Origin of the sequence: Rugamonas sp., assembly GCF_025354735.1 — a bacterium.
Classification (GTDB): domain Bacteria; phylum Pseudomonadota; class Gammaproteobacteria; order Burkholderiales; family Burkholderiaceae_D; genus Rugamonas.
Window position 1 is genome coordinate 1 of sequence record NZ_JANXMI010000291.1, and the last position, 41,989, is coordinate 41,989.

Consider the following 41,989-nt stretch of genomic DNA (forward strand, 5'->3'; position numbering starts at 1 on the left):
GCCTCGGTGTCGTTGGTCACGCGCGACACCAGCTGGCCGGTGATGGCGCGGTCGAAGAAGGCCATCGGCAGGCGCAGCACGTGGCCGTAGACGTCCTCGCGCAGGCGCTGCACGGAGCGCATCGCCAGCCCGGCCAGGCGCACCAGTTGCAGGTAGCGCAAGCCGCTGGCGACCCAGCCGGTCAGCAGCATCCCCGTCAACAGGGCGATCATGCGCGGCCAGTCGAGCACGCGCGGCAGCAGGTGTTCGTCGATCAGCGCCTTGCCCATGATGGGACCGAGCACTTCGAGCGCGGCCGCGAGCACCAGCCACAGCACGGCCCAGACCAGGTGGTGCCGGTCCGGCAGCGCGGCCCGCCGCAGCAGGGAAACGGCTTGCCGGGTCTGGCGCCGGGCCGAGGTTTCGTCGGGCTTAGAGAGCATCGAGGGTCGCTTCCAGTTGTTGATAGCGCCATTGGCTGGCGTACCAGCCGTCTTGTTCGAGCAGCTGGGCGTGGCTGCCGGTTTCGCTGATGCGGCCGGCGCGCAGCACCACGATCAGGTCGGCGTTGACGACGGCGCTCAGGCGGTGGCTGGCGATGATGGCGCTGCGCCCGCCGCGCTGCGCGCGCAGTTCTTCGAGGTGTTGCAGGATGCGCGTTTCGGTGCCGGTGTCGACGGCAGAGAGGGCGTCGTCGAGCAGCAGCAAATCGTTATCGGCCAGCAGCGCGCGGGCGATGGCGACGCGCTGGCGCTGGCCGCCCGAGAGCGTGATGCCGCGCTCGCCGACCAGGGTGTCGTAGCCGTTCTGGAATTGCAGTATGTCGTCGTGGATGGCGGCCAGGTGGGCGGCCCGGTCCACTTCGGCGCGGGTGGCGTCGGGCCGCGCCAGGGCGATGTTGTCGGCGATGGTGGCCGAGAACAAAAAGGACTCTTGCGGCACCCAGCTGATGGCGGCGCGCAGCGTGCGCAGGGCGTAGGCGTCGAGCGCGTGGCCGGACCAGCGCACGGCGCCCGTTTGCGCGGTCAGCTGGCGCAGCAGCACGCGCAGCAGCGTCGACTTGCCGCTGCCGGTGGGGCCGACCAGGCCCAGGGTCTGGCCCGGCTGCACCGTCAATGTCACGTCGGCCAGCGCCGGCACGCCCTGGCCGGGATAGGCGTAGCCGAGCTGGCTCACCGTCAGCGCGCCCGGCGCCAGCGCGGCCAGCGTGCCGTGGTCGTCGATCGCCAGCGGCGCCTCCAGCAGCGGTTGCAAACGGGCCCAGGCGGCGCGGCCGCGCTCGATCAGCGACAGCACCCAGCCGGCCGCGAACATCGGCCAGATCAGCTGTCCCAGATACATGGTGAAGCTGGTCAGCGCGCCTATGGTCAGCTGGTGTTGCCAGACCAGATAGCCGCCCAGGCCGAAGGTCAGCGCGCTGGCGGCCGTCAGCGTCAGGCCGACGGCCGGCTCGTAAGCCGCCTCCCAGCGCTGCGCGCTCAGGCTGGCGTCGGCCGCGTGGCCGGCCAGCGCGGCGAACTGCACGCCGCTGCGCCGCTCCAGTCCCAGCGCGCGCAGCGTGCGCACGCCCGACAGCGTTTCCTGGACATGGTCGTTGAGGGCGCTGAAGCGTTGCAGCGAATCGGTCGACGCCGTGTGGATGTGGCGGGAAATGCGCCAGAACGCCAGCGCCATCAAGGGGAAGGGCAGCAGCGCCACGGCGGCCAGGCGCCAGTCGACGCCGAGCAGCATCACGCCCAGCACCATCACCAGCGTCAGCGAGCCATCGAAGCCGGCCAGCATGGCCTCGCCGGCCGCCATTTCAATGGCGTCGATATCGTTGGTGCCCAGCGCCATCAGGTCGCCGGTGCGCTGCTGCTGGTAGAAGGCCGGGCCTTGCAGCGACAGGCGCGCGTAAAAGCGGGTGCGCAGCGACACGCCCAGTTGATAGGCGGCGGCGAACAGGGTCTGGCGCCAGCCGACGCGCAGGAAATAGATGGCCGCGCCGATCAGCAGCAGGCCGCCGATGTGCAGCAGCAGCTGGTGGCCGGACAGGCGGTGGGCGGCCAGGCCGTCGATCATGGCGCCGACCTGGCGCGGGACCCAGACGCCGAGCACGGCGACGCCGGCCAGCATCGCGCCCGCCGCCGCGTAAGCGCCGCGATGCTGGCGCACGAAGCCGCCGATTAGCCGCGATAAACTCATGACACTCCTTGCGGTGGTGGCGCGCACAGGCGCAATGCCGCGCACGGTTGTGGCCCGCTAGGATACAGCAAGCGCCGCTTTTGCGCGAACGGGAGGGGAGTCGGGGTGGGAGAGCGGGGAAGGCGGGCAGGCGGAATGTGGGAGCGCGGTGATGCGAGTTTCAGCGAGGACGGGGTCAGACCACGGTTTCGAATGAATCTCTCGAAACCGTGGTCTGACCCCGCTGGCCGCCGCCGTCCGCATGACGGCGCAGATTTATTTCTTGGATTTGCCGCCGCCCAGCATATCGAGCTGCTTGCCCTGCTGGGGTTTGGCGGCGTTCCTGATCGGCGCGGCGACCGATTTGAGCGCGACCGATTTGGCGGTCGGGAAGCTGACGGCCCCAGGCTTGGCGGCCGGCGATTTTGGCGCCGGCGCCGCTGCCGGTTTCGCCGTGGCGGCCGGCTTGTTCACCGCAACCGAGGGCACCGGCGCGGCCGATTTGCTCACCACCGGGGCTGGCTTTGCCGCCGCTGCTGGCTTGGCCGCTACGGCCGGCGGGACGGCGACGGCGACCTGCGGCGTCGCGACCGGCGCGGCGGCCGGATGTTCCGCCGCCGGCTTCTCGATCAGCTGCGTGACCGCGACGGCCACCGGCGTCGGCGCGGTGGCCGGCTTGGCTTTGGCGATGGCCTTGGCCGCCGCTTTCGGCGCTGCCGCCGGCGCCGCAATCGCTTCGTTGGCCGAGGCCGCACCGGCAGCGACCACCGGCGGCGTAACCGGCGGTGTCGCCTGCGACTTCGCCGCTGGTTGCGCCACTTCTTGCTTGACTTCATGCACCACTGCTTGCGTCACGCCCTGCTGCGCATCCCGCACCTGCGCGACGCCGCCGGCGAGCGCCTTGACCACCGGCACACCGTCCCCGATGCGATCCCTGGCGCTGGCCAGCAGCTCGGCCTGCGCGCTGCTGGCGATGCTGAGCAACTGGCGGCTGTAGGCGAACACGTGCTCGAAATTGGGCGTCTGGCTGCTGACGCTGAAGAATTCCTGCGGGTCTTTCGCTTCGAGCAGCTGGCGCGCCGCCGCCGACGATTTTTCCACCGAAGCCTTGGTGGTGCTGATGTTCAGCGCGAGCACTTTTTGCGCGCTTTCGACGGCCTTGCTGGCCAGATTGTTGAAGATGCCGAACTGCGCTTCCAACTGCGATTTCGTGACTGCGGAAAACTGTTCTGTGATTGAAAACATGGTTTCTCCTGGTACGATTAAAATGCTGGCACAGGCGGCGACCGCGCACGGGGCTGTGTCATTATATTGCGCTGCAATAAGTCATTCTAGCGGCGATTGTCAAGCTTGGAAAGTTATTTTTCCAGCCATTATCGCGCCGTCTTAACATTCTGCAATTCGGCGTCGTGCCGATTTGCGCGCGGCTTGATGTGGCGCAAGCTTGTGGCGGGCCGGGCGACGCCGTGGCCCACCGCCGCGCCGTCTTTTTTTTCATTATTAATGCACTGCAACATACGAATCCTGTCATCATGGCCATCAAATTGAGTAAAGAAGTCGAGCAACGCCTGCTGGCGTCGATCCAGCGTTATTGCGGCGAAAACATGGACGAGGAGGTCGGCGAGTTGAAGGCCAGGTTGCTGCTCGATTTTTGTTTGCGCGAAATCGGTCCCTCTGTCTACAATCAAGCCATCGTCGACGCGCAGGGCGCGATGCAGGACAAGATCGCCGAAGTCGAAACGGTCTGCTACGAAACCGAATTCGCCTACTGGAAAAAATAACCGGGAGTTGGCCATGGATGCAGTAATGGATGTGGTGCTGCGCAACGCCACGCTGCCCGACGGCCGCGGCGGCATCGACCTGGCCATCGCGGCCGGCCGCATCGCCGCCGTCGGCCCGGCGCTGCCGCTGCGCGGCGCGCGCGAGATCGACGCCGGCGGCGACCTGGTGTCGCCGCCCTTCGTCGACGCCCATTTCCACATGGACGCCACGCTGAGCTACGGCTTGCCGCGCGTCAACGCCTCCGGCACGCTGCTCGAAGGCATCGCGCTGTGGGGCGAGCTGAAGCCGCAGCTGAGCCAGCAGGCGCTGGTCGAGCGCGCCTTGCAGTATTGCGACTGGGCCGTCGCCCGCGGCCTGCTGGCGATCCGCAGCCACGTCGACATTTGCGACGACCGCCTGCTGGCCGTCGAGGCGCTGCTCGACGTCAAGCGCCAGGTCGCGCCCTACCTCGACCTGCAACTGGTGGCGTTTCCGCAGGACGGGCTGTTGCGCAGCCCGACCGCGTTCAACAACCTCAAGCGCGCCATCGCGCTGGGCGTCGACGTCGTCGGCGGCATCCCGCATTTCGAGCGCACCATGGCCGACGGCGCCGAGTCGGTGCGGCTGCTGTGCGAATTCGCCGCCGGCAAGGACTTGCGCGTCGACATGCACTGCGACGAGTCGGACGATCCGCTGTCGCGCCACATCGAAACGCTGGCCTACGAAAGCAACCGGCTCGGCCTGCACGGCCGGGTGGCCGGCTCGCACCTGACGTCCATGCATTCGATGGACAATTATTATGTCAGCAAGCTGCTGCCGCTGATCCGCGAGGCCGGCGTGGCGGCCATCGCCAATCCGCTGATCAACATCACGCTGCAAGGCCGCCACGACAGCTATCCCAAGCGGCGCGGCATGACGCGGGTGCCGGAGCTGATGGCGGCCGGCGTCACCGTCGCCTTCGGCCACGACTGCGTGATGGACCCGTGGTACAGCCTCGGTTCGGGCGACATGCTGGAAGTGGCGCACATGGGCTTGCACGTGGCGCAGATGACGGGCCAGGACGCGATGCGCGCCTGCTACGCCGCCGTCACCGAACACCCGGCCCGCATCCTCGGCCTGCAGGGCTACGGCCTGGAGGTGGGCTGCCACGCCGACCTGGTGCTGCTCGACGCCGCCAGCCCGGTCGAGGCGATCCGCTTGCGCGCGGCGCGCCGCCTGGTGATGCGGCGCGGCGCCGTCGTCAGCGAGGCGCCGCGCGCGGCGGCGCGGCTGGCCTTGCCGGGCCGGCCCGAGCGGGTGGACTTCCGGCTCGGGCGCTAAGCCGCGTCGCGGCCGGACCGCCAGCGCGGCGCTGGACTTGCACCGCGAAATCCCCGACAATCAAACCTCGCGAAAACGAGCTGGAGCCGCCTTGAAAGACATACAAATCCGTCCCGCCGTGGAAGCCGATTTCGAGCCGATGTGGCTGATCTTCCAGGAACTGATAGCCAGCGGCGACACTTATTATTTCGCCGCCGACACCAGCCGCGACGATTGCCGCGCCTATTGGTTCGGCCCCGGCATCGTCACCCAGGTCGCCGTGCTCAACAATAACGAGCGCCTGCTCGGCATGTATAAGCTGATCGCCAACCAGCGCGACCGCGGCGCCCACGTCGCCAACGCCTCCTTCATGGTCAGTCCGGCCGCGCAGGGCATAGGCATAGGCAAGATGCTGGGACGCCACTGCCTGGCGGCGGCGCGCGAGCTCGGCTACCTGGCCATGCAATTCAATTATGTGGTGAGCAGCAACGTGGCCGCCGTGCTGCTGTGGAGCAAGCTCGGCTTTTCCATCATCGGCACGCTGCCGCGCGCCTACCGCCACCAGCAACTGGGCTTCGTCGACGTCTACGTCATGTACCAGCTGCTCGACGACCCCAACAACTGGCCCGAATGAGCTTGCCCATCCTCGCCACGCCGCGCCTGCGGCTGCGCACCCTGGACCAGGACGACGCCGCCTTTTATCTGGCGCTGATCAACGATCCGAGCTGGCTGCGCTTCATCCCCGACAAGGGCATCCACACGGAGCAGGCCGCGCGCGACGCCATCGCCCAGGGACCGATGCTGATGCAGCGGCAGCTCGGCCATTCCATCTATCTGGTGGAATTGAAGGAAGACGGCCGCGCCATCGGCTTGTGCGGGCTCATCAAGCGCGACCACCTGCCCGCGCCCGACATCGGCTACGGCTTCCTGCCGGCGCACTGGGGCCGCGGTTACGCCGCCGAGGCCGCCGCCGCCGTGCTGGCCTACGCGCGCGACACGCTGGGCTTCGCCTGCCTGCTCGCGATCACCGATCCCGACAACGTCGTCTCCGGCCGCATGCTGACCACGCTGGGACTGCGGCTGACCGATACCGGCGCCGGCGCCGGCGGCCGGCCCACCGACTTTTACCGCATCGATTTCCCGGCCCGCGCCGGCTGAATGTTGCAATGGTGGGAATTGGTGAGTTTTCGCGCGATTGCTTCTGGCGTTTCCGCATGCCGTGGCGCATCATGGCTGGATCGATGCCCCACATTGCGCATCGTCACTACCCTGTAGTGTTCATATAAAAAAGATAATTTGTCTCGGCGCCCACGTCGCCGCCGAGCTTTGTCCATAGATTGAATACTGAATGAAGGGGGAATGCCATGAGACTTGCCGACCTGAAAATCGGGATGCGATTGAGCTTGCTGGGCGGCTTCTTTTTTGTCGCCCTGCTGGTGGTTGCCGGCGGCGCCTGGCAGGCGCTGGGCGCGGCCAACGTCCACAGCAACGAGGCCATGCAGCGTTCGGTCACGCTGTCCGAAGCCATCGACACGGCGCGCGGCGCCCAGGTCGAATTCAAGATACAGGTGCAGGAGTGGAAGGATATCCTGTTGCGCGGCAATGACCCGGCCGCCTTTGACAAATACAGCAAGGCCTTCGTCCAGAGCGGCGAGAGCACCCGCGCCCAGCTGCAAAAGCTGGGCGCCATCCTGGCCCGGCTCAAGATCAGCACGCCGCTGGTCGACGAGGCCATCGCGACCCAGAAGGAACTGGTGGCCAGCTTCCTGGCGGCGCTCAAGCAATACGACGCCGCCAATCCCGAGAGCGACCACATCGTCGACCGCCTGGTCAAGGGCATAGACCGGGCGCCGACCAAGAAGATCGACGACATTGTCGCCTTCATCGCCGAGCAGTCGCACCGCACCATGGCCGAGATGGACGAGGAGAGCGCGGCCGCGCACCGGCGCGCCACCGTCACCATGCTGGCCACGGTGCTGGGCACGCTGGTGATCGGCAGCGTCATCATGGTGTGGCTCACGCGCAGCATCACCGGTCCGCTCGACGCGGCCGTCGGCGTGGCGCAGGCCGTCGCGTCGGGCGATTTGCGCAGCGCCATCGTCGCCGGCAGCCGCGATGAGATCGGCGACCTGCTGCGGGCGCTCAAGCTGATGCAGGACAATCTGTGCCACATCGTCGACGAGGTGCGCCACGGCACGGACACCATCGCCACCGCCTCGGTCGAAATCGCTTCCGGCAATATGGACTTGTCGCGCCGCACCGAAGACCAGGCCAGCTCGCTGCAACAGACCGCCGCCTCGATGATAGAGCTGACCACCACCGTCAAGCAGAACAGCGAGAACGCCAGCGAGGCGTGCCGGCTGGCCGGGACCGCCTCCAGCGTTGCGCTCAAGGGCGGCGCGGCGGTCGGCCAGATGGTGCAGACCATGGGCTCGATCAACGAATCGTCGAAGAAGATCGTCGACATCATCGGCGTCATCGACGGCATCGCCTTCCAGACCAATATCCTGGCGCTGAACGCCGCCGTGGAAGCGGCGCGGGCCGGCGAGCAGGGCCGCGGCTTCGCCGTGGTGGCGTCGGAAGTGCGCAACCTGGCCCAGCGCTCGGCCTCGGCGGCCAGGGAAATCAAGGCGCTGATCGGCGATTCGGTGGACCGGGTCGCGGCCGGCAGCCGGCTGGCCGGCTTGGCCGGCGTGACGATGGAGGAAGTGGTGGCCAGCGTGCAGCGGGTCACCGACATCATCGGCGAAATCTCGCTGGCCAGCAACGAGCAGCGCGACGGCATCGAGCAGATCAGCGTCGCCGTCAGCCACATGGACAGCGTGACGCAGCAGAACGCGGCGCTGGTCGAGCAGGCCGCCGCCGCCGCCGACTCCTTGCAGCAGCAGGCCGCCGTGCTGGCCGAAGCGGTCAGCATCTTCAAGCTGCACGAAACCCGCGCCCACGCCGCGCCACGGCAGCCGGGCCTGGGCCGCGCGCTGCAAGTGCTGGCGCCGATGTAAGCAATGGCGCAGCAAGCGTGCGCCGCGTTCTGACGCAAGCTTGATCTCGCTCAAGCTTCGGCACGAACGCGGCGCCGCCGGTGGGCGCACCCACTATGATTCCTGCTTCTCTCCGCAACGGGACGCGGTTGGCGCCGCCAACGGCTCCCTTCAGGACGAAAAGGGACAGCATGTCGCCCATCCACACCACACTCCGGACTGCCCGACTATCCGCTGCGCGCCGCGTGCGCCGCCGGTCAAGGCGCTGGCCGGCGGCGCCATCGTGCTGCCCGCCAGCGCCATGACCATGACCATGGCGCTGGCGGTGGCCCTGGCGCTGATCGCGGCGTTTTGCGTGCGCGTCCAGCGCGAGGCGCGCCGCCTGCGCGCCGAAGCCGCGCGGCAGGGCCGGGCGCTGGATGCCGCGCGGGCGCTGCTGCAAGTGCTGCCGGACGCCGTGATCGCGCTCGACCCGGCCGGCCGCGTGAGCTATCTGAATCCGCGCGCCGAAACGCTGACCGGCGTGTGCCGCCAGCACGCGCTCGGCCAGCCGCTGGCGGCGCTGCTGAACCTGCAACACGACGGCGTCGGCATCGACCTGGCGCGGCACATCGAAGCTTGCCTGGCGCCGGGCGCGGCCGCCGGCCCGATGCGCGACGCCGCGCTGGGACAGGTGGGCGCGCACACGGAAGTGCAATACGGCTGTTTTGCGCTGCCGAGGGCGGCCGGCGCGGCCGGAACCGGGATCGGAACCGGAACCGGCGGCGAGCACGGCGCCGACAGCGCGCTGCTGCTGGTGCGCGACGTTTCCGAGCGCCGCAGCGCCGAAGCCCGGCTCGAATTCATCGCCCACCACGACGGCCTGACGGGGCTGCCGAACCGGCTGCAATTGCGCATCCAGCTCGACCACGGCATCGCCTATGCGCGCCGCCATGGCTCGCTGCTGGCGGTGCTGTTCGTCGACATCGACGGCTTCAAGGCCATCAACGACAGCCTCGGCCACGACGCCGGCGACCAGGTGCTGACCCAGTTTTCGCAACGCCTGCTGCGCTGCGTGCGCGAAGTCGACACCGTGGCGCGGCAGGGCGGCGACGAATTCATCGTGCTGCTGACCGAGCTGTCGGCGCCGCAGGACGCCGAACGCGTGGCCGAGAAAATCGCCGCCGCCATCGTCGCCCCCTTCGTCGTCGGCGACAGCACGCTGGCGGTGGCGGCCAGCGTCGGCATCGCCCTCTACCCGCACGACGACGAGGACAGCGACGCCCTCATCGAGAAGGCCGACCTGGCCATGTACGCCGCCAAGCAGCGCGGTCCCGGCCTTTGCCAGCGCTTCGCGCCCGGCATGCAGGCCAAGGCCTACACCCGTATGATCCTGGAGACGGCGCTGCGCCACGCGCTCAAACACGAGGAATTCATCCTGACCTATCTGCCCAAGCTCGACCTGAAGCGCCAGGTCATCACCGGCGTCAAGGCGCTGATACGGTGGCAGCACCCGGAACTGGGGCTGGTGATGCCGCTCGACTTCATCCCCATCCTGGAAGACAGCGCGCTGATCGTGCCGGTCGGCGCCTGGGTGCTGGCGACGGCGGTGGCGCAGGCGCGGCGCTGGATCGACCTGGGGCGGTCGCTGACGGTGTCGGTCAACCTGTCGGCGCGCCAGTTCTATCAAAAGGACATCGTCCAGAGTTTCGCCGCCATCTTGCAGCAGGCCGGCGTGCCGGGCCACTACGTCGAACTGGAAATCACCGAGAGCATCCTGATCGACAAGAACCAGAACTGCGAAGCCGTGCTGCGCCAGTTCAAGCAGCTCGGCATGGGGATTTCGATCAGCGATTTCGGCACCGGCTACGCCTCGCTCAACTACCTGCGGCGTTTCCCGGTGGACGTGGTCAAGATCGACAAATGCTTCATCGATGATTTGCGGCGCGGCGGCCAGCGCCGCGCCAACGACCGCGCGACCGACGACGGCGCCATGGTGCGGGCCATCATCGCCATGGCGCACACGCTGAACATGAAGGTCATCGCCGGCGGCATCGAGACCGACGAGCAGCTGGCCCAGCTGACGGCCATGGATTGCGACGAGGCCTTCGGCTTTTGCCTCAGCCGCGCCGTCGCCGCGCACGAAATCGACGCCCTGCTGGCCGGCCGCCTGCGCCAGATCGAGCTGGTCACGCCGGACTGAGGCCGGCCGCTTAGCGCGGCTCCGGCTGCGGCCCCCGCGCGCCGAAGAACCACAGCAGCGGCAGATGCACGCGCGCCGCCCATGACTTTTCGTTGTGGGCGCCGCCTTCCATCGTATGGAAATACAGGTCGGCGCCGGGCCGGTAGCCCGCGGACAGCAGGGCGTCGCGCATCGCGATGGTGTCGTCGAGACCGTCGTTGTCGGTGCCGGCGTCGAGGTAGATGCGCACCGGCACGCGCGGCGCCGCCGGCGGAATTGGCGGAATTGGCGTGACGGGCGTGACGGGCGTCACCCGGCTTACCATGCTGCGCCCGTTCCACCAGAACGAACCCGACAGGCTGGCCGCCATCGAGAACACGTCGGGATGGCGCTGGGCGATATCGACCGAGGCGATGCCGCCCAGCGACGATCCCATGATCGCCGTGTGTTCGCGTCCGGCTTCGGTGCGCAGCGTGCGGTCGACATAGGGCTTGACGGTGTCGAGTATGAAGCGCTCGTAGGCGTCGAGCTTGCCGCCGCCGTGTTTCGGGTCGCAGCACGGCGTGTATTCGGCGATGCGGTCGGCGGTGTTGTCGATGCCGACCACGATGGCCGGCTCGATCGCGCCGTCGGCGATCAGGCGGTCCATGGTCTGCGCCATGCCCCACTCGACGCCGTAGGTGGCGGTGGCGGCATCGAACAGGTTTTGCCCGTCGTGCATAACAGCACCGGATAGCGTTGCCGCGCATGGGTGGCGTAGCCGGGCGGCAGATAGATGCGCAGCGCCCGGCTGTTGTGCAACTGCGGCGATGCGAACTTGTCGACGATGACGACGCGGCCGGCCGTAGCCGTAGCCGCAGCCGCAGTCGTAGTCGTAGTCGTAGCCGCAGTCGTAGTCGTAGTCGTAGCCGCAGCCGGTTTCAGTTCCAGTATCAGCGCCGAGCGCGCCGGCAATCTCAGCTGACCGTCCAGCGCATAGCTCGCGCCGCTGAGCACATCGACGCCGCTGGCGACGCCGTCGAGCATCTCGTGGAAGCGGGCCGTCGGCAACACCGTCTCGGTGGCGTTCTTGTTCAGCGCCACCATCACCTTGTGCGTGCCGTCGTAGCGGAAATAAACATAGGTGTTTTGCTCCGGCCCGTAATGCATGGTCTTGCCGTGATGGATCACCGGCTGCGCCTTGCGCCAGTTGAGCAGCTTCTTCAGCATCGCCTGCGCTTCCCGCTGCTGCGCGCTGAGTCCCGCGCCGGTGAAGGCGTTGACGGCGTCGCCCTGCCAGCCGCCCGGAAAATCGCGCCGGTATGACGCGTCGTCGCGCTCCTTGACCGAGCTCGTCATCAGGATTTCGGTGCCGTAATACAGCTGCGGTATGCGCGGCGCCGTCAGCACATAAGCCATCGCCATCTTGAACAAGCCGATATCCTCGTTGAGCACGCTGAAGATGCGCGCCATGTCGTGATTGCCCTCGAACAGCACCATATTGTCCGCGTGCGGATACAGATAATCCTGCGACAGCGTTTCGTATAAATTGTTCAGACTGTTTTCATCGCCGTCCCTGGCGGCCAGCGCCCGGCGCAGCGTGTCGTTGAGCGGGAAGTCCATCATGGCCGGCATGTGCGACACGAAACCGTCGAAGTTGCGCTTGCCCTCCAGCCAGCGCGACACCACCGGAATGCTGGTGCTCCACTCTTCGCCGACCAGGTTGAGCCGCGGATATTCGGCCATGATGCGGCGCGTCCACTCGGCCAGGAAAGGTCCGTCCGAATAGCTGTAGGTATCGACGCGCAAGCCGGCCAGGCCGGCATATTCGATCCACCAGATATTATTTTGTATCAGGTAATTGGCCAGGTAGGGATTGCGCTGGTTCAGGTCGGGCATGTTTTCGACGAACCAGCCGGCGGTGAAATTCTCCTTATCCTCGGCCGAGCCGTACGGATCTTGCACGGCCGCGCGGTGATGCGTGGTCGGCACGAACTTGCCGTGATAGTTGATCCAGTCCCTGCTCGGCAGGTCGCGCATCCACCAGTGGCCGCTGCCGATGTGATTGAGCACCACGTCCTGGATCACGCCCAGCCCGCGCACCCGCGCCTGCGCCACGAAGCGGCGGTAGTCCTCGTTGCTGCCGTAGCGCGGATCGATGCGGTAGTGGTCGGTGGTCGCGTAGCCGTGATAGGACACCTTCGGCATGTCCGACGTCAGCATCGGCGTCGGCCAGATCACGGTGTAACCCATGTCGGCCACGTAATCGAGATGGTCTATCATGCCCTGGAGATCGCCGCCGTGGCGGCCGGAGCCGTCGGCGCGGTCTAGCTTGTCGCTCAGGCCGGCCACGCTGTCGTTGCCCGCATCGCCGTTGGCAAAGCGGTCCGGCATCACCTCATAAATCGCATCGCTGCTGTTGAAGCCGACGCGCTGCGCCGAGCCGGACACCCGCGCTTGCAGCACATAGGGATGGTGCAGCACCTCGGCGCCGTGCCGGAATTGCAGGTCGAGCCGGCCCGGCGCCGCCGTCGCGCCTATCTCCAGGTCGACGAACAGGTAATTCGGGTTGCTCACCCGCGCCACCGACGTGATGCGCACGCCCGGATAATTAAGCGCCGGCTCCAGTTCACCCATGTGTTGCCCGTGCACCATCAGCTGCAAGGTCTGCGACCGCATGCCGGTCCACCAGCTCGCCGGTTCCAGATGATCGATGCGGTGCTCCTGCGCCCGCGCCGGCGTTGCCGTCAGCAACAAGGCGGGCAGCGCCAGCAGGCTGGCCCAGATTTTTTTCATTGTTATCTCCTTTGTAGCTATGCCGTAGTCAGGCTACATATTGTTTTTGGTATCGATAATCGCGAAACCATATCGGTGCTGGGTAAATCTATGGTAAGGAATGCTACAGGTGCAAGAAAACTGTCGTTTTCTCCTGCTTTTACCGCTAAAGTTCTGTCACGTAACACTAGTTTTAGTACAAATTTGGTTCCAGCCGAACTTTATCCGCGCTGTTTATTGTCGCCGGCGGTGGTAATCGGGGAGCAAACGGGCCGTGCGAACAGGTTTTTTCCAAAAAATCCTCCAATGTGTCAAAGTTTTGTTGCGAACTGTAACTCTCGGATTGGTGCTTATTGTAGTTGTACTACAGCTTCCAGCGACAGGGAATGTATCTGAAATACAACGTGGTGGCGCTTTTCGTGGCTTTAAGGGGTATGAGCAGGCATTTAAAGCTCAGGTCTGCCTGATCTGTAATTGACACTGAATCTAGTTTTAGTACAAAATTTGCTTAGAACGTCTTTAGAACGTTGCATTTCTTGGGTCCCGTGGTGCCGATACAGCCGACGACAGGTTGGGTTTGCGGGAATTGAATTTTGATAAGTGAGGGGACATTAATGAAACATATCGCACACCAGCGAGGCATCAGCACGCCGCGTACTTACATCGCTTTCAAGCTCAATCCAGTGGCGGCCAGCTGCGCCATGCTGCTGGCGGCGCTCGCCGCGTCCGCTCCTCTGTCCGCCGACGCCCAGGAAGCCGCCGTCGCCGCTTCGGCCGCCGAGCCCGTCGTGCAGTCCGTCACCGTGTCCGGTATCCGCCGCGGCATCGAAGCGGCCATCGCGGTCAAGAAGGATGCCACCTCCATCGTCGAAGCCATTTCCGCCGAGGACATCGGTAAATTGCCGGACACCAGCATCGCCGAATCGATCGCCGCCTTGCCGGGCCTGACCGCGCAATACGTCGGCGGGCACGCCAACCTCATCAGCATTCGCGGCTTTTCGCCCGACCTCGGCGGCACGCTGCTGAACGGCCGCGAACTGGCCAGCACCGGCGACAGCCGCACCATCAGCTACGACGATTTCCCGTCCGAACTGATGGCCGGCGTGGTCGTCTACAAAACGCCGGACGCCGGCCTCGTCGCGCAGGGCCTGTCGGGCACCGTCGACATGCAGACCATCGACCCGCTGGCCTTCGCCAGCCGCGTCATCACCGTCAACGGCCGCAAGGAGCACGACGGCACCGGCCCGCAGCGCGGCTCCGGCAGCCGCACCAGCCTGTCCTACGTCGACCAGTTCTTCGACCGCAAGGTCGGCGTCGCCATCGGCTTCGCCCGCACCTCCGACAAGAGCGGCGCCATCCAGAGCTTCAATTCCTGGGGTTCGGGCACGACCAGCTACAACGGCCGCAACGTGACGATTCCGTACAGCGGCTTCAACGCCGAGACCGACATCACCACCGAGCGCCGCGACGGCGCCATGGCCGTGCTGGAATTCCGTCCGAACAAGGACTTCACCAGCACCGTCGACATCTTCTACTCGAAGTACGACCAGACCAAGGCCGAGCGCCTGATCCAGGCCTCGCTCAACAACACCAACAGCAACACCTACGACCTGCCCACGTATCTGAGCAACGCCGTCGTCGACGGCAACGGCAATGTGCTCAGCGGCACGATCAACAATGTGCGCGCCGTCGTGCGCACCGAGCCCATCATTTACAACGACAAGGTCAATTCCATCGGCTGGAAAAACATCTGGACGCTGTCGCCGGACTGGAAACTGCTGGGCGACATTTCGCACTCGAAAGCGACCCGCATCGAAAACGACCAGGAAATCTACGCCGGCACCGTCGGCCTGGCCGGCCAGCCGGGCGTGCTGGGCAGCATCGGCTTCGCCGCCGGCAGCCACAACCTGACCTCCAGCATCAACTACGCCGATCCGAGCATCATCAAGATTGTCGATTCGCAAGGCTGGGGCGGCGGTCCCGACGTGCCGCAAGCCGGTTACGACAAGGGCCCGCACGTGACCGACAAGGTCGACGCGCTGCGCCTGGGCGCCACCTACACGCTGCCGGAAAACCGCTGGTTCAGCAGCCTCGACTTCGGCGCCAACTACACCAAGCGTTCCAAGACCCGCGTCGACAACGAATACCTGCTGCAAGTGCCGGGCGGTCCCTACGCGGCCCTGGCCGAACCGGGCGGCTACAGCGCCTCGGCCGGCGACAGCGGCTTGAACATGCTGACCTTCAACGCCGTCGGCGTGATTCCCGGCCTGTACTACAACCAGAAATTCCACTCCGACATCTACAACAAGAACTGGATCGTCGACGAGCGCGTCAGCACCGGCATGGCCAAGCTGAACATCGACTCCGAACTGGCCGCCGTGCCGGTCAAGGGCAACCTCGGCCTGCAAGTGGTGCACGCCTCGCAAAGTTCAGGCGCCTACGCGGCCGACATCGACGGCAGCTTGTTCAATTCGCCGGTGATCCCCATCAGCACCGGCGCCAGCTATTACAAAGTGCTGCCCAGCCTGAACCTGGTGGGCGACTTCGGCAACCAGAACTTCCTGCGCTTCGCGCTGGCCCGTGAAATGCAGCGTCCCAATATGATCGACATGCGCGCCAGCACGGCGTTCTCGGTCAACAACGCGCAGGGCGGCATCTACAGCGGCAGCGGCGGCAATCCCACGCTCAAGCCCTGGGTCGCCGACGGCGTCGACTTGTCGTTCGAAAAATATTTCGGCACCAAGGGTTACTTCTCGGCCGCCGCCTTCTTCAAGCGCCTCGACACCTACGTCGTCAACTACACCAACTTCAGCTACGACTTCACGTCGGCCATCCAGCCGGGCACGCCGAAGGCGCCGTCGAACATCGGCTACTTCACCGAGCCGACCAACGGCGCCGGCGGCCGCCTGTACGGCATCGAACTGTCGGCCTCGATGCCCTTCGAGTTGCTGTGGAAACCGCTCGACGGCTTCGGCGCCCAGGCCAGTTTCTCGCTGACCAACAGCTCGATCGCCGTGCCGGACAACATCCCCGGCCAGAGCGCCGCCTCGATGACCTTGCCCGGCCTGTCCAAGCAAGTCGCCTCGGCCGCCTTCTACTACGAGAAGTACGGCTTCCAGGCCCGCATCGCCGACACCTACCGTTCCGATTCCGTCGGCACCATCGAAGGCTTCGGCGGCGACCTCGGCTACGCGCAGATCAAGGCCAACCTGCACCTGAGCGCGCAAGTGCAGTACGAGTTCCAGGGCGGTCCGGCAAAAGGCTTGACCTTGCTGGTCCAGGGGAATAACCTTGCCGATGCGCCGGAGATCCACTACGTCGGCACCCGCAGCAATGAAACGCAGCACACCACCTACGGCCGCACCTTGTACTTCGGTATCAACTACAAGATGTAAGCGCGCAGTACGGGTTGAAAACCGCCCCTTGTCCGGTTCGCCGGCAGGGGGTTTTTTTATCAGAGTTTTTTCGAGACCGCCGCATGCACCAGCACCCCCTCAACACCATCGTCATCGTCGGCGGCGGCACCGCCGGCTGGATGGCCGCCGCCTCGCTGTCCAAGCTGCTGCGCAAGCGCTACACGATACGCCTGATCGAGTCGGATGACATCTCCACCGTCGGCGTCGGCGAATCGACGATTCCCATGATGAGCATGTTCAACCGCATCCTCGGCATCGACGAGAACGAGTTCATGCGCGAGACCCGGGCCACCTTCAAACTCGGCATCGAATTCGTCGACTGGGGCAAGCTCGGCGACAGTTATATGCACGGTTTCGGAAAATTCGGCCAGGACTTGTGGACCGTCGATTTCGCGCAGTACTGGCTCAAGATGCACCAGGCCGGCAAGGCGCCCGACATCGAACATTATTCGATCAACCGCATGGCCGCCAAGGCCGGCAAATTCAGCCGCGCCACCAATGAGCACGGCAACTCGCCGCTGGCCGACATCGTCCACGCCTACCACCTCGACGCCGGCCTCTACGCCCAATACCTGCGCGGCTTTTCGGAAGCGCACGGCGTCGCCCGCACCGAGGGTAAAGTCGTCGACGTCGTCGTGCGCGAGGGCGACGGCCACGTCGCCGCCGTCGTCATGGAAAACGGAGAGCGCATCGCCGGCGACCTGTTCCTCGACTGCACCGGTTTTCGGGCGCTGCTGATGGAGCAGACTTTAAAGACCGGCTTCGAGGACTGGAGCCACTGGCTGCCCTGCGACCGCGCCTACGCCGTGCCGTGCGAACTGGCATCGCAACTGCTGCCCTACACGCGCGCCACCGCGCGGCCGGCCGGATGGCAATGGCGCATCGGCCTGCAACACCGCACCGGCAACGGCCACGTCTTCAGCAGCCGCTTCATGAGCGACGATGAAGCGGCGGCCATCTTGATGAACAGCCTCGATGGCGAGGCCCTGGCCGAGCCCCGGCTGCTGCGCTTCACCGCCGGCAAGCGCAAGAAAGTGTGGAACAAGAACGTGGTGGCGGTTGGGTTGTCGAGCGGCTTTCTGGAGCCGCTGGAATCGACCAGCATCCACCTGATCCAGTCGACGCTGGCGCGCCTGATGACCTTCTTCCCGGACGCCGGATTCCGGGCCGGCGACATCGACGAATTCAATCGCCAGTGCGATTTCGAGGTCGAGCGCATCCGCGATTTCCTGATCCTGCACTACCACGCCACCGAGCGGGACGACACGCCGTTCTGGAACCACTGCCGCACGATGGAAGTGCCCGACACGCTGCGCCGCAAGCTGGAACTGTACCGCGGCCATGGCCGCATCGTGCGCGAGAACATGGAGCTGTTCGCCGAAGTGGGCTGGTTGCAGGTGCTGCACGGGCAGGGCGTCAAGGCCGACGGCTACCATCCGCTGGTCGACCTGCTGGGCGAAAAAGAAATCGGCGACTATTTGAGGGAAGTGTCGGACGTGATAGCGGCGTGCGTCCGCATCATGCCGACGCACGCCAGCTACGTGGCAGCGATCCGCAACGGCCGGTGACGGGCGCGCTGAAAGTAAGCCAGTATCTCTCCAACTTGATCTGTATTGATGAACGATCCTAAGTCGCCACTAGAGTGGATAGGATGCGCATCCTGTCCAAACCTGCTCTGATCGACTTCTACAAACGGCGATTGCACGCTGACGCCAAAGCACCATTGTTGTCGTGGTACGGACATGTCCTTCATGCGGAGTGGACCGGGCCGGCTGACGTAAAAGCAGACTTTAGAACGGCCAGTATTTTGAAAAACGGCCGCACTGTGTTCAATATTCACGGCAATAAATATCGCCTCGTTACAGAGATCAACTACGCGGCGGGAATGGTATATATTAAGTTCGTCGGGACGCATAACGAATACGATGCCATCGACGCGCAAACGGTTTCTTGGAGGAAGCGATGAACATCAAGCCCATACGCACTGAGGACTACTATCAAGCGGCGCTCGACGAAGTGGAGTCCTTGATGAGCGCCGCATCCGGTACGCTGGAGGGAGATCGTCTCGACGTGCTCGCTACATTGCTGGCCGCATATGAAGCGAGGAATTTCCCCACCGAGATGCCCGACCCGATCGATGTCATCAAGTTCAGCATGGATCAAAAAGGATTGGCGCCCAAGGATCTGGTGCCCATGATAGGCCGCTTGAGCCGCGTCCATGAAATACTCAACGGTACGCGGGCGCTGTCGCTGCCGATGATACGGAGACTGCATGAGGGCTTGGGCATCCCGGCCGAGATGCTAATCAAGCGGCCACCCGCGCACTCCAATGTTATAAAAGCCGGCCTGACGGTTTAAAGGCCGATGAAAAAGCCGCGATGTCGAAACTGATCGGCATCGCGGCTGGTCATGCCACGGTTGATTATCTATCGCCGCTTACTTCTTGGCCTGCTCCGCCGCCGCGAACTGGCGGTTCTGCTCATCGAGCCATACTTTCAGCGGCGCGAAGTATTCGATCAGCGCGCCGCCGTCGATCTTATCCTCGCCCGAAATCGCCTTCAGCTCTTCCGGCCACGGCTTGCTCGCGCCCATCGCCAGCATCGTTTGCAACTTGGCGCCGGCCTTGGCGTTGCCGTACACCGAGCAGCTGTGCAGCGGTCCCGTATAACCGGCCTCGCGGCACAGCGCGCGGTGGAACTGGAACTGCAGCAGGTCGGCCAGGAAGTAGCGCGCATACGGCGTGTCGGAAGCGACGTGGAACTTGGCGCCGGCGTCGAAGCCGCTGGTGCCGGCGATGTCGGCCGGCCGCTTCACGCCCATGTACTGCTCGCGCAACTGCCACCAGCTTTTGTCGTAGTCGGCCGGCTTGGTCTTGCCGCCGTAGACATCCCAGCGCCACTTGTCGACCGAGTACGCGAACGGCAGGATGGCGACCTTGCTCAGCGCGCGTTCGAGCAGCTGGCCGATGTCGGCGTCGGCCTGCGGCGGCTGGTCCATCAAGCCGACCTTCTTCAGATAGTCGGGCGTGATCGACAGCGCGATGGTGTCGCCTATCGCTTCGTGGAAGCCGTCGTTGGCGCCGTTGCGGAACAGGAAGGGCTGCTTGTTATAGGCGAGGAAGTAGTAGACGTGACCGAGTTCGTGGTGGATGGTGGTGAAGTCTTCCGCCGTCGGCGTGATGCACATCTTGATGCGCACATCGTCCTTCTCGTTGATCGGCCAGGCCGACGCGTGGCACACCACGTCGCGGTCGCGCGGCTTGGTCAGCAGCGAGCGCTCCCAGAACGTGGCCGGCAGCTGCTGCATGCCGAGCGAGGTGTAGAAGCGTTCCGCGTAGCCGGCCATGTCCTTGGCGCTGGTGTTGCGCGCGGCGAGCACCTTGCTCAAGTCATAGTCGCTGGCGCCGGTGGCCGGCTTTAGGATCGGATACAGATTGGTCCACGTCTGGCTCCACATATTGCCGAACAACTGGGCCGGGATCGGGCCGGTCAGCGGCACCACGTCCGGGCCGTAAGTCTGGCGCAGCTTGTAGCGCGTGTACTCGTGCAGCGCATCGTAGAGCGGCTTGACCTGCTGCCACAGGCGCTCCATCTCGGCCGCGAAAGCGTCCGGCGGCATGTCGTAACCGGAGCGCCACAGCGCGCCCGTGTCGGCGAAGCCCATCTCTTTCGCGCCCTTGTTCGACAGCGCGACATAGTCGACATACATTTGTTTGTACGACGGCGATTGCGCGTGCCAGCCCAGCCACATCTCTTTGAGCTTGGCCGGATCGCGGCTAGCCGCCAGCACTTTTTCCATGTCGCCCAGCGCCATGCACGGCGCGGCGCTGCCGTCGGCGTTCTTCGGACAGTATTTGCCCTTGCCGTAAGCGCCCGTCATCGCGGCCTGCTTGGCGGCGTAGGCTTCGCGCTCGGCCGGATTGGAGAACACCAGCGACAGTTGCAGCAGCTTGAGTTTGCGCGCCGAATCCGGATTCAGTTTCAGGCCGTTGTAGCGGCGCGCCTTGAGCGCGATGTCGCCGGACGCTTCAAGATAGCGGTCGGCGAAATAAGTGGTGATGGCTTCCGTGTCGTCGGTGATGAAGTTCTCGCCGACCCAGGCGCCGCGCGACTGGTCGTTATTGAGTTTATTGAGACGGGTTTCGGCGTCGGCCAGGAAGCGTTCCGCTTCGGCGACCGTGGGCTTGGCGGCGGTCGCCGCATGGGCGCCGTTGCATGCGGCTGCGATGGACGATAGCGCCAGCAGCGCGCCGATGATTTTCTTCGACACTGTCTTCTCCCTGAGTGTGGATATTTTGGCGACCGCATCGATCGAGGCGGTCGCCGATAATATACACGTTGGCAAAACGGTCATCGGATTTTTTTAGGGCGCCGATTGACGCGCGTCGGCGTCGGCCAGTTTGATACGCACCGTGACGCTGGCCTGCGCGCTGGCCGGCAGCCGCACCGTCACCAGCCCGCGCAGCCTGTCCCACTTGAAGGCGACGGCCGCCCGGTCCAGCGTCACCGCCGCCGGCCTGGCGTGCACGTTATGCACGGTCAGCGCCACGCTGCGCGGCGGCCGCGCATACCGGCTGCCGGTTTCGGACGTCAGCGTCAACGCCAGTTCACGGCCATCGAGCGCGCCGGTGAAGTGCAGCAGTTCGTACTTGCCCTGTTCATAGGCCTGCATCGTCTCGCCGTCGTCGTCATACAGCTTGCCGCTGGCCGCGCGCACCGAGGCGTCGTGATAGTAGTGCAGCTCCAGATTCCTGGTCGAGTAATCGCGCGTGCTCTGGACCACCTGGGTCAGCGGGATGAAGGCGCCGGCGCGCACGAACACGGGAATGTGATCGGCCGCCACGTCCACCGCTTCGGTGATGCCGCCACCGTGTTTGCGGTCGTCGTAGAAATCGAACCACGGCCCCTTCTTTGGAAAGTAGACGCGCTGCTTGAGGGCGCCCGCCGTCATCACCGGCGTGACCAGAAAAGCGTCGCCCCACAGATAGGTCAACGACATCGCCATCGCATTCTGCTCGCCCGGCTCCTCGTACAGCATCGGCCGCATCAACGGCAGGCCGCGCTGGTTGTTGTCGAAAGCGAGCGCGTAGTTATAAGGCAGCATGCGATAGCGCAGGCGGATCGCCTGGCGCGCCAATGCTTCCGTTTTCGCGTCGCGATACACCGGCTCGGACGGAACTTCCTCCTGCGCGTGCGGACGGAAGACCGGCTGGAACACGCCGTATTGCAGCCAGCGCGTGTAGAGTTCATCGTCCAGGTAGGCGTTGGCGAAGCCGCCCAGGTCCGAGTGCATATACGCCATGCCCTGCATCCCCATTTGCAGCGCGATCTCCGGCTGCGATTGCAAACCGCCCCAGCTGCGGTCGACGTCACCCGACCACGGTATCATGCCGAAGCGCTGCGAACCCGAATACCCGGCGCGCATTAAAATGAAAGGCCGCTGCTGCGGATAGTCCCTGCGGTAGCCGTCGAAAATCAGCCTGGCCCAATCGTGGCCGTAGATGTTGTGGACCGCGTCGGCGCCGCCGCTCGCGTGCCGCATCGCCGCCGGATGCACTTCAGGTTCGCCCAGATCGCCCCACCAGCCGGCCACGCCCTGGTCGTGCAGGCCCTTGTAAATATTCCAGAACCAGTCCTTGCCCTGCTGGCTGAAGATGTCGATCAGCCCCGTGTTCCCGAAATAAAATGGATAGGTCAGCGGCGCGCCGGCGGCATCGGTGCCGAGGATTTGATGGTCGACCGCGTCCTGCCATTTGCTCGACGTCGTCAACACGAACGGCTCGGTTATCAGCACCGTCTTGACGCCCTTGTCCTTGAAGTCGGCGATCATTTTTTGCGGCGTCGGAAAGGCTTCCCGGTTGAACGCCAGGTTGCCCATGGTGCCCTTCATCTCCTTGCCGAACCAGTACAGGTCGAAGATGATGGCGTCGAGCGGAATATCGTCGGCGATGAATTTGGCGACCGTCTTGCGCGCCTCGTCTTCGGTGTGATAGCCGAAGCGGCTGGCGAAATTACCGAAGGCCCAGCGCGGCGGCATCGGCTGCCTGCCGGTCAGAGTCGTGTAATTCCCGACCACGTCTTGCCACGTGTCGCCGGCGATCACCTGATACGTCGTGCGCCCGCCTATGGTTTCGTAGGCCAGGCGGTTGGTCTTTTTGCTGTCGAAATCGAGGTAGCCGATTTGCGGGTTATCGAAATGGATGGCGTACATTTTCGACGACAGCGCCAGCGGCATCGTGAAGTTCATCAGCTCCGAGTGCGTGCTGTAACCGTAGTGCGCCTTGTTGTACAACTGGAAGCGATAGCCGCGCCGGTTCATGCCGACCGCGCGCGCGCCGGCGCCGTACAGCGCCTCGTCCGGGTCGAGAGTGAAGTCGACGCTGAAGCCATCGCTCCCTTTGGTGTAGCCGCGCTGCTCGGCGATCAAGGGCCTGCCCTTGTAGCTATAGGCGATCTGGAAAGGTGCGCGCGTGATCGTGACGGCGATGCCGCCGGTCGTGTATTCGATGGAGGCGCTTTTTTCCGTCAGCGTGACCGGCACCGCGGCTGGCGCCATCACCACCGCGTGCGAGGCCGGATCGGCCGTTTCGCCATTCGGCACAAACGTCGTTTCGACGATGCTGCTGGAGTAGGGCTTGATAAGATAAATGCCGTCGCTGGTCTGGACTTCGAGCCGGCCGTCGCGCTGGGCGACGCTGTTGATGATGCGTTCGGCGTTTTGCGCATGGGCCGCGCAACTGGCGCCGGCGAGCAGGGAAAAGCTTAAACTGGCGAGCTGGGTTTTGTTCATGTAGGTGTCTCTGATTTTATGTTATTTGACTACATTTGGCTGCATTTTACGGAAATGCTACGGCGCTGAGACGCGCATTTTCTCTTTATTCTACTATGAAGTTGTTGCGATTGACACTCATGTACGGAAGTGTTATTTTCCTACAAATTCACTCAATCCGGCGCTAGTCCGGGAGATAAAACGGAGACACGCAGCATGCAAACATCCATCAAACCCAGGCTGACCTTCTGGCAGCTCTGGAATATGAGCTTTGGCTTTTTCGGCATCCAGTTCGGCTTCGCGCTGCAAAACGCCAACACCAGCCGCATCTTTTCCACGCTCGGCGCCAACACCGACGACCTGGCCTTTTTATGGCTGGCCGCACCCGTCACCGGCCTGCTGGTGCAGCCGGTGATCGGCTACCTGAGCGACAACACCTGGCATCCGTTCTGGGGCCGCCGCCGTCCCTTCTTCTTCATCGGTGCCATCCTGGCGTCGATCGCGCTGTTCCTGATGCCGAATTCCTCGGTGCTGTGGATGGCCGCCGCCGTTCTGTGGCTGATGGACGGCGCCATCAACGTGTCGATGGAGCCGTTCCGCGCCTTCGTCGGCGACAAGCTCAATGCGTCGCAGCAGACCGCCGGCTTCGCGATGCAGACCTTCTTCATCGGCTGCGGCGCGGTGATCGCCTCGATGCTGCCGACCTTCTTCGCCGACGTCCTCCACGTCAGCAACGCCGCCGTCAACGGCGCCATTCCCGACTCCGTGCGCTATTCCTTCTACGTCGGCGGCGCGATATTCCTGCTGTCGGTGATGTGGACCGTGTTCACCGCCAAGGAGACGCCGCCGCAAGACCTGGCCCAGTTCCGCGCCGAGAGTTCGCCCGGCCTGGCGCGCGCGATGGCCGAGATACTCGGCGGCTTCGGCCAGATGCCGAAGACGATGGTGCAACTGGCCTTCGTCCAGTTCTTCACGTGGATCGCGCTGTTCGCGATGTGGATCTACACCACGCCGGCCATCGCCGAAAATGTGTTCGGCACCGGCGACGCGCAATCGGCCATGTTCCAGGAGGCGGGCAACCAGGTCGGCGTGATGTTCGCCGTGTACAGCGGCGTGTCGGCGCTGGCCGCGTTCATCCTGCCGGTGTTCGCGCGCCACACCAGCCGCAAGATCGTGCATATGAGCTGCCTCGTCATCGGCGGCCTCAGTTTGATGAGCCTCTACCTGGTCCGCGACACGCACATGCTCTACCTGCCGATGATAGGCGTCGGCATCGCGTGGGCCAGTGTGCTGACGATGCCGTATGCGATCCTGGCCGGCGCGCTGCCGGCCAAGCGCATGGGCTACTACATGGGCGTGTTCAATTTCTTCATCGTGATACCGCAGATTTGCAGCGGCCTGCTGCTCGGTTACTTCACCAGGCATTTCTTCGACGGCCACACGGTGCAGACGGTGATGCTGGGCGGTGCCTGCATGGTGCTGGCCGGCGTGCTGACGTTGTTCGTGCGGGACTCGGCCGCGCAAACGGCCGCGCTGCCGGCGGCCGACCAGGCTGCGGCCTGACCAGGCGACACCCTCGATGGAGCGGCATCGGGGGGTGACCCCACCCCGGCCTCGGCCCTGAATTCCGCGCCGGCCCGCGCTCATCTGCGCGCCATATTTTCGCCATTCAGTGTAAAACCACGTTTGCGCACCAGCCGTCTTGAACGGCGTGCATCGATCATCCATGCGGAGCAAACATGAGTATACAAACAGTCACCAGCACGCCCTTCGACGACCAGCGCCCTGGCACCTCCGGCCTGCGTAAAAAAGTCACGGTCTTCAGCCAGCCCCACTATCTTGAAAACTTCGTCCAAAGCGTGTTTGACGCGCTCGACGACTGCGCCGGAAAAACCCTGGTGCTGGGCGGCGATGGCCGCTTCCACAACCGCGTCGCGGTGCAGATTATTTTGAAGATGGCGGCCGCCCACGGCTTCAGCAAAGTGATGGTCGGGCAGGGCGGCATTTTGTCGACGCCCGCCGTCAGCTGCGTGATCCGCAAGCATGGCGCGTTCGGCGGCATCATCCTGTCGGCCAGCCATAATCCGGGCGGCCCCGATGGCGACGTCGGCATCAAGTACAACATCACCAACGGCGGCCCCGCGCCGGAACAGGTCACCGAAAAAATCTACGAACACACCAAATCGATTTCACAATACGCCATCAGCGACGCCGCCGATATCGACATCGATCAAATCGGCGAGCGGCGCGTCGAGCAGATGGTGGTCGAGGTGATCGATCCGGTGGCCGACTACGCGGAGCTGATGCAGCGCCTGTTCGATTTCGGCGCCATCAAAAAACTGTTCGCCGGCGGCTTCACGATGCGCTTCGACGGCATGCACGCCGTCTCCGGCCCGTATGCGACGGCCATCCTCGAAGGCTTGCTCGGCGCGCCGGCCGGCACCGTCATCAACGGCGTGCCGCTGGAGGATTTCGGCGGCCACCATCCAGATCCGAATCCGGTCAACGCCGCCGAGTTGATGGCGCTGATGGACGGCGACGACGCGCCCGACCTCGGCGCCGCCTCCGACGGCGACGGCGACCGCAACATGATCGTCGGCCGCAAGCTGCCGGTCACGCCATCGGACAGCCTGGCCATTTTGTCGGCCCACGCCGCCGTGGCGCCGGGCTATCGCGCCGGCCTGAAAGGCATCGCGCGCTCGATGCCGACGTCGCGCGCGGCCGACCACGTGGCCAGGGAGCTGGGCATCGAATGCTATGAAACGCCGACCGGCTGGAAGTTCTTCGGCAACCTGCTCGACGCCGGCAAGGCCACGCTGTGTGGCGAGGAGAGCTACGGCACCGGCTCGGACCACATCCGCGAAAAAGATGGCGTGTGGGCCGTGCTGTTCTGGCTTAACCTGCTGGCCGACAGCGGCAAGTCGGTGTCCGAACTGGTGAGCGACCACTGGGCGCGCTACGGCCGCAATTATTATTCGCGCCACGATTACGAGGGCGTCGCCAGCCACGCGGCCACGGAGCTGATGGATTCATTGCGCGTCAAACTGGGCGCGCTGGCCGGCCAGGACCTGGGCTTGTACACGGTCGATGCCGCCGACGATTTCAGCTACACCGACACCGTCGACGGCTCCGTGGCCAGCGGCCAGGGCATACGCCTGCTGATGACCAACGGCGCGCGCATCGTGTTCCGCCTGTCCGGCACCGGCACCGAGGGCGCGACCCTGCGCGTCTACTTCGAGCGCTACGAAGCCGATCCGGCCCAGCATCACATCCCGACGCAGCAGGCGCTGGCCGGCCTGATCGCCATCGCCGAGCAGGTCGCCGGCATCATCGACTGGACCGGGCGTCCGAATCCCACCGTCATCACCTGAATCAACATGGAGCGCGGCGGGGGCGGGGGCGCGGGCGCGGCTCCTCCGATCAGGGGCCGGTCGGGTAGACCAGCTTTACCTGATGGCTCGCGCCCAATCCAAGATCGGCTTGGCCGAGGTTCGCCATCATGGTGCGCATCAGCGTTTCGTCGCTGTTGTTGGTGCAGTAATTGAGCGGCACGACCATGCCGTCGTTGACACACAGCGGTGCGGCCGGCGTACTTTCAAACAGCTTTTCGTGGCCCGTGCCGTTGCCTATGCAGTCGGTTCCGCTTTTGGAAATGAACACCAGATGACCGTCGATGGTGTAGATGCGCTGTCCCGTGAGGCAGCTATTGCCCTCCGGTAGAGCGGCGAAGGCCGCCACCGGCACTTGCGCGGTAATGGTCACGCTCGATGATGCGCTGTCCAATTTGCCGTCGTTGACCTTCAGCGTCGCGACATAGCCGCCCGCGATATCGGGCGTGAAGGTCGGCGTGGCGACGTGATAATTTTCCAGCGTGGCGATGCTGCCGGCCGGGCCGGACAGCGTCCACAGATAAGTGATGACATCCTGATTGGCATCCGTGCCGCTGCCGGCCAACTGCAGCCGCGTACCGGCATCCACCGTCTGCGCCGGTCCCGCCGTGGCGACCGGCGCCACATTGGGCGGCGGCTGTTCATCGCCGCCGCCGCCGCACGCGGTCAGCGCCAACATCGACAGGGACGTGGCAAGGTAGGCAGCGCACAGTTTCATGATTATCTTTTGGTCGTCATTGAAGTAATCAAAAAGATAACATGAATCGGCGCTAACCGCATCGGCCCGCGTTCAGTGGCTCGGGTCCGTCGACATCGAGTACGGCGCGTCGGCCGGCGCCGTCGCGCGCTGCGTGTTCGGCCGGTCCGACATGCCGAAGTCCAGCACCGCGCCCCGCATCAGCGCCGAGTGGCTCAACCAGTTTTTCGAGTACGGCTTGCCGTTGTACTGGAGCGACTGGACATAGCGCTTGCTGTCGCTGTTGGCCGGCGCGTTGATGGTGACGGTCTTGCCGTTCTCCAGATGCAGGCTGACCTTCTTGAACAGCGGCGCGCCGATCACGTACTGTTCCACCGCCGGCGTGACCGGATAGAAGCCGAGCGCCGAGAACACATACCAGGCCGAGGTCTGGCCATTGTCCTCGTCGCCGCAGTAGCCGTCCGGCGTGGCCTTGTACAGGCGGTTCATCGTTTCGCGCACCCAGTACTGCGTCTTCCACGGCGCGCCGGCGTAATCGTACAGATAGATCATGTGCTGGATGGGCTGGTTGCCGTGCGCGTACTGGCCCATGTTCGCGATCTGCATTTCGCGGATCTCGTGTATCACTTCGCCGTAGTAGCTCTCGTCGAAGGTGGGCGGCAGCGTGAAGACGCGGTCGAGTTTTTCGACGAATTTTTCGCGGCCGCCCATCAGGTCGACCAGGCCGTTCACGTCCTGGAACACGGCCCAGGTGTAGTGCCAGCTGTTGCCCTCCGTGAAAGCGTCGCCCCACTTGAAGGGATTGAACGGCGACTGGAAGCTGCCATCCTTGTTCTTGCCGCGCATGAGGCCCGTCTCGGGATCGAACAAATTTTTATAGTTCATGGCGCGCTGCGCGTAGATGCCGATTTCCGACTGCGACTTGTGCAGCGCCTTGCCCAGCTGGTAGATGGCGAAATCGTCGTACGCGTATTCGAGCGTGCGGGCGGCGTTCTCGTTGATCTTCACGTCGTAGGGCACGTAACCGAGTTCGTTGTAGTAGCCGACGCCGAGGCGGCCGACGGCGCTCATCGGCCCTTCGTTGTCGGCGCCGTGCTTGAGCGCCCGCCACAAGGTTTCGATGTCGTAGCCGCGCAGTCCCTTGATGTAAGCCTCGGCCACCACCGACGCCGAATTATTCCCTATCATGACGTTGGCGTAGCCTGGGCTCGACCACTCGGGCAGCCAGCCGCCTTCCTTGAAGTCGTTGACGAGGCCCTGCTGCATCTCCTTGTTGATCGACGGGTACATCAGGTTCAGGAAGGGATAGAGCGCGCGGAAGGTGTCCCAAAAGCCGGTGCCGGCGAACATATAGCCGGGCAGGATCTGGCCGTTGTAGGGACTCCAGTGCACGACCTGGTTGTTGGCGTTGATCTCGTAGAGTTTATTCGGGAAGAACAGCATGCGATACAGGCTGGAATAGAAGGTGCGGGTCTGGTCGACGCTGCCGCCTTCGACGCTGATGCGGCTCAGCGTCTGGTTCCACACGGCCTTGCCTTTTTGCGCCGTGGCGTCGAAGCTGTCGGCGGCCAGTTCACGCTTCAAATTCAGCTCCGCCTGTTCTTCGCTGATGAAGGACGACGCCACCTTCATGCCGACCCGTTCACCCTGCGCGGTCTTGAAGCCGACCACCGCGCCGGCGTGGTCGCTGGCGATTTCCATGACGTCGCCGGCCAGCTTGTCGCCGCTCCAGAGGTGGGTGGACGCGAACGGCTTGTCGAAATAGATCACGAAGTAGTTCTTGAAATTTTTCGGCAGCGGGCCGCGCGCGTAGCGCGTGCTGTAGCCGATGATCTTGTGCTCGGCCGGGATCACCTTGACGTAGGAGCCTTTGTCGTAGGCGTCGACGACGACGTAGGCTTCGTCGGTCTTGGGGAAGGTGAAGCGGAACTGCGCGGCGCGTTCGGTCGGCGCGATTTCCGCCGTCACGTCGGAGTCGGCCAGGTAGACGCTGTAGTAATAGGGCTTGGCCGTTTCGGCCTTGTGCGAAAACCAGCTGGCGCGGTCGTCCTGCGTGAAGCGCAACTTGCCGGTGATGGGCATGATGGCGAACTGGCCGTAGTCGTTCATCCACGGCGACGGCTGGTGCGTCTGTTTGAAGCCGCGGATTTTATCGGCGTCGTAGGTGTAGGCCCAGCCGTCGCCCATCTTGCCGGTCTGCGGCGTCCAGAAGTTCATCCCCCACGGCAGCGCGATGGTGGGGTAGGTGTTCCCGTTCGACAGATCGGGCTTGCTGGCGGTGCCCATCAGGGGATTGATCCACTCGACCGGGTCGCTGACCTTGCCCACGGTTTGCGCCGCAGCGGAGAAGGAGGCCAGCGTCAGCGCCATCAAGGCGGCGAGCAGTGGTGGCGTGCGTCGTTGCGCGAACATTCTAATCATGGTGTCCAGACCGGGGCCGAAAATGGAAACCGAAAAGATAGCACGGAAAGCGACTGTTTATTTTCCCTTCTTTCCCCTTCTTTACCTTTCGACGAAGACCACGGTGCTGCGCGGCGGTACGGTGTAGCCGCCGCTGGCGGCGTCGTAGCGCGCCTGCTGCGCCGGACGCTGGTCGGCCGCGCCGGCCGACGCCTGCACCGGATGCAGATGGTAGTCGCGGTTTTTTTCTTCGGCCACCGTCACGCTGTGCGCCACCTTGTCGACATTGATTAAATAAGTGAGCGACTTGAAGTTCGCGCCCGCGTAGCCGACGCCGTCGAGGTGCGCGACGATCACCGTCGGCACCTGCTCCGGTCCCGTGTTGTAGAAGCGCAGGCGCTGTCGAATGTCGGCGGCGCTGCGCAGCCGGAACAGCGTGCTGCTGCGGCGGATCGCCAGCAGGTCGCGGAAGGCGTCGCGCGCAAACGCGATGTCGGCCGGCGCCGGCTTGATGGCGGCGTCGCGCAGCAGCGGTTTGATGAGCGCGTAGTCCTTGCCGTTGTCGGCGGCCGGCGGCGCGCCGCTGCCATAGTAGTTGTCCTGATAGCTCCAGTCGATGCGGTTGAACCAGTCGCCCGATTCGAAGCTGTTGCGGTCCAGCGATTTGGATCGCAGGATGTCGAAGCCGGCGTGGAAGTAGGCCACGCCTTGGCTGAAGGCGTTGATGGCGGCGCCCAGCATCTGCACGCGCGCGCGTTCGGCGCCGCTGGTCGATGGCGGCAGCTTGAAGACGTCGATGTCGAACAGGGTCTGGTTGTCGTGGTTCTCGACGTAGTTGACGACTTCCCCCGGTTCGCTGGCGTAGCCGGCCGGCTGGCCGCCGTAGTCGATGTCGGCCAGGGTGTGCCGCTCGCCGCGCCAGGTGGTGAGGGCATAGTCGCGGATCGAGCCGGCCAGGCCCACCTTGACCATGTCGGACGCGTGCAGCAGATCGCTCATCGGACGCGGGCCCGCCTGCGCGTTGGCGTCGTACACGAGGCCATTGATGTAGCCCTGCCGCGCAATCAGCTGCTCGCCGGCGTCGCCGGCACCGCCGCCGCGCACGGCGTCGCGCGCGCGGTCGCTGAAGGTGCCGATGCCGCTGCCATTGAGCGACAGCTGCGACGCCTGCACGAAGCGCGCGCCGTCGGCCACTTCGCCGAAGTTCCAGCCTTCGCCGATCAGGTTGATCGCTCGGCCGGTGGCGGCGTCGACCCGTGCCCGTAGTTGTTCGACGGCGGCGCGCGGCTGGTGGCCCATCAGGTCGAAGCGGAAGGAATCGATTTTATATTGCGTGGCCCAGCGCACGGCGGTGTCTATCATCAGCTTGGACATCATCAGGTTTTCGGTGGCCGTGTTGTCGCAGCAGGTCGAGCGTTCGATCGCGCCTTTGGCGTCGAGCCGATGGTAGTAGCCGGGCACCACGCGGTCGAGCACCGACTGTTCATTCTGGCCGCCGCTCATGGTGTGGTTGTAGACCACGTCCATGCCGACCCGCAGGCCGATGCCGTGCAGCGCCGCGACCATCCGGCGGAACTCGATGACGCGGCGCGCGCCGTCGGCGGCGTCGGTGGCGTAGCTGCCTTCGGGCGCGCCGAAATGATACGGGTCGTAGCCCCAGTTGTAGCAGTCGCCCGCCTGCGTGGCGTGGATCAGCGCCTGCTGCGATTCGCTGTCCGGCGCGGCCGCCGCCGAGGGCGTCGGCGTGACGCAGCCGTGTTCCGGCACGCTGGCGAAATCGAACACCGGCAGCAGGTGGATGTCGGTGATGCCGGCGCGGCCCAGCGCGGCCAGGTGGCGCATGCCGTTCGATTGCAGCTCGGTGAAGGCAGCGTACTTGCCGCGATGCGGCGCGCTGACGCTGGCGTCGTTGATGGAAAAGTCGCGCACGTGCAGTTCGTAGACCGTCATGTCGGTTTGCGCGGCGACCGTGCGCGGCGCCGCTGACTGGTCCCAGCCGGCCGGTTTGAGCGCCGCCGCATTCAGGTCGGCGATGTAGCTGCGTTTGGAATCGGTGGTGAGGCTGACGGAATAGGGATCGGTGACGAGGTTGCGCACCAGGCCAGTGTTGGGCGCGTAGACGTCGACGACGAACCGGTAATAGCTGCCGCTATCGGCGCGCGCGCTAGTGGACCAGATGCCGGTGTCGGCGTCGAAGCGCATCGGCGCGATGGCGCTGGCGCTGGCGTCGCCGCTGGCGTAGGTGCAGACCGCCACGTGCTGCGCGGTCGGCGCCCACAGTTTGAATTGTGTTTTGGCTACAGCCTGGGCTCCGGCCTTGGCATGCGCTTTTGCCTGCATCAGCGTGACGCCGAGGTCCGTGGCCTTGCCGGCGCCGGCATACAGGTCGTCGAGCGCGCCGGCCAGCTGGACGCCGGTGGCGTCGAGCACCGTGCCGTCGGGCGCTTCCGCGACCAGCATGATTTGCTGTCGGTGCAGTTGCGTCAGCCGGCTGCGGTCGGCCGCGGTGACGGTCAGCACCGGTCCGTCGCCGACGAACTTGAAGCGGCGCGCCAGATCGAGCGGGATCGCGCCGTTGTCGCGGGTGAGCGCGAGCGCGCCATCGGCGCCGCCGATCTTGGCGCCGTGCGCGCCGGTGATGGCGCCTTGCGCCGAATAGTACAACTTGAATTGCGCGCCGCCGTCGGCGCCCGGCCATTTGAGCAACTGGCGGTTGAGCCAGTAGGCGCGCGCATCGCTGGCGGCGGACGCGTGCAGCACGGTGGCGTAGGGGCCGTCGCAGCTGGACAGCGCAATCTCGGACGCGGCGGCGGCGTTCAAACCCGTCAGCGCCAGTGCGCCGCAGAGGGTGATCGCGGCCCGGAGCCGACGCGGGGCGGGGGTATGCATTCTGCTCAAGCTCATCTCCGTTATATGGTAGTGCGGCTACATAAAAATCTGTGCGCACTCTAGCAATCTATGAGCTATGGTAATGTAAATAGTGTAGTTTTAATACAGTGATTATGTATCTTCACGATAGATATGGCTGCGGTGTGCAATCTGAATGATGAGCACTGGCAGTATTCGATCCTGAATTTCGCAGTTGATATGGTGTCGCCGATCCGATATCGCCAGTAACCATGCAGCGTCGGCTCTTCAGCGCTTTGCCACATGCGATCCCTTTTCTTGATCTCGATATATTTCCTGCAAAATATGTGTAGTTTAGTTACTTTATTTTGCTTTTTTATTTGTGCATAAATATCTATCTATTTGATTTTTAAGTGAATTAATGAATTTATCGCGGTTTTTATCGTATTGAAAAAAACACCTCGCTGATGTATATTGTGTACAAATTTACCCGGACACATTATGACCCCAGCAACCCAGCCTGTCGCCAGCGCGGCGCCGTGGTGGCGCGAAGCCATCATCTACCAAGTTTATCCACGCAGCTTCCTGGATAGCAACGGCGATGGCGTCGGCGACTTGCCGGGCATTACGGCGAAACTCGACTACATCGCGGCGCTGGGCGTCGACATCGTCTGGATCTCGCCCTTCTTCAAGTCGCCGATGAAGGACTTCGGTTACGACGTGTCCGACTACTGCGACGTCGATCCGCTGTTCGGCACGCTGGCCGATTTCGACCGCCTGATCGCGCGCGCCCACAGCCTGGGCCTGAAGGTCATGATCGACCAGGTGATGTCGCACACGGCCGAGGCCCACCCGTGGTTTGCCGAGAGCCGCGCCAGCCGCGACAATCCGAAAGCGGACTGGTATGTCTGGTCCGATCCTCTGCCGGACGGCAATCCGCCGAACAACTGGCTGTCGATTTTCGGCGGCTCGGCCTGGCAGTGGGACAGCCGCCGCCGCCAGTATTTCATGCACAACTTCCTGGCCAGCCAGCCGGACATGAATTTCCACCATCCCGACGTGCAGCAGGCCCATCTGGACAGCCTGCGCTTCTGGCTGGAACGCGGCGTCGACGGCGTGCGCATGGATGCCTGCAACTATCACTTCCACAACCGTACGCTGCACAGCAATCCGCCGGCCGCCCAGCGCGACAGCACCACCGTCACCGACGTCAATCCCTACGGCATGCAAGCCCACGTCTACGACAAGAGCCAGCCGGAAAATCTGGCTTTCCTGCAAAAGATCCGCACGCTGCTCAATGAATTCGGCGCCGTCGCCATCGGCGAAGTGGGCGACGACGATTCGCTCGGCGTGATGGCGCAGTACACGGCCGACGGCGATAAGCTGCACATGGCCTACAGTTTCAACCTGCTGACGCCGGTGAACACGGCCAGGCACATCCGCACGCAGGTGGAGGAATTCGAGCAGCGCGTCAAAGGCGGCTGGGCTTCCTGGTCCGTCGGCAACCACGACGTGCCGCGCGTGATGACGCGCTGGGGCGGCGCGCACGCGCCGGTCGCGTTCGCCAAGATGGTGCTGGCGATGCAGTTGTCGCTGAAAGGCACGCCGTGCTTATATCAGGGCGACGAGCTGGCCTACACCGAAGCCGACGTCCCCTATGAATTGCTGCAAGACCCGTACGGCATCACGTTCTGGCCGGAGTTCAAGGGCCGCGACGGCTGCCGCACGCCGATGGCGTGGGACGCCGACGCGCCCAACGGCGGCTTCAGCGCCGGCCAGCCGTGGCTGCCGGTGGCCGCGTCCCACATCGCGGCGGCCGTGTCGGTGCAGGAACGCGATCCGGCGTCGCCGCTGTCGTTCGCGCGCAAGATGATCGCGTGGCGCCGCACCATGCCGCAGCTGACGCGCGGCGACATCGTTTTCTTCGATGCGCCGGAACCGGTGCTGGCGCTGCGCCGCGACCTGGCCGGCGCGCGCGGCGTGATCGCCATCTTCAACCTCGGCGACGCGCCGGTCGCGTTCACGCTGGCGCAGGCGGCGGGGGCGCGGGCGCTGGACGGACACGGCTTGCCGGGCGAGGTCAGCGGCGACCGGGTCACGCTGCCGGCCTACGGCGGCTGGTTCGGACTGGCCGCGGAATAAATTCAAATGAAACCCCATGACACGTCGAGTGCATGGGGTTTCTTCTTTCCGCCGCCGATATGCGGTATGCTGCCGCCTCTCGGGGAACTTACCAGAATTCCAATATTGACGCCCGAGCCCACCCGTTGCCACCGTTTAGATTGAACCGACGATGAAACCAGCCGTAGCCGACCATAAACTGAACCGCAGCGCGTTCGCCGACGGACCTCGACTGCTCGCCGACGTCGGCGCCACCCACGCCCGCCTCGCCCTGCAAACGGCGCCCGGCGAGTTCCGCGCCGTGAGCGTGCTCAAGTGCGAAGACTACCCCGACATGCTGGCGCTGCTGCGCTCCTATCTGGCCGACCACAAGGACGTCACGCTCAAGCACGCGGCGCTGGCCGTGGCCAATCCGGTCAGCGGCGACCAGGTGCGGATGACCAACCGCGACTGGGAATTCTCCACCGACACCCTGCGCCGCGCACTGGGACTGCACACGCTGCTGGTGGTCAACGACTTCACGGCGCTGGCCATGTCGCTGCCCGGCCTGAAGCCGGCCGACCTGATGCAGGTCGGCGGCGGCACGCCGGCCAGCAATTCCGTCATCGGCCTGCTGGGACCGGGGACCGGCCTGGGCGTGTCCGGCGTGATCCCGACCGTCGACGGTTTCGTGACGCTTGGCTCCGAAGGCGGCCACACCAACTTCGCGCCGGCCGACGAGCGCGAATATGCGATCCTGCAATATGCGTGGCAGACGTGGTCGCACGTGTCGACCGAGCGCCTCATTTCCGGCCCCGGCATGGAAATCATCTACCGCGCCATCGCCAAGCGCAACGGCCGCCAGGTGCGCGACCTGAGCTCGCAGGAAATCATGTCCGGCGCGCTGACCGATAACGATCCGCTGTGCCTGGAAGTGCTGGAATGTTTCTGCGCCATGCTCGGCGGCGCCAGCGCCAACCTGGCCGTGACGCTGGGCGCTTTCGGCGGCATGTTCATCGGCGGCGGCATCGTGCCGCGCATGGGCGAGTGGTTCGCGTCGTCGCCGTTCCGCTCGCGCTTCGAATCGAAAGGGCGCTTCACCAGCTACCTGTCGAATATCCCGACCTACGTCATCACCACGCCCAACCCGGCCTTCTACGGCGTGGCGACCATCTTGTCCGAGCACTTGCGCGGACGCAGCGGCGCCAACACGCTGATGGACCGCGTGTTGCATTTGCAGCACGAGCTGACGCCGGCCGAGCAGCGCGTGGCCGCGCTGGTGCTGGAGCAGCCGCGCCTGGTGCTCAACGAGCCCATCGCCGACATCGCGCGCCTGGCCGAAGTGAGCCAGCCGACCGTGATCCGCTTCTGCCGCTCGCTCGGCTTCCTCGGCCTGGCCGACTTCAAGCTGAAATTCGCCAGCAGCCTGACCGGCGCGATACCGGTGCGGCACAGCCAGGTGCGCGTCAGCGACAGCACGCACGACCTGAGCGCGAAGGTGATCGACAACACCGTCTCGGCCATCCTCAAATTCCGCGACCAGCTCGACGTGCGCTCGCTGGACCGCGCCATCGCGCTGATCGCCCGGGCCAAGCGCGTGGAGTTTTACGCGATGGGCAATTCGCGCGTGGTGGCGCTCGATGGCCAGCACAAATTCTTCCGCTTCCGCATACCGACTTCCTTGTACGGCGATTCCCACCTGTTCACGCTGGCGGCCGAGTTGCTCAAGCCCGGCGACGTGGTGATCGCCATTTCCAATTCCGGCAAGCTGCCCGACCTGCTCGACGCCGTCGATGCGGCCAAGGCGGCCGGCGCCGACGTCATCGCCATCACCAGCAGCAATTCGCCGCTGGCCAAGAAGGCCACCGTGTGCCTGGCCGTCGACCACAGCGAGGACAGCACGACTTTCCTGTCGATGATTTCGCGCATACTGCAACTGCTGCTGATCGACATCTTGTCGGTCGGCATCTCGCTCGACGCCCAGAACGCCGAGCTGGTGCTGGAGCGCAAAGCCGGCCACGGCGGGGAGGGCGAGAGCCGGCGTTTGCTGATTTCGCATCTCGATAGTTAGAGCGGCGAGGCGGCAAAAAGTTCAACATCAAACCGGAGCCGGGCGCTCCGGTTTTTTTTTCGCCTGTTACAAATAAATAACTTGAACTCCGTCAAAAACAGTTTAAGATATATCTTAATAAGACATATCTTAAGTAATCCTATCTTAACTAGTTCTGTCTTAAACCGTCTTTTAAGGAGTTCACCATGTTTCGATTCTTACACGATGCCCACCGCTTCCATGCCCTGATGCACGGCCACCACCACGGCGGCGGCGGACGCGGCGAGCGCGGCGGCGGCGGCCGCGGTCCCAAGATGTTCGATGCCGGCGCCATGCGCTATGTGGTGCTGCAAATGATCGCCGAAAAACCGCGCCACGGTTACGAGATCATCAAGGAGCTCGAACAGCGCTCCGGCGGCAGTTACACGCCCAGCCCCGGTGCGATCTATCCGCTGCTGTCGATGCTGCTCGACATGGGCCACGTCTCGGCCACGGCAGACGGCAATAAAAAGCTGCACACCATCACGCCGGAAGGCGAGGCCTTCCTGGCCGAAAACCGCCAATTTGTCGACGCCATCCTGGCCCGCATGAGCGAGCCGGGCGACGCCCGCGACGATTTGCGGGCGGTGATGCACGAACTGAAAAACGCCGTCATTTCCAAGGCGCGCGACGGCAATCCCGATGCCGGCCGGCTGGACCAGATCCGCGCCATCCTGCGCCGCGCCACGGCCGAAGTCGATCAGCTCGATTGAATCGCGCTCGAATAAGGTCAAGCCTGGCTTGGCCTTTCTTCCACCCCACCAAAACAACAATATGACCCCACCCCTGTCTCCCGCGCGCGAGCGCACCGTACTGTGGCTGCTGGCCCTGACCCAGTTCACCGTCATCATGGATTACATGGTGATGATGCCGCTGGCGCCGCAGCTGATGCGCGCCTTCGCCATCGACCCGACCGCCGTCTCCGGCGTCGTCTCGGCCTACGCCTGGTGCGCCGGCCTGTCCGGCCTGCTGGCCGCCACCTTCATCGACCGCTTCGACCGCAAGCGCATGATGCTGGCGATGTTCTTCCTGTTCACGCTGTCCAACCTGGCGTGCGCGCTGTCGCCCAACTTCGCCACGCTGCTGCTGTCGCGCGCCTTCGCCGGCCTGACCGGCGGCGTCATGAGTGCGATGATTATGGCCATCATCGGCGACCTGATCCCCGTGCACCGGCGCGGCGCCGCCACCGGCATCGTCATGACCTCGTTCAGCATCGCCGCCATCGCCGGCGTGCCGATCGGCGTGACGCTGGCGGCCCACTTCGGCTGGCAGTCGCCGTTCTATCTGCTGGTGGTGTTGTCGCTGCTGATCTGGATCGCGGCGGCGCGGGTGTTGCCGTCGCTGACCGCGCACCTGGCGCGCAAGGCGCCGCTGTCGGAAGTGCTGCCCAATCTGATCGGCCTGTTCCGCGTGCCGCGCCACCTGGGCGCCTTCCTGCTGTCGGGCGTGAACATGATGACAGCCATGCTGGTGATTCCGTTTATTTCGCCGGTGCTGGTCGAAAACCTCGGCGTGCAGCCGGTGCAGATCACCTACGTCTACCTGGCCGGCGGCGTCGCCACGCTGTTCAGCGCGCGGCGCGTGGGCGTGCTGGCCGACCGCTACGGCAAGCACAAGGTCTACCGCTACATCGCGCTGTTTTCGGTGCTGCCGCTGCTGTTCATGACGCATATGCCGCAGTTGCCGCTGTATGGCGTGATCCTGTTCTTCCCGTTCTTCATGATGGCTATTTCGGGACGCAATATTCCCATGCAGGCGCTGATGACGACGATCTCGGATCCGGCCCGGCGCGGCGCCTTCCTCAGCGCCAATTCGGCGGTGCAGCAGCTGGGCAGCGGCCTGGGCGCGCTGCTCGGTGGAGTGCTGCTCAAGACCGACGGCGCCGGCCACATCACCGGCTACGGCGTCAACGGCTGGCTGGCGGCGGGCCTGACCTTGTTCACGGTAATGTGGGTGGGCCAGGTGCACGGCGCCTCGCCGCCGGACACGGCCATCGCGCGCAAGGCCGCGTAGGGGGAAGGGCGGCGGGCGCGGCGGAAGGGCGCAAGCAGGGACTGCGGTAGGCGCGGCGGCCGGGGATCAGCCGCCGTCGGCGCCGGTGCGCCGGGCCGGTTGCTTTTCCTTGCGCCAGCGTTCCAGCGTCAGCAGCTCGTCGCTGGCGACATCGTCGATCAGGATGTCGCCGTCGGCGGCGATCAAAAAGCTTTCCCAGCGCAGCGCCGCGTCCGGCGTGTTTTCGACGAAGCTGAATTGCCAGTATCGCTTGCCTTTGACGACGCGCGGCGCCGGATCGTCCTCGATCAGTGCGCCGTGCGTGGCGCCGCCGGAATGTTTCTCGATCTGGGCCGACCACGCTTGCAGCTCGGGCAGCGCCATCAGCGCGGCGGCGGCCTCGGCCTTGGTATGTTGCTGATGGGCTGGCGCTGGCGTGCCGGCGGCGCTGCCGGCCGTGGCCGTGGCCGTGGCATTCGGCGCCGATGGCGCTGACTGCGCCGCTGGGCTGGCCGGGCCGGACGCCGCCGCCCTGGTGACGGCGCTGCCCGCGATGCCGGCGGCCGGCGCCGCTTCCGGCGTCGCGCAGGCAACATAAGTCCCCAGCGCGGCGAGCAGCAAACCGGCGAACACGGCGCCAGACACGGCGGCGATGGTGGTTTTTTTCGGGGACGGTGACGGTGAAACCATTTGTTGCTGGCCTTGTCTGTAAGCGCGAAATGCAGAGACGGCCATACTAAACCAAAGGCATGCCCTCAGCAACAAACTCAGCCATTGTCCGGGGGCCGTTTTTGCAGCAGGCAGGACAGGTTTTGCGCCAGCAGTCCGGGGCCGACATGGAGCTGGCGGGCCAGCCACAGCAGCGGTTTCAGCCGGGACGGCGCCGCGCCCATCGCCTGCCGCGAGCGGGCGAAGAAATTGTCGGGATGGGCCGTGTCCAGATTGTCGTAGTGGAGGCCGAAGCCGCCCCGCGCCTGCCACGGCCACACGCCGCGCTGCCGGACGCGTCCCGACCAGCGGTCCAGCCGGCGCGGCAGGTAATTGACCAGCCAGCGTCCCGAATGGGCTTCGCGCGGCCACAGGCGGTTGCTGGTGCCGGTCAGCAGTATCATGCCGCCCGGCGCCAGCACCCGGTCCAGCTCGCGCTGCACGGCCGCCAGCTGGCGCGGGTCCACGTATTCGAGCACGCTGTTGCAGACGATCAGCTGGAACTGGCCGTCGGCGTAGGGCAGGCGGCAGGAGTCGGGCACGTGGCTGAAGGCGATATCGTCGATGCCGTAGCGCGCCGCGTTCAGGCGGGCCAGGCTGATCCACTCCGGCGAAATGTCGGTCGCGCTGACGCGGGCGCCCAGATGCGACAGCAAGATCGCCGACGCCCCCACATTGCAGCCGAACTCCAGCACCGGCAGCTTGTCGAGCCGCAGTGGCATGGCGTCGAGCACCAGGCGCAGGTGGTCCCATTCGTAATCGACGTAGCCGCCTATCCAGGGATCGCGCGGCGCCAGGCCCAGCGCGTGCGCCAATTCTTCAAATGCCTGTTGCTTAAGGTCGTTGCCGATGACCGGCCGCGCCGCCTGGGTGCTTGCCATGGAAGGCTCCGCTGCGTGGGCCGTCTGCCCGGACCTGTCACTATAAAGTCGTGGCGGCGGCGGCTTTTGCGGCGGCGCAAAGTTGTGCCGGTGCGGATAGTCGAGATGTGGCGCGGCTGGTGTGTTTTTAAATGCCATATTGCCAATACTATAAGTATGAATATGCGTTTGCCCTCGGTTTGACCGCGCTGCTGGGCGCTGCTCTATGCCATTTGCTGCTGTGCCGGCCCGCCAGCGGCCTCGATACCTCGCTCACGATCTAGCGTGATGAGCAAGTCCATGAAGTCCATCTCGATGGCAGTTGGACCATGTCGCGCGATGATGCCTCGCGTGTCAATGCCGAGCGCTGCATCAAGAATATGTCCCAACAGTTGTTCGAGTATAACGGAACGCTGGAAACGCTGGATATTCTCTATGCATATACGAAAGAAGCCGATGGCAGCGGGGTGACCATGCAGCTCGACCGCATCCCCGAACAGGCCAAGCCGGCGCCACGAATGCAAAAAGCCTGCAAGGCGCTAACCTTGCAGGCTTTTTTGTCGGCGAGTCCGAAGCTTCGGACTCAGCGGCGCGACGACATTACATCATGCCGTCCATACCGCCCATGCCGCCCATACCACCCATGCCGCCGCCCATGCCGCCGGCTGCTTTGTCTTCAGGCGCTTCGGCGACCATGCAGTCGGTGGTCAGCATCAGGCCGGCGATCGACGCTGCGTTTTGCAGTGCCGAACGGGTGACCTTGGCTGGATCCAGCACGCCCATTTCAACCATGTCGCCATAGGTGCCGTTGGCGGCGTTGTAACCGTAGTTACCTTTGCCGGCCAGCACCGCTGCGACGACGACGGAAGCTTCTTCGCCGGCGTTTTGCACGATCATGCGCAGTGGCTCTTCCATCGCGCGCAGCACGATCTTGATGCCGGCGTCCTGGTCGGGATTGTCGCCTTTTACGGTGATGTTGGCGCGCGCGCGCAGCAGGGCAACGCCGCCGCCAGGAACGATGCCTTCTTCCACGGCAGCGCGGGTGGCGTGCAGTGCGTCTTCAACGCGGGCTTTCTTTTCTTTCATTTCGACTTCGGTGGCAGCGCCAACCTTGATGACGGCAACGCCGCCGGCCAGCTTGGCCACGCGCTCTTGCAGTTTTTCACGGTCGTAGTCCGAGCTGGCTTCTTCGATCTGCACGCGCACTTGCTTGACGCGCGCTTCGATCGCTTCAGCCTGGCCGGCGCCGTCGATGACGATGGTGTTTTCCTTGCCGACTTCGATACGCTTGGCTTGGCCCAGTTCGGCCAGGGTGATTTTTTCCAGCGTCAGGCCGACTTCTTCAGCGATCACTTGGCCGCCGGTCAAGACAGCGATGTCTTCCAGCATGGCTTTGCGACGATCGCCAAAGCCCGGTGCCTTGACGGCGACGGTCTTCAGAATGCCGCGGATGTTGTTAACCACCAGGGTCGCCAGCGCTTCGCCATCGACATCTTCAGCGATGATCAGCAGCGGACGACCAGCTTTGGCGACTTGCTCGAGTACCATTGACATTGGCGGCCATGTTGGGCGGTGCAATTTTGACGGAAGTGACCTTCTCTTGGCCCGGTCTAGGCAGTCGGCTG

General features: G+C 64.6%; 30 protein-coding genes. 16 read left to right on the forward strand and 14 right to left on the reverse strand.

What is annotated here, in order from left to right; all coding sequences use genetic code 11:
* The 3 genes from Q0S71_RS23690 to Q0S71_RS23700 form a co-directional block, all read right to left on the reverse strand.
* A partial coding sequence (locus tag Q0S71_RS23690; protein ID WP_296001238.1) for an ABC transporter transmembrane domain-containing protein occupies positions 1–422 on the reverse strand: 422 nt, incomplete at its 3' end.
* Positions 412–2,163, reverse strand: a complete 1,752-nt coding sequence (locus Q0S71_RS23695; protein WP_296001240.1) for an ATP-binding cassette domain-containing protein — start codon at positions 2,161–2,163, stop codon at positions 412–414. The genes Q0S71_RS23690 and Q0S71_RS23695, both read right to left, overlap by 11 nt.
* A gap of 255 nt (positions 2,164–2,418) precedes the next feature.
* Positions 2,419–3,387, reverse strand: a complete 969-nt coding sequence (locus Q0S71_RS23700) for a phasin family protein (RefSeq protein ID WP_296001241.1) — start codon at positions 3,385–3,387, stop codon at positions 2,419–2,421.
* A 287-nt stretch (positions 3,388–3,674) separates the two neighbouring features.
* Between Q0S71_RS23700 and Q0S71_RS23705 the strand changes: the two genes are divergently transcribed.
* From Q0S71_RS23705 to Q0S71_RS23730, 6 genes are all read left to right on the forward strand, one after another.
* Entirely contained in the window at positions 3,675–3,923 is a 249-nt protein-coding gene (locus tag Q0S71_RS23705) for a DUF2164 domain-containing protein (protein ID WP_296001243.1), read from the forward strand.
* A gap of 25 nt (positions 3,924–3,948) precedes the next feature.
* Positions 3,949–5,223 carry an amidohydrolase family protein gene (locus Q0S71_RS23710; RefSeq protein ID WP_296001291.1) on the forward strand — a complete coding sequence of 425 codons (1,275 nt, stop codon included), beginning with the start codon at positions 3,949–3,951 and terminating at the stop codon, positions 5,221–5,223.
* Positions 5,224–5,314: 91 nt separating this feature from the next.
* Complete coding sequence (locus Q0S71_RS23715) at positions 5,315–5,836, forward strand: GNAT family N-acetyltransferase (protein ID WP_296001246.1); 522 nt, start codon at positions 5,315–5,317, stop codon at positions 5,834–5,836.
* Positions 5,833–6,360 carry a GNAT family N-acetyltransferase gene (locus Q0S71_RS23720; protein ID WP_296001248.1) on the forward strand — a complete coding sequence of 176 codons (528 nt, stop codon included), beginning with the start codon at positions 5,833–5,835 and terminating at the stop codon, positions 6,358–6,360. Before Q0S71_RS23715 ends, Q0S71_RS23720 begins: the two co-directional genes overlap by 4 nt.
* 206 nt (positions 6,361–6,566) lie before the next feature.
* Positions 6,567–8,204, forward strand: a complete 1,638-nt coding sequence (locus Q0S71_RS23725) for a methyl-accepting chemotaxis protein (RefSeq protein WP_296001250.1) — start codon at positions 6,567–6,569, stop codon at positions 8,202–8,204.
* 40 nt (positions 8,205–8,244) lie between these two features.
* On the forward strand, positions 8,245–10,365 hold the full coding sequence (locus Q0S71_RS23730) for an EAL domain-containing protein (protein ID WP_296001251.1): 2,121 nt from the start codon (positions 8,245–8,247) through the stop codon (positions 10,363–10,365).
* Positions 10,366–10,375: 10 nt separating this feature from the next.
* Here Q0S71_RS23730 and Q0S71_RS23735 read toward each other — a convergent pair whose 3' ends face one another.
* A complete protein-coding gene (locus Q0S71_RS23735; RefSeq protein WP_296001253.1) occupies positions 10,376–11,065 on the reverse strand; it encodes an alpha/beta hydrolase-fold protein in 690 nt (229 codons plus the stop codon).
* A complete protein-coding gene (locus Q0S71_RS23740; RefSeq protein ID WP_296001255.1) occupies positions 10,981–13,119 on the reverse strand; it encodes a glycoside hydrolase family 13 protein in 2,139 nt (712 codons plus the stop codon). Before Q0S71_RS23740 ends, Q0S71_RS23735 begins: the two co-directional genes overlap by 85 nt.
* Before the next feature lie 593 nt (positions 13,120–13,712).
* Here Q0S71_RS23740 and Q0S71_RS23745 point away from each other — a divergent pair.
* From Q0S71_RS23745 to Q0S71_RS23760, 4 genes are all read left to right on the forward strand, one after another.
* On the forward strand, positions 13,713–16,493 hold the full coding sequence (locus Q0S71_RS23745) for a TonB-dependent receptor (protein WP_296001257.1): 2,781 nt from the start codon (positions 13,713–13,715) through the stop codon (positions 16,491–16,493).
* Between the two features lie 83 nt (positions 16,494–16,576).
* Positions 16,577–18,082 carry a tryptophan halogenase family protein gene (locus tag Q0S71_RS23750; RefSeq protein ID WP_296001259.1) on the forward strand — a complete coding sequence of 502 codons (1,506 nt, stop codon included), beginning with the start codon at positions 16,577–16,579 and terminating at the stop codon, positions 18,080–18,082.
* An 83-nt stretch (positions 18,083–18,165) separates the two neighbouring features.
* Positions 18,166–18,480: a type II toxin-antitoxin system HigB family toxin gene (locus Q0S71_RS23755; RefSeq protein ID WP_296001261.1), complete on the forward strand. Its 315-nt coding sequence runs from the start codon at positions 18,166–18,168 to the stop codon at positions 18,478–18,480.
* Positions 18,477–18,872: a transcriptional regulator gene (locus tag Q0S71_RS23760; RefSeq protein ID WP_296001263.1), complete on the forward strand. Its 396-nt coding sequence runs from the start codon at positions 18,477–18,479 to the stop codon at positions 18,870–18,872. Before Q0S71_RS23755 ends, Q0S71_RS23760 begins: the two co-directional genes overlap by 4 nt.
* 78 nt (positions 18,873–18,950) lie before the next feature.
* On the opposite strand, the gene Q0S71_RS23765 is transcribed toward Q0S71_RS23760, so the two are convergent.
* Complete coding sequence (locus Q0S71_RS23765; RefSeq protein WP_296001265.1) at positions 18,951–20,783, reverse strand: M2 family metallopeptidase; 1,833 nt, start codon at positions 20,781–20,783, stop codon at positions 18,951–18,953.
* Positions 20,784–20,876: 93 nt separating this feature from the next.
* Positions 20,877–23,303, reverse strand: coding sequence for a TIM-barrel domain-containing protein (locus Q0S71_RS23770; RefSeq protein ID WP_296001267.1), 2,427 nt, complete (start codon positions 23,301–23,303; stop codon positions 20,877–20,879).
* Between the two features lie 195 nt (positions 23,304–23,498).
* On the opposite strand from Q0S71_RS23770, the gene Q0S71_RS23775 reads away from it, so the two are divergent.
* Together Q0S71_RS23775 and Q0S71_RS23780 are read left to right on the forward strand one after the other, a co-directional pair.
* Positions 23,499–24,845 (forward strand): MFS transporter, encoded by a 1,347-nt coding sequence (locus Q0S71_RS23775; RefSeq protein WP_296001269.1) that lies wholly within the window; start codon positions 23,499–23,501, stop codon positions 24,843–24,845.
* 176 nt (positions 24,846–25,021) lie between these two features.
* Positions 25,022–26,653, forward strand: coding sequence for an alpha-D-glucose phosphate-specific phosphoglucomutase (locus Q0S71_RS23780; protein WP_296001271.1), 1,632 nt, complete (start codon positions 25,022–25,024; stop codon positions 26,651–26,653).
* A gap of 49 nt (positions 26,654–26,702) precedes the next feature.
* On the opposite strand, the gene Q0S71_RS23785 is transcribed toward Q0S71_RS23780, so the two are convergent.
* From Q0S71_RS23785 to pulA, 3 genes are all read right to left on the reverse strand, one after another.
* On the reverse strand, positions 26,703–27,350 hold the full coding sequence (locus Q0S71_RS23785; RefSeq protein WP_296001272.1) for a PKD domain-containing protein: 648 nt from the start codon (positions 27,348–27,350) through the stop codon (positions 26,703–26,705).
* Between the two features lie 111 nt (positions 27,351–27,461).
* On the reverse strand, positions 27,462–29,789 hold the full coding sequence (locus tag Q0S71_RS23790) for a GH92 family glycosyl hydrolase (protein ID WP_296001274.1): 2,328 nt from the start codon (positions 29,787–29,789) through the stop codon (positions 27,462–27,464).
* Positions 29,790–29,870: 81 nt separating this feature from the next.
* Positions 29,871–32,657 (reverse strand): pullulanase-type alpha-1,6-glucosidase, encoded by a 2,787-nt coding sequence (gene pulA, locus Q0S71_RS23795; RefSeq protein WP_296001293.1) that lies wholly within the window; start codon positions 32,655–32,657, stop codon positions 29,871–29,873.
* Between the two features lie 459 nt (positions 32,658–33,116).
* Here pulA and Q0S71_RS23800 point away from each other — a divergent pair, with 459 nt between their 5' ends.
* The 4 genes from Q0S71_RS23800 to Q0S71_RS23815 all read left to right on the forward strand — a co-directional run bounded on the left by Q0S71_RS23800 (position 33,117) and on the right by Q0S71_RS23815 (position 38,817).
* The gene (locus Q0S71_RS23800; RefSeq protein WP_296001276.1) at positions 33,117–34,757 is read left to right on the forward strand and encodes an alpha-amylase family glycosyl hydrolase; all 1,641 of its coding nucleotides are present in this window, start codon (positions 33,117–33,119) and stop codon (positions 34,755–34,757) included.
* Between the two features lie 151 nt (positions 34,758–34,908).
* Positions 34,909–36,786: a glucokinase gene (locus Q0S71_RS23805; protein WP_296001278.1), complete on the forward strand. Its 1,878-nt coding sequence runs from the start codon at positions 34,909–34,911 to the stop codon at positions 36,784–36,786.
* 185 nt (positions 36,787–36,971) lie between these two features.
* Entirely contained in the window at positions 36,972–37,517 is a 546-nt protein-coding gene (locus Q0S71_RS23810) for a PadR family transcriptional regulator (RefSeq protein ID WP_296001280.1), read from the forward strand.
* A 61-nt stretch (positions 37,518–37,578) separates the two neighbouring features.
* Positions 37,579–38,817, forward strand: coding sequence for an MFS transporter (locus Q0S71_RS23815; protein WP_296001282.1), 1,239 nt, complete (start codon positions 37,579–37,581; stop codon positions 38,815–38,817).
* A 66-nt stretch (positions 38,818–38,883) separates the two neighbouring features.
* Here the strand turns inward: Q0S71_RS23815 and Q0S71_RS23820 are convergent, their stop codons facing one another.
* From Q0S71_RS23820 to groEL, 4 genes are all read right to left on the reverse strand, one after another.
* Positions 38,884–39,486: a hypothetical protein gene (locus Q0S71_RS23820; RefSeq protein ID WP_296001284.1), complete on the reverse strand. Its 603-nt coding sequence runs from the start codon at positions 39,484–39,486 to the stop codon at positions 38,884–38,886.
* A 77-nt stretch (positions 39,487–39,563) separates the two neighbouring features.
* Complete coding sequence (locus Q0S71_RS23825; RefSeq protein WP_296001286.1) at positions 39,564–40,385, reverse strand: class I SAM-dependent methyltransferase; 822 nt, start codon at positions 40,383–40,385, stop codon at positions 39,564–39,566.
* Between the two features lie 203 nt (positions 40,386–40,588).
* The gene (locus Q0S71_RS23830) at positions 40,589–40,888 is read right to left on the reverse strand and encodes a hypothetical protein (protein ID WP_296001288.1); all 300 of its coding nucleotides are present in this window, start codon (positions 40,886–40,888) and stop codon (positions 40,589–40,591) included.
* Positions 40,889–40,964: 76 nt separating this feature from the next.
* Positions 40,965–41,989 (reverse strand): chaperonin GroEL (gene groEL / locus Q0S71_RS23835; RefSeq protein ID WP_296001289.1); only part of this gene is annotated, 1,025 nt, incomplete at its 5' end.

Coding starts and splice junctions, on each gene's coding strand:
- Q0S71_RS23825 (WP_296001286.1), bottom strand. CDS start 40,385: ATGGCAAGCACCCAGGCGGCGCGGCCGGTCATCGGCAACGACCTTAAG.
- Q0S71_RS23800 (WP_296001276.1), top strand. CDS start 33,117: ATGACCCCAGCAACCCAGCCTGTCGCCAGCGCGGCGCCGTGGTGGCGC.
- Q0S71_RS23740 (WP_296001255.1), bottom strand. CDS start 13,119: ATGAAAAAAATCTGGGCCAGCCTGCTGGCGCTGCCCGCCTTGTTGCTG.
- Q0S71_RS23710 (WP_296001291.1), top strand. CDS start 3,949: ATGGATGTGGTGCTGCGCAACGCCACGCTGCCCGACGGCCGCGGCGGC.
- Q0S71_RS23745 (WP_296001257.1), top strand. CDS start 13,713: ATGAAACATATCGCACACCAGCGAGGCATCAGCACGCCGCGTACTTAC.
- Q0S71_RS23750 (WP_296001259.1), top strand. CDS start 16,577: ATGCACCAGCACCCCCTCAACACCATCGTCATCGTCGGCGGCGGCACC.
- Q0S71_RS23705 (WP_296001243.1), top strand. CDS start 3,675: ATGGCCATCAAATTGAGTAAAGAAGTCGAGCAACGCCTGCTGGCGTCG.
- Q0S71_RS23780 (WP_296001271.1), top strand. CDS start 25,022: ATGAGTATACAAACAGTCACCAGCACGCCCTTCGACGACCAGCGCCCT.
- Q0S71_RS23725 (WP_296001250.1), top strand. CDS start 6,567: ATGAGACTTGCCGACCTGAAAATCGGGATGCGATTGAGCTTGCTGGGC.
- Q0S71_RS23810 (WP_296001280.1), top strand. CDS start 36,972: ATGTTTCGATTCTTACACGATGCCCACCGCTTCCATGCCCTGATGCAC.
- Q0S71_RS23760 (WP_296001263.1), top strand. CDS start 18,477: ATGAACATCAAGCCCATACGCACTGAGGACTACTATCAAGCGGCGCTC.
- Q0S71_RS23735 (WP_296001253.1), bottom strand. CDS start 11,065: ATGCACGACGGGCAAAACCTGTTCGATGCCGCCACCGCCACCTACGGC.
- Q0S71_RS23695 (WP_296001240.1), bottom strand. CDS start 2,163: ATGAGTTTATCGCGGCTAATCGGCGGCTTCGTGCGCCAGCATCGCGGC.
- Q0S71_RS23820 (WP_296001284.1), bottom strand. CDS start 39,486: ATGGTTTCACCGTCACCGTCCCCGAAAAAAACCACCATCGCCGCCGTG.
- Q0S71_RS23805 (WP_296001278.1), top strand. CDS start 34,909: ATGAAACCAGCCGTAGCCGACCATAAACTGAACCGCAGCGCGTTCGCC.
- Q0S71_RS23815 (WP_296001282.1), top strand. CDS start 37,579: ATGACCCCACCCCTGTCTCCCGCGCGCGAGCGCACCGTACTGTGGCTG.
- Q0S71_RS23720 (WP_296001248.1), top strand. CDS start 5,833: ATGAGCTTGCCCATCCTCGCCACGCCGCGCCTGCGGCTGCGCACCCTG.
- pulA (WP_296001293.1), bottom strand. CDS start 32,657: ATGCATACCCCCGCCCCGCGTCGGCTCCGGGCCGCGATCACCCTCTGC.
- Q0S71_RS23775 (WP_296001269.1), top strand. CDS start 23,499: ATGCAAACATCCATCAAACCCAGGCTGACCTTCTGGCAGCTCTGGAAT.
- Q0S71_RS23790 (WP_296001274.1), bottom strand. CDS start 29,789: ATGATTAGAATGTTCGCGCAACGACGCACGCCACCACTGCTCGCCGCC.
- Q0S71_RS23700 (WP_296001241.1), bottom strand. CDS start 3,387: ATGTTTTCAATCACAGAACAGTTTTCCGCAGTCACGAAATCGCAGTTG.
- Q0S71_RS23770 (WP_296001267.1), bottom strand. CDS start 23,303: ATGAACAAAACCCAGCTCGCCAGTTTAAGCTTTTCCCTGCTCGCCGGC.
- Q0S71_RS23755 (WP_296001261.1), top strand. CDS start 18,166: ATGCGCATCCTGTCCAAACCTGCTCTGATCGACTTCTACAAACGGCGA.
- Q0S71_RS23785 (WP_296001272.1), bottom strand. CDS start 27,350: ATGTTGGCGCTGACCGCGTGCGGCGGCGGCGGCGATGAACAGCCGCCG.